The organism is Mesorhizobium delmotii, assembly GCF_900149755.1.
Taxonomy (GTDB): Bacteria; Pseudomonadota; Alphaproteobacteria; order Rhizobiales; family Rhizobiaceae; genus Mesorhizobium; species Mesorhizobium delmotii.
Genome location: NZ_FUIG01000026.1, coordinates 118,671 through 173,527, shown reverse-complemented (window position 1 = coordinate 173,527; position 54,857 = coordinate 118,671). Strand labels below are relative to the sequence as shown.

The 54,857-nt window shown below is 63.4% G+C and carries 55 protein-coding genes, 1 tRNA gene and 1 pseudogene (2 of these 57 cut by a window edge); 27 read left to right on the top strand and 30 right to left on the bottom strand.

The window, feature by feature from the left end; genetic code table 11:
* The 4 genes from BQ8482_RS17490 to BQ8482_RS17475 form a co-directional block, all read right to left on the bottom strand.
* A protein-coding gene (locus tag BQ8482_RS17490; protein WP_123148774.1) for a GNAT family N-acetyltransferase crosses the window boundary here: on the bottom strand, positions 1-12 show its 5' end (the start). The gene continues 558 nt to the left of window position 1, outside the view; only the first 12 of its 570 coding nucleotides appear in the window; it begins with the start codon at positions 10-12; its stop codon lies beyond the left edge, outside the window.
* 209 nt (positions 13-221) lie between these two features.
* Positions 222-1,001, bottom strand: coding sequence for a Bax inhibitor-1/YccA family protein (locus tag BQ8482_RS17485; protein ID WP_095495795.1), 780 nt, complete (start codon positions 999-1,001; stop codon positions 222-224).
* A gap of 241 nt (positions 1,002-1,242) precedes the next feature.
* A complete protein-coding gene (locus BQ8482_RS17480; protein ID WP_123148773.1) occupies positions 1,243-3,741 on the bottom strand; it encodes an ABC transporter permease in 2,499 nt (832 codons plus the stop codon).
* A 224-nt stretch (positions 3,742-3,965) separates the two neighbouring features.
* Positions 3,966-4,661: an ABC transporter ATP-binding protein gene (locus BQ8482_RS17475; protein ID WP_123148772.1), complete on the bottom strand. Its 696-nt coding sequence runs from the start codon at positions 4,659-4,661 to the stop codon at positions 3,966-3,968.
* A gap of 77 nt (positions 4,662-4,738) precedes the next feature.
* Here BQ8482_RS17475 and BQ8482_RS17470 point away from each other — a divergent pair, with 77 nt between their 5' ends.
* Together BQ8482_RS17470 and thpR are read left to right on the top strand one after the other, a co-directional pair.
* Positions 4,739-5,380, top strand: coding sequence for an arylesterase (locus BQ8482_RS17470; RefSeq protein WP_123148771.1), 642 nt, complete (start codon positions 4,739-4,741; stop codon positions 5,378-5,380).
* Positions 5,381-5,517: 137 nt separating this feature from the next.
* The gene (gene thpR, locus BQ8482_RS17465) at positions 5,518-6,114 is read left to right on the top strand and encodes an RNA 2',3'-cyclic phosphodiesterase (protein ID WP_123148770.1); all 597 of its coding nucleotides are present in this window, start codon (positions 5,518-5,520) and stop codon (positions 6,112-6,114) included.
* Here thpR and BQ8482_RS17460 read toward each other — a convergent pair.
* Entirely contained in the window at positions 6,018-6,536 is a 519-nt protein-coding gene (locus BQ8482_RS17460) for a low molecular weight protein-tyrosine-phosphatase (protein ID WP_123148769.1), read from the bottom strand. The genes thpR and BQ8482_RS17460 overlap by 97 nt on opposite strands.
* A 52-nt stretch (positions 6,537-6,588) precedes the next feature.
* Between BQ8482_RS17460 and BQ8482_RS17455 the strand changes: the two genes are divergently transcribed.
* The 5 genes from BQ8482_RS17455 to BQ8482_RS17435 all read left to right on the top strand — a co-directional run bounded on the left by BQ8482_RS17455 (position 6,589) and on the right by BQ8482_RS17435 (position 10,060).
* Positions 6,589-6,885 carry a 4a-hydroxytetrahydrobiopterin dehydratase gene (locus tag BQ8482_RS17455; protein WP_123148768.1) on the top strand — a complete coding sequence of 99 codons (297 nt, stop codon included), beginning with the start codon at positions 6,589-6,591 and terminating at the stop codon, positions 6,883-6,885.
* A 156-nt stretch (positions 6,886-7,041) separates the two neighbouring features.
* On the top strand, positions 7,042-7,404 hold the full coding sequence (locus BQ8482_RS17450; protein ID WP_123148767.1) for a YkvA family protein: 363 nt from the start codon (positions 7,042-7,044) through the stop codon (positions 7,402-7,404).
* Positions 7,405-7,639: 235 nt separating this feature from the next.
* Positions 7,640-8,143 (top strand): invasion associated locus B family protein, encoded by a 504-nt coding sequence (locus BQ8482_RS17445; protein WP_023803328.1) that lies wholly within the window; start codon positions 7,640-7,642, stop codon positions 8,141-8,143.
* A gap of 199 nt (positions 8,144-8,342) precedes the next feature.
* Positions 8,343-9,578, top strand: a complete 1,236-nt coding sequence (gene rlmN / locus BQ8482_RS17440; RefSeq protein WP_123148766.1) for a dual-specificity RNA methyltransferase RlmN — start codon at positions 8,343-8,345, stop codon at positions 9,576-9,578.
* A complete protein-coding gene (locus BQ8482_RS17435) occupies positions 9,575-10,060 on the top strand; it encodes a hypothetical protein (protein WP_123148765.1) in 486 nt (161 codons plus the stop codon). Before rlmN ends, BQ8482_RS17435 begins: the two co-directional genes overlap by 4 nt.
* On the opposite strand, the gene BQ8482_RS17430 is transcribed toward BQ8482_RS17435, so the two are convergent.
* Positions 10,032-10,673 carry a LysE family translocator gene (locus tag BQ8482_RS17430; RefSeq protein WP_123148764.1) on the bottom strand — a complete coding sequence of 214 codons (642 nt, stop codon included), beginning with the start codon at positions 10,671-10,673 and terminating at the stop codon, positions 10,032-10,034. The two genes, BQ8482_RS17435 and BQ8482_RS17430, sit on opposite strands and share 29 nt — an antisense overlap.
* A gap of 281 nt (positions 10,674-10,954) precedes the next feature.
* On the opposite strand from BQ8482_RS17430, the gene BQ8482_RS17425 reads away from it, so the two are divergent.
* From BQ8482_RS17425 to leuB, 4 genes are all read left to right on the top strand, one after another.
* Positions 10,955-12,178: an argininosuccinate synthase gene (locus tag BQ8482_RS17425; protein WP_123148938.1), complete on the top strand. Its 1,224-nt coding sequence runs from the start codon at positions 10,955-10,957 to the stop codon at positions 12,176-12,178.
* 152 nt (positions 12,179-12,330) lie between these two features.
* Entirely contained in the window at positions 12,331-12,639 is a 309-nt protein-coding gene (locus tag BQ8482_RS17420) for a hypothetical protein (RefSeq protein WP_123148763.1), read from the top strand.
* 149 nt (positions 12,640-12,788) lie between these two features.
* Complete coding sequence (locus tag BQ8482_RS17415) at positions 12,789-13,172, top strand: RidA family protein (RefSeq protein WP_123148762.1); 384 nt, start codon at positions 12,789-12,791, stop codon at positions 13,170-13,172.
* A 247-nt stretch (positions 13,173-13,419) separates the two neighbouring features.
* The gene (gene leuB, locus BQ8482_RS17410) at positions 13,420-14,523 is read left to right on the top strand and encodes a 3-isopropylmalate dehydrogenase (protein ID WP_123148761.1); all 1,104 of its coding nucleotides are present in this window, start codon (positions 13,420-13,422) and stop codon (positions 14,521-14,523) included.
* Between the two features lie 60 nt (positions 14,524-14,583).
* Here the strand turns inward: leuB and BQ8482_RS17405 are convergent, their stop codons facing one another.
* Both BQ8482_RS17405 and BQ8482_RS17400 read right to left on the bottom strand, forming a co-directional pair.
* Entirely contained in the window at positions 14,584-15,273 is a 690-nt protein-coding gene (locus BQ8482_RS17405; RefSeq protein ID WP_123148760.1) for a DUF805 domain-containing protein, read from the bottom strand.
* A gap of 107 nt (positions 15,274-15,380) precedes the next feature.
* Positions 15,381-17,222 (bottom strand): DEAD/DEAH box helicase, encoded by a 1,842-nt coding sequence (locus tag BQ8482_RS17400; RefSeq protein WP_123148937.1) that lies wholly within the window; start codon positions 17,220-17,222, stop codon positions 15,381-15,383.
* 435 nt (positions 17,223-17,657) lie between these two features.
* Between BQ8482_RS17400 and BQ8482_RS17395 the strand changes: the two genes are divergently transcribed.
* Positions 17,658-18,692: an aspartate-semialdehyde dehydrogenase gene (locus BQ8482_RS17395; RefSeq protein WP_123148759.1), complete on the top strand. Its 1,035-nt coding sequence runs from the start codon at positions 17,658-17,660 to the stop codon at positions 18,690-18,692.
* Between the two features lie 186 nt (positions 18,693-18,878).
* Here the strand turns inward: BQ8482_RS17395 and BQ8482_RS17390 are convergent, their stop codons facing one another.
* Positions 18,879-19,286: an ACT domain-containing protein gene (locus BQ8482_RS17390; RefSeq protein WP_123148758.1), complete on the bottom strand. Its 408-nt coding sequence runs from the start codon at positions 19,284-19,286 to the stop codon at positions 18,879-18,881.
* 156 nt (positions 19,287-19,442) lie between these two features.
* Between BQ8482_RS17390 and BQ8482_RS17385 the strand changes: the two genes are divergently transcribed.
* The 4 genes and pseudogenes from BQ8482_RS17385 (at position 19,443) to BQ8482_RS17370 (ending at position 21,868) form a co-directional block, all read left to right on the top strand.
* Positions 19,443-20,348, top strand: a complete 906-nt coding sequence (locus BQ8482_RS17385) for a bestrophin family protein (RefSeq protein WP_123148757.1) — start codon at positions 19,443-19,445, stop codon at positions 20,346-20,348.
* A 124-nt stretch (positions 20,349-20,472) separates the two neighbouring features.
* Complete coding sequence (locus tag BQ8482_RS17380; protein WP_123148756.1) at positions 20,473-20,883, top strand: DoxX family protein; 411 nt, start codon at positions 20,473-20,475, stop codon at positions 20,881-20,883.
* A gap of 17 nt (positions 20,884-20,900) precedes the next feature.
* Positions 20,901-21,450, top strand: a pseudogene (locus tag BQ8482_RS17375) (SRPBCC family protein).
* Positions 21,451-21,604: 154 nt separating this feature from the next.
* Entirely contained in the window at positions 21,605-21,868 is a 264-nt protein-coding gene (locus BQ8482_RS17370; protein WP_123148936.1) for a glycine zipper domain-containing protein, read from the top strand.
* 84 nt (positions 21,869-21,952) lie between these two features.
* Here the strand turns inward: BQ8482_RS17370 and rpsP are convergent, their stop codons facing one another.
* The 7 genes from rpsP to BQ8482_RS17335 form a co-directional block, all read right to left on the bottom strand.
* On the bottom strand, positions 21,953-22,354 hold the full coding sequence (gene rpsP, locus BQ8482_RS17365; protein ID WP_123148755.1) for a 30S ribosomal protein S16: 402 nt from the start codon (positions 22,352-22,354) through the stop codon (positions 21,953-21,955).
* A 110-nt stretch (positions 22,355-22,464) separates the two neighbouring features.
* Positions 22,465-22,791, bottom strand: coding sequence for a chorismate mutase (locus BQ8482_RS17360; RefSeq protein ID WP_095495656.1), 327 nt, complete (start codon positions 22,789-22,791; stop codon positions 22,465-22,467).
* A gap of 7 nt (positions 22,792-22,798) precedes the next feature.
* Complete coding sequence (ffh, locus tag BQ8482_RS17355) at positions 22,799-24,436, bottom strand: signal recognition particle protein (RefSeq protein ID WP_123148754.1); 1,638 nt, start codon at positions 24,434-24,436, stop codon at positions 22,799-22,801.
* Between the two features lie 340 nt (positions 24,437-24,776).
* Positions 24,777-25,742 carry a CPBP family intramembrane glutamic endopeptidase gene (locus tag BQ8482_RS17350; RefSeq protein WP_123148753.1) on the bottom strand — a complete coding sequence of 322 codons (966 nt, stop codon included), beginning with the start codon at positions 25,740-25,742 and terminating at the stop codon, positions 24,777-24,779.
* A gap of 203 nt (positions 25,743-25,945) precedes the next feature.
* Complete coding sequence (locus tag BQ8482_RS17345) at positions 25,946-26,545, bottom strand: DUF1236 domain-containing protein (protein WP_123148752.1); 600 nt, start codon at positions 26,543-26,545, stop codon at positions 25,946-25,948.
* 63 nt (positions 26,546-26,608) lie between these two features.
* A complete protein-coding gene (locus BQ8482_RS17340) occupies positions 26,609-27,703 on the bottom strand; it encodes a zinc-binding metallopeptidase family protein (RefSeq protein WP_123148751.1) in 1,095 nt (364 codons plus the stop codon).
* Positions 27,704-27,802: 99 nt separating this feature from the next.
* The gene (locus tag BQ8482_RS17335; RefSeq protein ID WP_123148750.1) at positions 27,803-29,050 is read right to left on the bottom strand and encodes a flavin monoamine oxidase family protein; all 1,248 of its coding nucleotides are present in this window, start codon (positions 29,048-29,050) and stop codon (positions 27,803-27,805) included.
* A gap of 266 nt (positions 29,051-29,316) precedes the next feature.
* Between BQ8482_RS17335 and BQ8482_RS17330 the strand changes: the two genes are divergently transcribed.
* Complete coding sequence (locus tag BQ8482_RS17330; protein WP_123148749.1) at positions 29,317-30,111, top strand: lytic murein transglycosylase; 795 nt, start codon at positions 29,317-29,319, stop codon at positions 30,109-30,111.
* Positions 30,112-30,333: 222 nt separating this feature from the next.
* Here BQ8482_RS17330 and BQ8482_RS17325 read toward each other — a convergent pair whose 3' ends face one another.
* Positions 30,334-31,263, bottom strand: coding sequence for a hypothetical protein (locus BQ8482_RS17325; protein ID WP_123148748.1), 930 nt, complete (start codon positions 31,261-31,263; stop codon positions 30,334-30,336).
* 61 nt (positions 31,264-31,324) lie between these two features.
* The gene (leuD, locus tag BQ8482_RS17320; protein WP_123148747.1) at positions 31,325-31,930 is read right to left on the bottom strand and encodes a 3-isopropylmalate dehydratase small subunit; all 606 of its coding nucleotides are present in this window, start codon (positions 31,928-31,930) and stop codon (positions 31,325-31,327) included.
* Positions 31,931-32,083: 153 nt separating this feature from the next.
* Between leuD and BQ8482_RS17315 the strand changes: the two genes are divergently transcribed.
* Positions 32,084-32,509: a GNAT family N-acetyltransferase gene (locus tag BQ8482_RS17315; RefSeq protein ID WP_123148935.1), complete on the top strand. Its 426-nt coding sequence runs from the start codon at positions 32,084-32,086 to the stop codon at positions 32,507-32,509.
* A gap of 227 nt (positions 32,510-32,736) precedes the next feature.
* On the opposite strand, the gene BQ8482_RS17310 is transcribed toward BQ8482_RS17315, so the two are convergent.
* From BQ8482_RS17310 to BQ8482_RS17295, 4 genes are all read right to left on the bottom strand, one after another.
* Positions 32,737-33,903 (bottom strand): NAD(P)/FAD-dependent oxidoreductase, encoded by a 1,167-nt coding sequence (locus BQ8482_RS17310; protein WP_123148934.1) that lies wholly within the window; start codon positions 33,901-33,903, stop codon positions 32,737-32,739.
* A 62-nt stretch (positions 33,904-33,965) separates the two neighbouring features.
* Positions 33,966-35,462: an ATP-binding protein gene (locus tag BQ8482_RS17305; protein ID WP_165848613.1), complete on the bottom strand. Its 1,497-nt coding sequence runs from the start codon at positions 35,460-35,462 to the stop codon at positions 33,966-33,968.
* A gap of 59 nt (positions 35,463-35,521) precedes the next feature.
* A complete protein-coding gene (locus tag BQ8482_RS17300) occupies positions 35,522-36,217 on the bottom strand; it encodes a response regulator transcription factor (protein WP_123148933.1) in 696 nt (231 codons plus the stop codon).
* Between the two features lie 3 nt (positions 36,218-36,220).
* On the bottom strand, positions 36,221-37,750 hold the full coding sequence (locus BQ8482_RS17295; RefSeq protein ID WP_123148746.1) for a DUF4153 domain-containing protein: 1,530 nt from the start codon (positions 37,748-37,750) through the stop codon (positions 36,221-36,223).
* 292 nt (positions 37,751-38,042) lie between these two features.
* Here BQ8482_RS17295 and BQ8482_RS17290 point away from each other — a divergent pair, with 292 nt between their 5' ends.
* A complete protein-coding gene (locus BQ8482_RS17290; RefSeq protein ID WP_123148745.1) occupies positions 38,043-38,921 on the top strand; it encodes an HpcH/HpaI aldolase/citrate lyase family protein in 879 nt (292 codons plus the stop codon).
* Between the two features lie 26 nt (positions 38,922-38,947).
* On the top strand, positions 38,948-39,154 hold the full coding sequence (locus tag BQ8482_RS17285) for a DUF1737 domain-containing protein (RefSeq protein WP_095495667.1): 207 nt from the start codon (positions 38,948-38,950) through the stop codon (positions 39,152-39,154).
* 190 nt (positions 39,155-39,344) lie between these two features.
* On the opposite strand, the gene BQ8482_RS17280 is transcribed toward BQ8482_RS17285, so the two are convergent.
* Entirely contained in the window at positions 39,345-39,767 is a 423-nt protein-coding gene (locus tag BQ8482_RS17280) for a metallopeptidase family protein (RefSeq protein ID WP_095495668.1), read from the bottom strand.
* A 174-nt stretch (positions 39,768-39,941) separates the two neighbouring features.
* Here BQ8482_RS17280 and BQ8482_RS39330 point away from each other — a divergent pair, with 174 nt between their 5' ends.
* From BQ8482_RS39330 to BQ8482_RS17260, 4 genes are all read left to right on the top strand, one after another.
* Positions 39,942-41,003, top strand: a complete 1,062-nt coding sequence (locus BQ8482_RS39330; protein WP_123148744.1) for an ImuA family protein — start codon at positions 39,942-39,944, stop codon at positions 41,001-41,003.
* The gene (locus tag BQ8482_RS17270; RefSeq protein WP_123148743.1) at positions 40,945-42,426 is read left to right on the top strand and encodes a DUF6504 family protein; all 1,482 of its coding nucleotides are present in this window, start codon (positions 40,945-40,947) and stop codon (positions 42,424-42,426) included. Before BQ8482_RS39330 ends, BQ8482_RS17270 begins: the two co-directional genes overlap by 59 nt.
* On the top strand, positions 42,423-45,785 hold the full coding sequence (locus BQ8482_RS17265) for an error-prone DNA polymerase (protein WP_123148742.1): 3,363 nt from the start codon (positions 42,423-42,425) through the stop codon (positions 45,783-45,785). Before BQ8482_RS17270 ends, BQ8482_RS17265 begins: the two co-directional genes overlap by 4 nt.
* A 256-nt stretch (positions 45,786-46,041) precedes the next feature.
* Entirely contained in the window at positions 46,042-46,512 is a 471-nt protein-coding gene (locus BQ8482_RS17260) for a cupin domain-containing protein (RefSeq protein WP_123148741.1), read from the top strand.
* Positions 46,513-46,630: 118 nt separating this feature from the next.
* On the opposite strand, the gene BQ8482_RS17255 is transcribed toward BQ8482_RS17260, so the two are convergent.
* From BQ8482_RS17255 to BQ8482_RS17240, 4 genes are all read right to left on the bottom strand, one after another.
* Complete coding sequence (locus tag BQ8482_RS17255; RefSeq protein WP_123148740.1) at positions 46,631-46,870, bottom strand: Trm112 family protein; 240 nt, start codon at positions 46,868-46,870, stop codon at positions 46,631-46,633.
* A 197-nt stretch (positions 46,871-47,067) separates the two neighbouring features.
* Complete coding sequence (locus BQ8482_RS17250) at positions 47,068-47,739, bottom strand: LON peptidase substrate-binding domain-containing protein (RefSeq protein WP_123148739.1); 672 nt, start codon at positions 47,737-47,739, stop codon at positions 47,068-47,070.
* Positions 47,740-47,893: 154 nt separating this feature from the next.
* Positions 47,894-48,880: a thioredoxin gene (gene trxA, locus BQ8482_RS17245; protein ID WP_123148931.1), complete on the bottom strand. Its 987-nt coding sequence runs from the start codon at positions 48,878-48,880 to the stop codon at positions 47,894-47,896.
* A 93-nt stretch (positions 48,881-48,973) separates the two neighbouring features.
* Positions 48,974-49,471 (bottom strand): prolyl-tRNA synthetase associated domain-containing protein, encoded by a 498-nt coding sequence (locus BQ8482_RS17240; RefSeq protein ID WP_095495674.1) that lies wholly within the window; start codon positions 49,469-49,471, stop codon positions 48,974-48,976.
* 230 nt (positions 49,472-49,701) lie between these two features.
* Here BQ8482_RS17240 and BQ8482_RS17235 point away from each other — a divergent pair.
* Positions 49,702-49,776: transfer RNA gene (locus tag BQ8482_RS17235), tRNA-Gly, on the top strand.
* A gap of 1,002 nt (positions 49,777-50,778) precedes the next feature.
* Here the strand turns inward: BQ8482_RS17235 and BQ8482_RS17230 are convergent.
* From BQ8482_RS17230 to BQ8482_RS17220, 3 genes are all read right to left on the bottom strand, one after another.
* Positions 50,779-51,288, bottom strand: a complete 510-nt coding sequence (locus BQ8482_RS17230) for an FkbM family methyltransferase (RefSeq protein ID WP_165848603.1) — start codon at positions 51,286-51,288, stop codon at positions 50,779-50,781.
* Positions 51,285-51,629: a class I SAM-dependent methyltransferase gene (locus BQ8482_RS17225; protein WP_123148737.1), complete on the bottom strand. Its 345-nt coding sequence runs from the start codon at positions 51,627-51,629 to the stop codon at positions 51,285-51,287. The genes BQ8482_RS17230 and BQ8482_RS17225 overlap by 4 nt, the downstream gene beginning before the upstream one ends.
* A 110-nt stretch (positions 51,630-51,739) precedes the next feature.
* On the bottom strand, positions 51,740-52,609 hold the full coding sequence (locus BQ8482_RS17220) for a helix-turn-helix domain-containing protein (RefSeq protein WP_123148736.1): 870 nt from the start codon (positions 52,607-52,609) through the stop codon (positions 51,740-51,742).
* A gap of 106 nt (positions 52,610-52,715) precedes the next feature.
* On the opposite strand from BQ8482_RS17220, the gene BQ8482_RS17215 reads away from it, so the two are divergent.
* Both BQ8482_RS17215 and BQ8482_RS17210 read left to right on the top strand, forming a co-directional pair.
* Positions 52,716-53,987, top strand: coding sequence for an extracellular solute-binding protein (locus BQ8482_RS17215; RefSeq protein ID WP_123148735.1), 1,272 nt, complete (start codon positions 52,716-52,718; stop codon positions 53,985-53,987).
* A gap of 232 nt (positions 53,988-54,219) precedes the next feature.
* Positions 54,220-54,857, top strand: the 5' portion of a protein-coding gene (locus BQ8482_RS17210) for a carbohydrate ABC transporter permease (RefSeq protein ID WP_077380981.1). It continues 223 nt past the right edge of the window; the window shows 638 of its 861 coding nt (coding positions 1-638); its start codon is at positions 54,220-54,222; its stop codon lies beyond the right edge, outside the window.

Genomic DNA, 54,857 nt, shown 5'->3' with positions numbered 1-54,857 from the left:
GATGCTGCTCATAATTTATGCACGTCAATCATCTGCCGGCCATTTCATCAAAGACCGGGGCAGAAGAAAAAGGCGGCCGTTGGGCCGCCCTTTCCAAACTCACTGGTCCAGGGACTTGCCTTAAACCATGATCCCGAAAAGTGGGAACCGGTTTTCGGAAAAGATCATGGTCAAACAAAAAGATAGAGCTCCATCCCGACTTTATCGGGATGGACCCGGCTCTATCGGCGGTCGCCCATGAACTGCAGCAGGAACATGAACAGGTTGATGAAGTCGAGATAGAGCCTCAGAGCGCCCATGATCGCCTTGCGGCCGGCGACATCAGTCTCGTCGCCCTCGAAATACATCTCCTTGATGTTCTGCGTGTCATAGGCGGTGAGACCCGCGAAGATCAGCACGCCGATCGCCGAAACGGCGAAGGAAAGCGCCGACGACTGCAGGAAGATGTTGATCACCATCGCGATGATCAGACCAACCAGGCCCATGACCAGGAACGAACCGAACGCGGAAAGGTCGCGCTTGGTCGTGTAGCCGTAGAGCGACAGTCCGCCAAAGGCGGCGGCGGTGGCGAAGAAGGTCTGCGAGATACTGGCGGTGGTGTAGACCAGGAAGATCGACGACAGAGACAGGCCGACGAGGCCGGCATAGACCCAGAACGTCGTCTGCGCGGCCGAAACGCTCATCGACTGGACACGGAACGACAGGAACATCACCGCTGCCAGCGGGGCAAAGATCACCAGCCATTTCAGCGGCGAACCAAAGATCGCGTAGCCGAAGGAGGTCAGCATGTCGCCATTCGGCAGCGTGGCGACCGCCGAAGCCGGATCGGTGGTGGTGGCTAGCATGATCGTTCCGACCGCGGCGAGGCCGGTGATGAGGAGGCCAAGCCCCATCAGATTGTAGACCTTGATCATATAGGCGCGCAGGCCCTGGTCGATAGCAGCATCGACGCCGGCGCCGGGCACGGCACGCGTCTGATAATTGCGAACGGGTTCAGCCATGGAAATCCTCATATTGCTTCTGCCCCGTCCGGTGTCCGGCCCATTTGGACCGCGGCGCCGCTGGCGGGGCTCCAGCATGCCTGCGGCGAAATATGATGGTTATTGGCGCCAAGAACAAGACCGTAACCGGGCGTAATGCTTCGTGAAGACACGAAAATCCGAATTTATCGGCCTTCCGAAGCCCAACATTAACAAGATTTAACCGAATCCTGGTCGCGTTGAGCCTGCAGATGCCTGCAGATCAGAGATTGCGCAGCACCGGCGCCGCCTTGTGGCCCAGCACCCGCCAGGTGCCGGCGAGGCCAATGCCGACCGTGACCACCAGCGCAAAGATGATGGTTGCCACCGCCACATCGGGCATGAAATGCGACGGCAGCGTCATGACGCGCGCGACAACGAACCACGCCGCAATCCCGCCTGCCGCCAGCGCGAAGATCGCGGTGGCGAGGCCGATCAGCATGTATTCCAGCGAAAAGGCCGCGATCAGCGTCTTCCTGGTAGCGCCCAGCGTCTTCAGCACCACTGCATCGTGGATGCGGGCCCGGTTGCCGGCGGCCAGCGCGCCGGCCAGCACCAGCACCGAGGCGATCAGCGCCACGCCGGCCGCGGCCCTGATCGCAGTGCCGAGTTGCGCCACCAGCCGGTTGACGATGTCGAGCGCGTCCTTGACCCTGACTGTCGTCACCGCCGGAAAGGCACGGGTGACGGCGTTGAGAAGGCGGGCATCGTCGGCCGGCGACGCGCCCTTGTCGGTCAGCGTCGCCAGCCAGCTATGCGGCGCGCCGGCAAACGTGCTGGGCGAGAACACCATGACGAAATTGATGCCCATCGTCTCCCATTCGACCTGGCGGAAATTGGCGATCTTCGCCGTCACGTTGCGGCCAAGCACGTTGACGGTGATGGTGTCGCCGAGCTTCAGCCCGATCTCTGCGCCTTCCTCGGCCGAAAACGACACCAGCGGCTCGCCGGCATAGTTGTCCGGCCACCAGGAGCCTTCGGTCAGCGTCGCATTCGCGGGAATACTGGCCTCGTAGGTCAGCCCGCGATCGCCGCGCAGCACCCAGGCCCCTTCCGGCGCAACCCTAGCCTTTTCGACGTCGACGCCGTTCAGCGCCATCACCCGGCCGCGCAGCATCGGCACCTTGACCAGCGTGCCCTTCGGCGCTTGCCTGCCGACCAGCGCAGAGAACGCGTCGACGTCGCTGCTCTGGATGTCGACGAAGAAGAAGTTCGGCGCCCGTTCCGGCAGGCTGCCGGAAATCTGCCGCCTGAGATTGCCGTCGATCAGCGCCAGCGTCACCAGAAGCGTCAATCCCAGCCCCAGCGACAGCACCACCGACGGCGTCAAGGCACCTGGCCGATGGATGTTGCCGATGGCGAGCCTGAGCACCGTCGAGCCAACGCGCGGGCTCTTTTTAGCGGCCCACTGCACCAGCGCGCCGACGATGCGTAGCACCAGGAAAGCAAAAATGGTGGCGCCGACGAAGATCGAGGCGATATAGCGGTCGCCGGAAAACAGAATGGCCAGCGCCGCCAGGAGCAGCGCGATGCCGAGCGCCGCCGCCGTGTAGAGCGGGCGCGGAAAACCGCGGCCCTCAAAACCCATCTCGCGAAACAGCGCCGTCGCCGGCACGTCGCGCGCACGGCCGAGCGGCAGCAAGGCGAAAGCCAGCGTCACCAGCAGCCCGAACAGCGCCGCCATGCCGAGTGCGCCGGGATAGAACCCACCTTCCGCCGGCACCGGAATGACCGACTGGAGTACCGCGCTCGCCGCAAACGGCATCAGCGCGCCAAGCACAAGGCCGACCGTGATGCCGAGCCCGGCGATCATCAGGATCTGCACCAGATAGACGGTAAAGACGAAACCGCCCGAAGCCCCTAGGCTCTTGAAGGTGGCGATGACGCCGCGCTTGCCGTCGAGATAGGCGCGCACCGCATTGGCGACGCCGACGCCGCCGACCACCAGCGCCGTCAGCCCGACCAGCGTCAGGAACTGCGAAAACCGTTCGATGTTGGAGGACAACGCGGGTGCTGCGTTGCTGCGCGTGCGGATCGACCAGCCGGACTCGGGAAAATCCTCCGCCGCCTGATCCTGAATGGCTTTTATGCCCGCCTCGCCGGTGCCGCCGGGCAGGCGGACCTTGTAGGCGTTCTCGACCAGGCTGCCGGGCTGGATCAAACCGGAAGCGGCAAGCCCGTCCGTCGAGATCATCAGCCGCGGCGCAAAGCCGAAGCCGTCGGACACCGCGTCCGGTTCGTTGACGAGCCTGGCGCGCAGTTCGAAGGTGGCGCTGCCCAGCTTCAGCCGGTCGCCGACCCCAAGGTTCAGCCGCTCGAACAAAAGGTCGGGTGCTGCTGCGCCGAAAACACCGGATTTTTCGCCGAACAATTCCTGCTTCGACAGCGCCGGCTCGGTCTCCAGCGCGCCATAGAGCGGATAGGCTCCATCGACCGCCTTGGCCTCGACCAGCGCCTGATCGGAACCGTCCTCGAGCCGAGCCATCGAACGCATGTTGGCGCTGTGCGAGACCGTGCCCAGCCCGTCAAGAAAGACGTGCTCGGCTTGCGTCGCGGCGCGCTGATTGAGCTGGAAACGAAGATCGCCGCCGAGCAGCGACTGGCCCTCGTTGGCGACACCGGCGGTAATCGCCCGGGCCACCGAATTGACGCCGCCGATCGCCGCGACGCCGAGCGCGATGCAGGCAAGGAAGATCAGGAAGCCGGACAGCCCACCGCGCATCTCGCGCAGCGAAAAGCGGAAGGCGAGTGAAAAGGTGCGCGCCCAAGTGGCCGCTTCATCCGGCCGCGGAGCCTGTCCTCGGGCTTGCCGAAGGCAAGACCCGTGGGCGTCCACCTTCTCCCCGAGCGGAGAAGAGGTCGCCAACGCCGGCGCCAGCCTCTTCTCCCCGGCGGGGAGAAGGTGGCCCGAAGGGCCGGATGAGGGGATCTTGTCAGCCATTTGCGCTACGCCGTCACTTTAAGCAATGGCGCGCCCTCGATCCGGCCCGACCGCATCGATACCTGCCGGGAGCAGCGTGCGGCAAGCGCCGGATCGTGGGTGACCAGCACCAGCGTCATGCCGCGCTCGGCAGCCTTGGCGAACAGAAGATCGGCGACCTGCCGTCCCGTGGTCTGGTCGAGATTGCCGGTCGGCTCGTCGGCGATCAGGATGCGCGGCGAAGGCGCCAGCGCCCGGGCGATCGCCACACGCTGCTGTTCGCCGCCGGACAATTCGCCGGGATAGTGGGTGATGCGGTCACTCAAGCCCACCGCCTCCAGCTCCCGCGCCGCCACCCCGAACGGATCGGCATGGCCGGCAAGTTCCAGCGGCACTGCGACATTTTCGAGCGCCGTCATATTGGGGATGAGGTGGAAGGACTGGAAGACGATGCCAATGTTTCGCCCTCGAAACGATGCGATCTGGTCTTCGCTCCTGCCGTTCAGCAATTCTCCGGCAATTCGTATCGTACCCGAATCGACCCTTTCCAACCCGGCCAAAACCATCAGCAGCGTCGACTTTCCCGAGCCCGACGGCCCGACGATGCCGGTCGCCTCGCCATCGGCCACATCGAGGCTGACGCCTTTCAGCACTTGGACGGAAGACGCGCCTTCGCCGAGCGTCAGCGATACATTTTTCAGCGCGATGACGGTTTCTGTCAAAATAAAATCGTCCTATATGGGAAAGGGGTGGCCAGAATCCGCTGGTATAATGTTCTCGGTCATATGGGGCCTGCCGCATGGCTTTCAAACACACTCTTGCCGCAGCCTTGATCGTTTTCCTCGGATTTTGCGGCGCCATTTCGTCGGCGCGCGCCGAGCCCTTCAAGATCGTCGGCTTCGGCGACAGCCTGATGGCGGGCTTTGGCCTCGGACCGGACGAAGGCTTCACCCAAAAACTTGAGGCAGCACTTCGCGCCAAGGGCCACGATGTGACGGTCGCCAATGCCGGCGTCTCCGGCGACACGTCGAGTGGCGGCCTGTCGCGGCTCGACTGGTCGGTGCCGGACGGCACGCAGCTTGTCATCCTCGAGCTCGGCGCCAACGACATGCTGCGCGGCGTTTCTCCCGCCATCACCCAAAAGAATCTCGACGCCATGCTGGCGAAGCTGAAGCAGCGCAAGATCGCCGTGCTGCTGGCCGGCATGCGCGCCGCACCCAATCTCGGCGCCGACTACCAGAACAGCTTTGACGCGATCTTTCCGAAACTGGCGGAAAAATACGGCGTCCCGCTCTATCCGTTCTTTCTCGACGGCGTGGCCGGCGAGCCGGCTTTGCAACTCGACGGTCTGCACCCGAATGCGCAAGGCGTCGACCTTATGGTCGAGCGCATTTTGCCGGATGTCGAAAAGGTCATTGCCATGGTTCAGGACAACTCTTGAAGGACTGGATGAGGCTACGCGTTCCGCCGGGACGATTTGAATTTTAGGCAGGGCTGCGACCAATAAACCGCTTGCCCCGTTCGATTATCAATGATTCGCTAGCGACAAGAGTTCGATTCGAGGACAGGAGGCTTCCCATGCCACGTCTTTTCACCGCCCTCGAAATTCCGCGTGACGCCGCCCTTTCGCTGTCCCTGCTCCGGGGCGGCCTGCCCGGGGCTCGCTGGATCGACGTCGAGAACTACCATTTGACGCTGCGCTTCATCGGCGATGTCGAGGGCCATGTCGCCGACGAGATCGCCAACGCGCTCGACCGTGTCCACCGCCCGTCCTTCCCGCTGACGCTGTCCGGCGTCGGCGCCTTTGGCCAGAAGAAACCGCATGCGGTGTGGGCCGGCGTTTCCGCCTCGCCCGATCTTTCGGCACTGCAAGGCGAGATCGAGCGCATCTGCCAGCGCCTCGGCATCCCCGCCGATCCGCGCAAGTTCATGCCGCATGTGACCTTGGCAAGGCTGCGCAATTCGAGCCCGCTTGACGTCGCCCAGTACCTTTCGGCACGCGGTAATTTTTCGACGCTGCCCTTCCGTGTCGGTCGCTTCGTCCTGATGTCGTCGCGCGATTCGGTCGGCGGCGGACCCTACGTCGTCGAGGAGGCCTGGCCGCTGTCGGGCGCCGACAGCCGCGCCTCGAGCCGCGTCGCCAGCGCCTCCGACGCCTCGCGGATCATGCGGTAGACCAAGGCAAACGCATCCGGCCCCTCGTGATAAGGGTCCGGCACGTCGCTCGCCCTTCCCTCCGCGAACTCCAGGAACAGATGGACACGGTCGCGCATGGCGGCAGGCACCAGCGCTTTCAGATCCCGGAGATTCGATCGGTCCATGGCGAGAATGAGGTCGAAACGCGAAAAATCGTCTTGCGTCAGCTTGCGCGCCCGCTGTCTGGAAATATCAATGCCGTGCCGCTCTGCGATCGACATCGAGCGCGGGTCGGGCGCTGAACCGGCTTCCCAGTCGCTGGTTCCGGCCGAATCAAGCAGGATATCCCGATCGAGACCGCGCTCCGCCAGGACGACGCGCAACACGCCCTCCGCCAACGGTGAGCGGCAGATATTGCCGAGACAGACGAAAAGAATGGATTTTATCGGCTTTGCGCTCATCGATCCGGCACTATGCTGAAGACTGCGAATCCAGATAGCACGGGAAACGATTATGACGAGAGAGAAACTGAGCAAGGAGGCGGTCGCCGAGGCGCTGGCCGGGCTCGACGGCTGGTCGCTGGCCAGGGACGGCGGCTCGATCGCTCGCACCTTCACCTTCAGGAGTTTTTCCGAAGCCTTCGCCTTCATGACCCGTGTCGCCCTGGCGGCGGAGAAGATGGACCATCACCCCGACTGGTCGAATGTCTACAAGACCGTGAACGTGACGCTGAACACCCATGATGCCGGCGGCCTGACGGCGCTCGATTTCGAACTGGCCAAGACGATGGACCGCTATTTCGGCGGTTGAACTCGCTGGTTCCCGACGTTCGCTGCCGGTCCTTTCCAAGCTGTCAGAATCGCTGCGTCGAGACAGCGGCATCTTGTAGTGGGGCACTGCTTTCACCACATTTTCCGCTGGCAGGCGCGCGTGGAACGACATGCGTAGCCCCGTTAGGAGAGACTGATGGCGCAAAAATCAGGTTTTGATTTCTTCGGCTTTAGCGGCAAGCCGGGCGAGGAGAGCGAAGTGCGCGAGAAATTCTGGCGCACTGCCAAGAGGGCTGCCCGGCAGATCCCGTTCATGGAAGAGCTGGTCGCCGCCTACTACTGCGCCATGGACAAGAACACGCCACTGCGCGCCAAGGGCATCCTGGTGGCGGCGCTCGGCTATTTCGTGCTGCCGACGGACGTCATCCCCGACTTCGTCTTCGGACTGGGCTTTACCGACGACATCGCGGTGCTGACCGCCGCGATCACCACCGTCAAAGCCCACATCACATCAGCGCATCGGCTCGCCGCCAAGCAGGCGATTGCCGACAACAGCTGAGCCGACGACAAGGCAGAAAAGTCAAACTCTTGCCGCTTTCGTGGCCTCCAAGTCGCGAAAGGGACGTTGCAACTGCCGCTTTTCGAGCGACGGGCGCAAGGATGGCGGCGGTTTCCTGGGGTGGATCTCCTTTTCCCAAGGGAAATTCACCGTTTGGTAACCCAGATTAAATCAAAATGAAGCGACGGGCAGGACGCTGAGCCGGCCTGCCTCCGCACCATATATGGGAAAAGCGATGCGCGGATTGATTGCTACAATTTCGAGCCTGGCACTGGTGGCCATGACAGCGCCGGCTCTGGCGCAGTCGGCGACCAAGATCGGCCAGCACAATGCCTGGGGCACCTACAGCTACCAGGCGTCGGGCGGCAAGGTTTGCTATGTGTTGACCGTGCCGACCGACAAGCAGCCGCCGACGCTTGACCATGGCGACATGTTCTTCTTCGTCAGCCAGCGGCCGGGACAGCAGGTCTCCTACGAGCCGCAATTCATCGCCGGCTACAATTTCCAGGAAAACTCCAAGGCCACCGTCACCATCGACGGCAAGAGCTTTTCGATGTTCACCCGCGGCAAGTCGGCCTGGGTCGAGAACGCCGCCGAGGAGCCGGTGCTGATCGCCGCGATGAAAACCGGCAGCGACATGAAGGTGCAGGCGAAGTCCGGCCGCGGCAACACCACCACCTATGTCTTTTCACTGAAAGGCATTTCGGCGGCGCTGTCGTCCATCGCCAAGTGCAAATAGCCATAGGCGAAGCGGAGTTTGAGTAAGGGCGGGGCCGCAAGCCCGGCTTTTTGCTTTTTAAAACGCCGCCGGCCGGCACATTGCGGCGAGCCTTGCACCGCCGCCACCCATGACTCCGCCGTCAACCTGTGCTATGCGCCGCGCTTCATTTCCAGCACGATGCTGTAATCGGCCGCAAATCGCTTATATTGGCGCAACAATGACCCTTTCATTCGACCTCACCGCCGAAGGCGCCCGTGACGCGTTGCGCGCCCGCGCCACGCCGGCCGAAAAACCGTCGCTGATCGGCCTGACCCGGGCCGAGCTTGGCGCTGCCCTGGTTGCATCAGGCATCGTGCCGGAGCGCCAGGCCAAGATGCGCGCCCAGCAGCTCTGGCACTGGATGTATGTGCGCGGCGTCTCCGACTTTGCCGGCATGTTCAACATCTCCAAGGATTTGCGCGCCGAGCTCGACAAGCATTTCACCGTCGCCAGACCCGAGATCGTCGAGGAGCAGATTTCCTCCGACGGCACGCGCAAATGGCTGTTTCGTTTTCCGCCGCGCGGCGCCGGCCGGCCGGTCGAGATCGAGACCGTCTACATTCCCGAAGAAGGCCGCGGCACGCTCTGCATCTCGTCGCAGGTCGGCTGCACGCTTACCTGCTCCTTCTGCCACACCGGCACGCAGAAGCTGGTGCGCAACCTGACATCAGAGGAAATCCTCGCCCAGCTTTTGACCGCCCGCGACCGGCTCGGCGATTTCCCCGACCGCGACACGCCCGATGGCGCCATCGTGCCGGCCGAGGGCCGGAAAGTGTCCAACGTCGTCATGATGGGCATGGGCGAGCCGCTCTACAACTTCGAGGCGGTGAAGAAGGCGCTGCTGATCGCGTCCGACGGCGACGGGCTTTCCCTGTCGAAAAGACGCATCACGCTGTCGACCTCCGGCGTCGTGCCGGAGATCTTCCGCACCGGCGAGGAGATCGGCGTCATGCTGGCGATCTCGCTGCACGCCACCAATGACGATTTGCGCGACCTTTTGGTGCCGATCAACAAAAAATATCCGTTGAAAGAGCTGATCGCCGCCTGCCGCGCCTATCCCGGCCTGTCGAATGCCCGGCGCATCACCTTCGAATATGTGATGCTGAAGGACGTCAACGATTCGATCGAGGACGCCAAAGGGCTTATCAAGCTGCTCAAGGGCATTCCGGCCAAGATCAATCTGATCCCGTTCAACCCGTGGCCGGGCACCAACTACCAGTGCTCTGACTGGGAGACGATCGAGAAATTCGCCGACTACATCAACAATGCCGGCTATGCCTCGCCGATCCGCACGCCGCGCGGCCGCGATATCCTCGCCGCCTGCGGCCAGCTCAAGTCGGAGTCCGAGCGCATGCGCAAGGTCGACCGGCTGGCGCTGGAAGCGATGATGATCGCGGGGCACGGCGAGGCGTGACCCGTCTCGTTGCCTATCTCGTCCGCTTCGCCGTCATCCTGATCGGCTATGTCGTCGCCGCGCTGGCCGCCAGCGCCTTCCTCAATATCATGTTTCTGGCGTCGCTGGGCTATACGCCGGAGCACGCGCACCCCACGGCGACGGCTTCGCTGTATTTTTCTGTCCCCTTCGTTGCACTGTTCGTCGCCTATTTCGCCTTCATGCCGGCAGCCATCGCCATTCTCGTCTCGGAAATCCTCGGACGGCGCGACTGGCTGTTCTATGCGCTGGCGGGCGCGGTGGTCGCGGCGGTCTTCCTCGGCTTCGCCTACCAGACCGCCGATGCCAATTTCGAGATCACCGATCCGCGCGTCGTCGCTGCCGTGATCGGCTGCGGCATGGTCGGCGGCATTTTCTACTGGCTGAGCGCCGGGCGCTCGGCCGGAAGCTGGCGTCAAGCCGGAAGGTCCGCGCCTACTTCGCCTGGGCGGTCAGGATCTTAAGCGCGAAGGCCGAAAACACCCCGGCGAACAGATAATCGACGACGCGCGTCACCCGCGGGCTGGTCTTCATCGCCGCGGAGAATTTTTCTGCTGCAAAGACCATTGGCGCTGTTACCGGGATCGACAAAACGACGAACATCGCGCCGAGGAAGAACAGCTTTCCAGGCGCGTTCGGATCATGCGCCGAGACGAATTGCGGCAGGAAGGTCATGAAGAACAGGATGATCTTCGGGTTGAGCAGATTGACACCGAGCCCTGCCGCCCAAGCGCGGAACAGCGAAATCTCCGGCCCGCTCTTCTTCTCGGGTGAAAAGGCCGACCCCTTGGTGATCGCCTGCCAGGCCAGGAAAACGAGATAGCCGGCGCCGAAGATCTTCAGGGCCAGGAAGGACATCGGCGAGGCGACGATCAGCGCCGAGATGCCGACCACGACCAGCGTGGTGTGGATCAGTGTGCCGCACAGCGCGCCCGCCATCGAGGCAAAGCCGGTGGCGCGGCCATGGCTCAATGTGCGCGAGACGAACAGCGTCATGTCAGGCCCAGGCGTGATCGCCAGGATCACGGTGGCGATGGCGAACTGGATCAGCGTGGCGGTATCGGGAATGAAGGTCATCGGCAGGGCCCTGGATAAACAGGTGGAGCCTATAGCGCAGGCGCCAAGCAGGCGCCAGCTTCTCGCTAGCAAAGCGTCTGATCCAGCCGGGTCGAAAGTTCGATGTCGGCGCCGTTGGTAGTTGGCGAAGGCCGCAGCGACATCCGATCTCCCCGCTTGCGCGGAGATCGGCAGCTTCACCGACGGCCTGAACACCGTTCGTCTCTTGCGCAGCCCGGAAAGCCCGTGATACCTCGCCCGGCGAGAACCCTTGTCGCGGAACCGCCAATATGTCCCCCAGCCTGTCAAAAGCAAAAGCCGTCAAGAAGGTCGTGCTCGCCTATTCCGGCGGCCTCGACACTTCCATCATCCTGAAATGGCTGCAGACCGAGCTTGGCGCCGAAGTCGTCACCTTCACCGCCGATCTCGGCCAGGGCGGTGAGTTGGAGCCGGCGCGGCGCAAGGCCGAGATGATGGGCATCAAGGACATCCGCATCATGGATGTGCGCGAGGAATTCGTTTCCGACTTCGTCTTCCCGATGTTCCGTGCCAATGCCGTCTATGAAGGCACCTATTTGCTCGGCACCTCGATCGCGAGGCCACTGATCTCCAAGCACCTGGTCGAGATCGCAAAAGAAACCGGCGCCGATGCCATTGCCCATGGCGCCACCGGCAAGGGCAACGACCAGGTCCGCTTCGAGCTCTCGGCCTATGCGCTCAACCCCGACATCAAGGTCATCGCGCCATGGCGCGACTGGTCGTTCAAGTCGCGCACCGACCTGATCAACTTCGCCGAGCAGCACCAGATCCCGGTGCCGAAGGACAAGAGGGGCGACGCGCCGTTTTCGGTCGACGCCAACCTGCTGCATTCGTCTTCCGAGGGCAAAGTGCTGGAAGACCCGTGGAGCGAGCCGCCGGAATTCGTCCATCAGCGCACCATCTCGCCGATGGACGCGCCGGACACGGTCACCGAGATCGAAATCGAATTCCTGAAGGGCGATCCGATCGCGCTCGACGGCAAGAAGTTGTCACCGGCGACGATGCTGGCCGCGCTCAACGATCTCGGCCGCGACAACGGCATCGGCCGGCTCGACCTTGTCGAGAACCGTTTCGTCGGCATGAAATCGCGCGGCGTCTACGAGACCCCCGGCGGCACCATCCTGATATCAGCCCACCGGGCGATCGAATCGATCACGCTGGACCGTGGCGCCGCCCACCTCAAGGACGAGTTCATGCCGCGCTACGCCGAGCTGATCTACAACGGCTTCTGGTTCGCGCCGGAGCGCCTGATGCTGCAGGCGATGATCGACAAGAGCCAGGAAGATGTCGAAGGCACGGTGCGGCTAAAACTCTACAAGGGCAACGTCATCGTCACCGGCCGCAAGTCGAAGAAGACGCTCTATTCCGACGCGCTGGTCACCTTCGAGGACGACCGTGGCGCCTACGACCAGAAGGACGCCGAAGGCTTCATCCGCCTCAACGCGCTGAGGCTGCGGACGCTGGCGGCGCGCAGTCGAAAGAGCTAACTAGAATAGGACATGTAGAACCCGGTGAAAGCCGGGGTTCTTTATTTGTATCCCCTAATATACCGACATCAAAAGACTAAACCAGACGCTTTCTCGCTTGACCTCTCGGCGATCTTGTCCAACTGCTTTCGCAATGGGCAGGGGAATTTGCTATGAGATTGAGGTTTTTGAGTTTGCCGGCGATGGTCGGCGCTCTGGCAGGTTGCCAGACTGGACAGGACACCGCGAAGAAGAATCCCGAGGCGGGGTACAACCGCTGCATCGCCGCTGTCGCTGTATGGAGCATTACGCTCAAACATGAGACCTCCGCCTTCATGGGTGTGTCCCAGGAACGCATGCCAAGCCTCTTCTGTCAGCGCCTGCGCGATGCGGTGCTCAGTGGCCGAATTTCCGCGTCCGACATCAACAGCCTCCAGCTCAACCAACCGACCGAGATTTGGAAGGTCATTAAGGGTAAGTGACGGGTCAGGCGCTGGCTACGCGCATTGCGCTCGATGTCTCTACCGTCGTTTCACATCAAAGGTTTTCTGCACCGTCGATCCGCCCTGTCTGGCCTATGGCGGGAAGGCACTTCTTCGCTCAACATTGCCTAAGGACAATGCGAGGAACCATGCGAAAACTGATCTCCACCGGCTCGCCGTTCGAGAAGGCCGCCGGTTATTCGCGCGCCGTGGTACAGGGCGACTGGTGTTTCGTTTCCGGAACGACCGGCTACGACTATGCGACCATGTCGATGCCGGAGACGGTCGAGGCGCAGACGCGCAATTGCCTGGCGACGATCGCCAAGGCGTTGCAGGATGGCGGCTTCGAGATGGCCGATGTGGTGCGGGCGCATTACTACATCACCGACGCGGCTTTCGTGGACACGGTCTTTCCGATCCTCGGCGAGGCCTTTGGCGACATCAGGCCGGCGGCGACGATGATCGTCTGCCAGCTCAACAAACCGGAAATGAAGATCGAGATCGAAGTGACGGCGCTCAGGCGCACGGCCTGAGCGCGGCGGCGGTGCAGAAGCTTGCACGACGTCGGCGGGGCAGAAGGTAGCGCGAAGCATCGCAAAGATGCTCTGAACCAAACGCTTGCGCATAGCCCGCTTGGCGTTTAGCAAGGCCGCAGCTCACGACAGCGCCGCGCGTCCTTTTGGACGCGCAAAGGACGCCGTCGAATTATAGTTCTGCGCATGATCCTTTCCGAAATCGATGCCGATTTCGCGGTCATGCGCCACAGTTAGGACGGTTCCGATGGCTTCGAAAAATCTTCTCCTGCTCGCCGGCGACGGCATCGGCCCCGAGGCGATGGCCGAGGTGAAGAAGCTGATCGCCGCCATGAACGACAAGCTCGGCAGTGATTTCGTCACCGATGAGGGGCTGGTCGGCGGCTGCGCTTATGACGCGCATGGCGCGGCGATTTCCGATGCCGATATGGCCAAGGCGATGGCTGCCAACGCGGTGCTGTTCGGCGCCGTCGGCGGGCCGAAATGGGATGCGGTGCCGTATGAGGTGCGCCCGGAAGCCGGACTGCTGCGGCTGCGCAAGGACATGGAGCTGTTCGCCAATCTCAGGCCCGCCATTTGCTATCCGGCGCTGGCGGCGTCGTCCTCGCTCAAGCAGGAGGTGGTCGAAGGGCTCGACATTCTGATCGTGCGCGAACTCACCGGCGGCGTCTATTTCGGCGAGCCCAAGCAGATCATCGATCTCGGCAATGGCCAAAAACGCGGCATCGACACGCAGGTCTACGACACGTTCGAGATCGAGCGCATTTCGGGCGTCGCCTTCGAGCTGGCGCGGACACGCCGCAACCACGTCACCTCGATGGAAAAGCGCAATGTGATGAAATCAGGCGTGCTGTGGAACGAGGTCGTCACCCAGACGCACAAGGCACGCTATGCCGACGTCAAGCTCGACCACATGCTGGCCGACGCCGGCGGCATGCAGCTGGTGCGCTGGCCGAAACAATTCGACGTCATCGTCACCGACAATCTGTTCGGCGACATGCTGTCCGACATCGCCGCCATGCTGACCGGCTCGATTGGCATGCTGCCGTCGGCGTCGCTCGGCGCGCCGGATGCCAAGACGAAAAAGCGCAAGGCGCTCTATGAGCCGGTGCATGGCTCGGCGCCCGACATATCAGGCAAGGGCATCGCCAACCCGATCGCCATGATCGCCTCCTTCGCCATGTGCATGCGCTATTCCTTCGGCATGGTCACCGAGGCCGACCGCCTGGAAAGCGCCATCGCCGCCGTGCTCGACCAGGGCTTGCGCACAAGGGATATTCTTTCCGAGGGCATGACCGAGGTCGGCACCACTCAGATGGGCGACGCGATCATTGCCAAGTTCCTGGGCTGAGCCCTGTGGCGGTCGAAGTCCGCCCGCCTTCCAGCCCCTCAAAATCACTGTGTCGAGCAGCTAGGCCCTGACGCCCGCCGGCACTGGACCCCACTGGTTTTCACGGGCCTGCGTTGGGATCAGCGCGAAGACCAGGATGATCAGCCAGCCGATGGTTGGGATGAGCACCGCCAGAAAAAGCCAGCCGGTCAGGCCGATGTCGTGCAAGCGACGCACGTTCAGTCCGATCCATGGCGGGATCATCGCCAGCACAAACGTGCCGCAAAGACCGACCGTCACTGCCGGCAATTCGTCAATATTGCCCATGGCGTCGTCGATGAAGAGGCCAATGCCGACGACCACAATCAGCGCGATCGTCCAGAACAGGCAAAAGCCCCAATATTCCTTGCGGCGGGCACGACCGGCGAAGTTGAAGTAATTTTCAGTCAGGCCCCGCCAGAAATAATCCCACAATCCGGTAGCCGCGGCGGGACGACTTTCAGCGGACCGGCCGAAATGTTGCGGCGCCCCGGGCGCATTGCCGGTTTGAGTCGGGGCGGCGGTTGCGGCAGGCGGACTGGCAGCCTGGGCACGGATCGAAAAAACGTCGCGTGCCCGTCCGCCGGCCGGCTGGAACTCAATAACCGTGCCCCTGGCCATCGACGCCTCTCGGCGCAGATCCTCGCGCGCGAACGTGTAACGGTTGCCGTCGGCTCCGGTGATGAAACCGAAGCCCTGATCCTCGTCATAGTGAAGCACTTCGCCGCGCATGTCCTGCCCACCCCTCTCGCGCCGCGCCCAGACTGTTCAAAGTTCCGGCAGATCGCAAGGGGTGCGGGCGAAACGCAGCGCGTTGGCTACGAGCAGGCCACCCCGCTTCAAGCCGGCCGCTTCTTCGATTTCTTGTTCTTGGCGGGTCCGGCCTTGTCGAATTTCGGTTTGCCCGCCTTCCCGGCCCAGGGCTTTGCCTCGAACGCGGCAGGGCGCTGATCGGCTGACGCTGCGCGCTTCTCGAATTTGGGCGCGTTCTGGTCGAATGTCCGCTTGCCACGGTGCGGCTTCTTGTCCGGGCGTGGTTCCTGATAGCCGGCCCGCGACAGGTCGGGCGTGCCGTCCAGCCGCTTCACCGCGATGTTGTTCTGCAGCTTGCGGTCGGGGCCGATCGCCTGGAGAAACCGGTCGGCCCAATCCGCCGCGATCTGCACGAAGGTTTCCTCCGGCTGCATCTTGATGGCGCCGATCTCGCGCTTGGAGATGCCGCCGGTCCGGCACAGCATCGGGATCAGCCAGCGCGGCTCGGCATTCTGCCGGCGCCCCACCGACAGCGAGAACCAGACGCTGTCGCCGAAATCGTCGCGCCGGCTGGGTGCCTCGTCCCTGCGCGCAAACTTGTCACCTGACGGCGTGAACGGTGCGACGTCAAGGAGATCCTCGGGCGCCGAGCGGCTGGAGCGGCACATCCGCACAAAGGCCGCCGCCACCAGTTCGGCGCCACGTTGGTCGAGAAGCGTGCTGACGAAGCCGCGCTCATCGTCCGTCACAGGCTCGCCGAAGACCGGGTCGGCGAGGATGCGCTCGTCGTCGCGGCGCAGGACGTCGTCGGCCGAGGGCGGGCTTGCCCATGTCGCCGCAAGGCCGGCGCTTTGCAGCAGCCGTTCGGTGCGCCTGCGGGCATTGTTGGGCACGATCAGCGCGCTGACGCCTTTGCGTCCCGCCCGTCCCGTCCGCCCGCTTCGGTGCAGAAGTGTCTCCGGATTGGTCGGCAGGTCGGCGTGGATCACCAGTTCAAGATTGGGCAGGTCGATGCCGCGCGCCGCCACGTCGGTGGCGATGCAGACTTTTGCGCGGCCGTCGCGCATCGCCTGCAGCGCGTGGCTGCGCTCGTTCTGGCTCAGCTCGCCCGAAAGCGCGACGACGGAAAAGTTGCGGTTGTTGAAGCGCGCGGTCAGGTGATTGACGGCAGCGCGGGTGTTGCAGAACACCAGTGCGTTCTTCGCCTCGTAGTAGCGCAGCACGTTGATGATGGCGTTCTCCCGGTCGGCTTGGGCCACGCTCAGCGCCCGGTATTCGATGTCGAGGTGCTGCTTTTCCTCGCCGGAGGCCGAGATGCGTACCGCATCGCGCTGGTAGCCCTTGGCCAGCGTGGCGATGGAGCGCGGTACGGTGGCCGAAAACATCAGCGTGCGACGCTCGGCAGGGGCAGCGTCGAGGATGAATTCCAGATCCTCGCGAAAGCCGAGATCGAGCATCTCGTCGGCTTCGTCGAGCACGACTGCCTTCAGTTCAGACATGTCGAGCGAGTTGCGGGTGATGTGGTCGCGCAGCCGGCCAGGTGTGCCGACGACGATGTGGGCGCCGCGTTCCAGCGTGCGTCGCTCGGTGCGCATGTCCATGCCGCCGACGCAGGACGCTATCGCTGCGCCGGTCAGTTCATAGAGCCATTCGAGCTCGCGCGTTACCTGCAAAGCGAGCTCGCGCGTCGGCGCGACGGCCAGCGCCAGCGGTGCGGCGGCGTGGGAAAAGCGCTCGGCGCCATCGAGAAGGGTCGGCGCCAGGGCCAGCCCGAAGGCGACGGTCTTGCCGGAGCCGGTCTGCGCCGAAACCAGCGCATCGGCCTGCCCGAGCTCGAGAACCGCCTTCTGCACCGGTGTCAGCTCGACATAACCGCGTTTTTCCAGCGCCTTTGCCAGCGCAGGGACAAGTGCTTCGAAATTGGACATATGCTTCTTTCGGAATTCGGATTCTTTTATGCCCGGCAATGGGTCATCCGTCGGCGAGCGCCAGGAGCGCCACAAGCCAAACGATCCAATCGTTCGTACTTCGCGCCGCCGCCATTGTACAGGGCAAGCCGCCTCGCCGCATCGCGATTGACTCTTTACGCAAACCGCGTAAAAGCCGGCACCGAACGGGATAGTTTCGATGCGCGGCCTTTTGATGGCGCTTCTTGCATTCGACTTTCCCGGCCGCAATGCGAACCATTGGGCCGGGCGTGTCGGCGCGTCTCCTCGTTCCAGCAAAACTACGGCTAAAACGACCACTAAAACGGTCTGATTCCCTTGGCCCAACCACCCTCTCCCGGGTCCGGCCCGGGGGTTGAAACCCGCATCGGCCGGCGGGTTTTCTCCAAAACCGAGCGGAGAGGACAGGAGATTTCGATGAGTTTCAAGGTTGCAATCGTCGGCGCCACGGGCAATGTGGGCCGGGAAATGCTCAACATACTGGAAGAGCGCGGCTTTCCGGTGAGCGAGGTGGTGGCGCTGGCCTCGCGGCGCAGCCAGGGCACGGAAGTGTCGTTCGGCGACCGCACGCTGAAGGTCAAGGCGCTCGACCAATATGATTTTTCCGACACCGACATCTGCATCATGTCGGCCGGCGGCAACGTCTCTAAGGAATGGTCGCCGAAGATCGGCAAGCAGGGCTGCGTCGTCATCGATAACTCGTCGGCCTTCCGCTACGACCAGGACGTGCCGCTGATCGTGCCGGAGGTGAATCCGGACGCGATTTCGCTGTTCACGCGCAAGAACATCATCGCCAACCCGAACTGCTCGACGGCGCAGCTGGTCGTGGCACTGAAGCCGTTGCACGACTTCGCCACCATCAAGCGCGTCGTCGTCGCCACCTACCAGTCGGTCTCCGGCGCCGGCAAGGAAGGCATGGACGAGTTGTTCACGCAGACGCGCGCCGTGTTCGTCGCAGACCAGGTCGACGTCAAGAAGTTCACCAAGCGCATCGCCTTCAACGTCATCCCGCATATCGACGTCTTCCTCGACGACGGCTTCACCAAGGAAGAGTGGAAGATGGTCGCCGAGACCAAGAAGATGCTCGACCCCAAGATCAAGCTGACGGCGACCTGCGTGCGCGTGCCGGTGTTCATCGGCCATTCGGAAGCGGTCAACATCGAGTTCGAAAAGCCGATCACCGCCGAGGAAGCACGTGAGATCCTGCGCGAAGCGCCGGGCTGCCAGGTTCTCGACAAGCGCGAGGACGGCGGCTACATCACGCCGCTGGACTCGGCCGGCGAGGACGCCACCTTCATCTCGCGCATCCGCGAGGATTCGACCATCGACAACGGCCTGTCGATGTGGATCGTCTCCGACAATCTGCGCAAGGGCGCCGCACTCAACGCCGTGCAGATCGCGGAGCTGCTGATCGAGCGCGGGCTGATCCAGCCGAAGAAAAAGGCGGCATAGTTTTCGCTCACGGGCCGTATCGCCGCTGCCGCGGCGGGCCCTCCGCGGGGGCGCCGGACAACCGGCGGCCCGCGGTCGCGGGCTCGGCCTTCGGCCGGTTAGCCCCTTCTCCCCGTTTTACGGGGAGAAGGTCCCGGCAGGGGGATGAGGGGCAGCGCCCACATTTCCAGACACAAGGCGCCCGCCTCACCCACGATTCTCTTCCGCCAGCTTCGTCAGTATCGCCATCGCCTCCTCCGCCCGGTCGGCCGGGACGAACAGATGGTCGTGGTAGAAAGCCGAAACCGGATTGACGCCCATGCCGGCGGCGGCAAGACGCGTGGTGATGGCGGCGAGAAAGCCTACCGCCTCCAGCGACGAATGGATGTTCAGCGTCACCATGCGGCAGCGAAACACGATCTCCAGGCCAGCGGCCTTGGCTTTCTCCTCTAGCGCGATCAGCGTCGTGCCCTCGCGCTCGCGAAACAGCATCACTGGCTCAAAGGCGTCTGGTACGGGCGCATCGGGCGGCAATGTGGCGAAGACGTGGATGCCGGGACGCAATTCCGGCGTCATCGTTGCCAGCAGTTTCTTCAGATCGGTCTCGCCGGCCATCGATTGCTCCCGAATGTCTTGCGGATTTTCGATAACGTGCTCGGGCCCAGGCCGGCAAGACGACATCGCCATGTCGCTGGCGGCTGGGCTTATGCGTGTATTGCGTCAAACAATGGAACCGATCAGGATCATTGCCGGTCCGTGAAAGGGGTTTCGATGATCGTTCGCCCGCGCCCGGGATTCTTGCATCTGTTCTTCATCATGCGCGGCTCGGTGGTGCCGCGCATCCTGCCGCAGATCTTCGGCTTCGGCGTCTATGGCGCGCTGGTGGTGCTGGCGGTCAGAGCGCTGAAGCTCGACCTCGGCAATGCCGGCCCCGCGCCGTTCGCCTTGCTCGGTGTGGCGCTGTCGATCTATCTCGGTTTCCGCAACAATGCCGCCTATGACCGCTGGTGGGAAGCGCGCAAGCTGTGGGGTCAGCTTGTCTTCGACATTCGCAATCTGGCGCGCGCCAGCACCGGGCTGATCGAAAACCGGGCGGAACTGCGCGGCCTGCTGATGGAGGCGATGGCCTTCTGCCACTTCCTGCGCGGCCTGCTTCGGCGGGTGGACGCAACGTCGGACGCACGCGCGTTCATCGGCGACGAAGCCGAAAGTGCCGCCAAGGCGGCCAACGCGCCCGACGCCATGGTGCGGCGGATGGGCGAGCGAGCCGCCGCACTATACAGGGCCGGGGCGATCGACGTCATGGGCTACCGCATCCTCGACGAGCGCCTGGCTGAAATCGCCGCAGCGCAGGCCGGCTGCGAGCGCATTATGGGAACACCGCTTCCGTTTGCCTACACGCTGCTCCTGCAGCGCACCGCCTATATCTTCTGCCTGCTGCTGCCGTTTGGGCTCGCCTCGACTGCCGGGTGGGCGACGCCGCTGTTCACGGCGCTGATCGCCTACACCTTCTTCGGCCTCGACGCGCTTTCGGAGGAACTCGAGGACCCGTTCGGCACCGAGGCCAACGATCTCGCCCTCGACGGCCTGTGCCGCGTCTGTGAAATCTCGGTGTTCGAGGCGCTCGGCGAGGCGCCGCCAAAAATGATCCCCGCCGAAAAATACTATTTTTCCTAGGGTTTGTTCCCACGCGTATGGCAGCGCCGTGTGCTCAAAAGATCGTAGGCGTGTCGGATCGCCGCCTCACGCCGCGTCCTTGGTTCGACCCTCGCCAAGAGGGCTCGAAACAACCGGAGGACCAATGACCATGTCTCAAACAGCATCCGTCACGCCGGGCGCGCTGTGGACCGGCCGAGGGCTCAGCGCCCTCATCGTGCTGTTCATGATCTTCGACGGCGTCATCAAGCTGCCGCCGCTCGATGTCGTCACCCAGACCATGGTGCAGCTCGGCTGGCCAGCCGATCCCAATGTCTCGCGCATGCTCGGCATCATCGGACTGGTCTCGACCGCGCTCTATGCGGTGCCACGCACCTCGGTGCTTGGCGCCATCCTGCTCACCGCCTACCTCGGTGGCGCCATCGCGACGCATATACGTATCGGCAGCCCGCTGTTTTCGCACACACTGTTCGGCGTCTATCTCGGCTTCATCTTGTGGGGTGGCCTTTTCCTGCGCAACCCCAGGATGCGATCGCTGATCCAGTTCAACCGATAGGCACGAAGGAGAAGAAGATGCTCACCGCTATTGTCATTCTACTTGTCCTGATCGCCGCCTTGCTCATCTATGCCGCAACAAAGCCGGACAATTTCACCGTCAGCCGCTCCGCCAGCATCAAGGCGCCGCCCGAAACGATCTTTCCGCTGATCGACGATTTCAGGCGCTGGACGGTATGGTCGCCCTACAAAAAGCTCGACCCGGACATGAAGCGCACGCTCTCCGGCGCCGAAAGCGGCAAGGGCGCCACCTATGCCTGGGAAGGCAACAGCAAGGCCGGCATCGGCCGGATGGAAATCACCAATTCGATGCCGTCTTCCCTGGTGGCGAAAGCTCGATTTCGAAAAGCCATTCAAGGCCAACAACACCGTCGACTTCACGCTGAAGCCGACCGGCAACGAAACCGCCGTCACCTGGGCGATGCACGGGCGCTACCCCTTCATCGCCAGGCTGATCGGCGTCTTCATCAACATGGACAAGATGGTCGGCAAGGATTTCGAAACCGGCCTCGCCAATCTCAAGCGGGCCACCGAACAGCAAGGTGCCCTGCAAGCCGAAAACGGCTGAAAGCGGTCCTGCTACCCCAGCGCATGTGCCTGAAAACACAGCGTCTTTGCGCGCCCAGATGGACGCGCAAGGCTTAAGGGCGGATCAAATCACGTTCTCGTGCGTTATCGCTGCACGGCGGGTGGAGGCGTTTTCCCGTTTGGGAGGAGCGATGATGAAGAAAACGATAGTTCTGGCGGTGCTGGCGATGGCGCTTGGTGCCTGCTCGCAAACGGAGAAGGGCGCGGCTGTAGGCGGCTTGGGCGGTGCCGCCGTGGGCGCCGCCGTGGCAAATGATCCGGTGGAAGGCGCGGTCGTTGGTGGTGCTGTCGGCGCCGTCGCCGGTGCGCTGATCGGCCGGGCCAACGAACCGGACCGCTGCCGCTACCGGGATCGCTATGGCCGCGTATACATCGCCCGTTGCCCGCAGGGCTATTGAACAGGCGCGGCCTCCCTCACGGGCATGCCCTGAAAAGACAACGGCGGGCAATGGCCCGCCGTCTTCATGACCGATAAAGGTCGACTATTCGGCGGTCGCGGCTTCCGCCTCGGCCGGCGCGGCGGCCGCGGCGGCAACAGCGGCGGCTGCATCGTCCTGCGCCTTCTTCAGAAGTGCGGCGCGTTCCTGCGCCTTCTTGCCGGGCTCGGCCTTCTTCGGGTTGGAGCGGGTCTCACGCTTGGCGATGCCGGCTTCATCGAGGAAGCGCAGCACGCGGTCGGTCGGCTGGGCGCCGTGCGAAAGCCAATGCTTGACGCGGTCGGCGTCGACCTTGACCCGCTCGCCGTCCTTGGGCAGCAGTGGGTTCCACGAGCCGAGCGACTCGATGAAACGGCCGTCGCGCGGCGAACGGGCGTCGGCGACGACGACGTGGTAATAGGGACGCTTCTTCGAGCCCGCACGGGACAGTCGGATTTTCAGTGGCATTTTCTTTCTCCTAAAATTCTGATTTTCGTTGATCGGGGTTATGACTGTTGTCTTTATGCATGTCGTTGTCCCAAAACCGCTGCGCACTTTTGCGCGACATGCACTGGTCCTCAGCCGGTTTTCGTTACGCCGTTGGATGCGGCGATATGCTCGTGATGCCGGATCACTTCACGGACGACGAAGTTCAGGAATTTCTCCGCGAAATCCGGGTCGAGATGGGCGTCCTTCGCCAGTTGGCGAAGGCGGGCGATCTGCTGCTGCTCGCGTGCCGGATCGGCCGGTGGCAGGCCATGCGACGCCTTCAGTTCGCCGACCGCCTTGGTGCAGCGGAAACGCTCGGCCAGCATGTGGATGAGCGCTGCGTCGATGTTGTCGATCGAGGCGCGGTAGTCGACCAGCGCCGCACGTGCGTCGGCCATGTCCTTTTCTTCGTTCATCGCGCCCTCATTTCTTCTTGCCGGGGCCGTTCTTGCCAAGCATTGGCAGACCGCCGCCAGATCCCGGCAAACCAGGAAGCTTCATGCCGCCGGGCAGCCCAGGCAGGCCGCCACCCCCGGGAAGACTACCGGGCAGGCCCTTCATGCCGCCGAGACCGGCTGCCTGCGCCTGCTTCTGCAAGGCTTCGAGCTGCTTGGGGTCCATCTTGGACAGGTCCGGCATGCCGCCGCCCATCATGCCGCCCGGGCCACCCATGCCTCCCATACCGCCTGGCATCATGCCGCCGAGGCCCATCTTCTGGGCCAGGCCGCCCATCATGCCGCGCATCAGGCCACCGCCTTTGCCCTTGCCGCCCATCGCCTTCATCATGTCGGCCATGCCGCGATGCATCTTCAGGAGCTTGTTGATCTCGGCCGCATCGGTGCCGGAGCCGGCGGCGATGCGCTTCTTGCGCGAGTGCTTCAGAATATCGGGGTTGGCGCGCTCGGCCTTGGTCATCGACGAGATGATGGCGAGCTGGCGGCCGAACATCTTGTCGTCGAGACCGGCGGCAGCCATCTGGTCCTTCATCTTGCCCATGCCCGGCATCATGCCCATGATGCCGCCCATGCCGCCCATCTTCGACATCTGCTGAAGCTGGCCGGCAAGGTCGTTCATGTCGAACTTGCCCGACTGCATCTTCTTGGCCATCGCCGCCGCCTGCTCGGCGTCGATGTTTTCGGCAGCCTTTTCGACCAGGCTGATGATGTCGCCCATGCCGAGGATGCGGTCGGCGATGCGCTTGGGATGGAATTCCTCCAGCCCGTCCATTTTCTCGCCGGTGCCGATCAGCTTGATCGGCTTGCCGGTGACGGCGCGCATGGAAAGTGCTGCACCACCACGGCCGTCGCCGTCCATGCGGGTCAGCACCAGGCCGGTGATGCCGACGCGCTCATCGAAGCTTTTCGCCAGATTGACGGCGTCCTGGCCGGTCAGCGAATCGGCGACCAAAAGGATTTCGTGCGGCGACGACACCTTCTTGATGTCGGCCATCTCGACCATCAGCGGCTCGTCGATATGGGTGCGGCCGGCGGTGTCGAGGATGACGACGTCATGGCCGCCGAGCTTTGCCGCCTGCACGGCGCGGCGGGCAATGTCGACCGGCGTCTGGCCCTCGACGATCGGCAGCGTGGCGACCTTGACCTGCTCGCCGAGCTGACGGAGCTGCTCCTGCGCGGCGGGACGCCGCGTGTCGAGCGAGGCCATCAGGACCTTCTTGTTCTGACGCTCGGTGAGGCGCTTGGCGATCTTGGCCGATGTCGTCGTCTTGCCGGAGCCCTGCAGGCCGACCATCATGATGACGACCGGAGCCGGCGCATTGAGGTCGATGGCGACGCCCTCGGCGCCCAGCATCTCGACTAGCTCGTCATGGACGATCTTGACGACCATCTGGCCGGGCTTGATCGACTTCAGCACGGCGGCGCCGACGGCTTTGTCGCGCACCTTGTCGGTGAAGGAACGCACCACTTCCAGCGCCACGTCGGCCTCGAGCAGCGCACGGCGCACCTCGCGCAGCGCCGCCGCGACATCGGCCTCGGACAGGGCACCGCGGCCGGTAAGGCCGTTCAGGATGGAGCCAAGGCGCTCCTGAAGGGATTCAAACATCTGTCTTCCTTCAATCTCGGTTCGGGTTCGATCCGAGAGGTAATGCGTTCGCGCCCAGTATCCAACTCAAAGCCAGCCCAAACAAAGCCAGCCCGGGCAAAAGCCCAAAGCCAAAAAGCACCCGGGGGCGCACAGCGCTGCCGGATGTTGGCCTCCAGGATCGATTTACAGCACGTCACCTCAAAGAGGCTTCGGCGTCCCGGTCGGCTTGCTCGGAGGGATACTCGTCGCGGAATTCGCAGCGTGTAGACAGGAAATCGGCCGCGGAGTCAAGGTGCGGGGCCGAATACGCTGAACCGGGCCGGTTCGGTTTATGGCAGCACCACCAGCGTGATGCGCATCAGCTTGGGCCGCCGGGGTGCGAAATATCCGGCCCGACCTTCAGCGGCGAGCGCGGATGCAGCAGCAGCAGAACAGTCAACAGGGTGCAGACGATGCCGATCGCCGCGATGAGGACGGCATCAAGCGTCGTCCAGCCGGGGCCTTCGAGCGGCTTGGCGTTGAACAGGGCGAAGGAATTGTAGCTCTGCTGGTGCGAAATCAGCAGGAAGCCGGTCAGATTGTTGCCGAGATGGGCGCCGAAGGCCGCGCCGAGGTTGCCCGTGGCATAGACCACAAGCGTCAGGAGCAGCGCAAAAGCAGCGATCGAGGCGAGCACGCAGGCGTTGATGGCGGCCGTCGAGCTTGGGCTCCAATGCATCGAAGTGAACAGAAGCGCTGGCAGCAATGCCCAGATGAAGGGGTTTTGAAACCGGTTGGCCAGGCCCCTGAGAAGATAGCCGCGAAACAGCAACTCTTCGGACGAGGTCTGCAGCAGGGCCAGCGCAGCGATCGGGATCAGGAACAGCAGCCAGGACGACAGGCCGATCGCACCGCGCGCTATGTCGGGCTGCAAGAGATAGAGCAGGATTTCGGAGAGCAGCGATGTGATCAGCACCGCGGCCAATCCCCTAAGAAATCCCGAGCGCGAAACGCGGTGGCTGGTGCCGATCAGCGCCATCAGCGGTTCGCGATGGACCCAGCGCATGGCAGCCCACAGGCCGAGCCAGATTCCGGCGAACGAGGCGAGCGCGGCGAGGATCCCGGCGGGCGAGGCCATGAAATTCTGCACCGCCCCTCCTTCCATCGGGGTGCCAGACGATGCCTGCCAGATAACAAAAAGATAGGCGCCGCCGAACAGCACGGCGATGGTTGTCGCGACCCAGAACAGGACGACGATCGCCGTTCCGAGCAGGAGCCGCGGCAGGTTCGTCTTGGCGTTGGGAGAGCGCCGATAATGCTCGAAGGCGGCAGGGTCTGATATCACGCGGGTTCCTTGCCTGATGCATCGGGTCGCATGATCTAGAGCATCGGACCCAAAAGTGGAACCGGTTTTGGGAAAATCCGATGCTCGAACAAAAGGCTGGAGCGGCGGGCACGCCGCTCCAGCACGAAGCTCAGGTTAACGATATCGGACAGAGGCGGCCGCCGCTGGCTCTTGCCGGGCGGCCGCCTGATTGCTTGCTGATGTCAGCGCTCGACGTACATGATGCGTCGGGTGCCGGGATCGACCAGTGCCGGCTGACCGTTCACATAGACATAGCGGTAGTCATAGTCCGGAATCTCGCGCAACTCGACGGTATCCGGCAAGGTCGCGCCGGTAACCACCTCGCCCTCGAGATAGACCGGGTCGACCCGGTTGGTCTCGATGTAGGTGCGGATTTCGGCCGGCGGCCGTCTGATCGGCTCGATCGGCTCGCCAGCGACGATCGCTCCGGTATAGGTGTCGGGATCGTCGACGTCGGCGGGCGCTTCGACGATGGTAATGTCTGCGTCCGCCGGGCGCCGGGTCAGGACGACCTCGTTGCCGCCGAAATCGGCCGTCACATAGTCGGAATAGATCCAGCCCTGGCCATTGGCCTCGGCTATGGTGCACCATTTGCTGTTTTGGATGCAGCCATCAAGCGTTGCCGACTGGCCGGCGGCGAGCACGCCGATGACCGGGTATTGCGGGCCTGGGCCGGCGCGAATGTTGAGATCGGCGACAGCCGAGACGGCGGTATCGGCCAAGGCTGTGCCCGACATGGCGACAAGCGCTCCGGCGACAGCAGGAAACAGTATGCGCTTCATGGTTTCGCTCCGTGTTGATGGTCCCTCGCGAACGAAAACGAAACAAGGCCTCATGCGTTCCGGCTAAAACGCCTCGGCCGGCTCACGTTTTGTTCCGGTTTCTTTCACTACACCAGTCAGGAGTTCATGGACGAAGGCCAGCTTCTGTGCCGTCAGCTCCGAGATGACGAAGGGATAGAGGTCCGGCAGGCCCATGCAGCGGTTGATCGAGTTCGACGCTTCCGACAGCACCAGCCAGCGGGCCAGGATCTTTTCGAACGGTTCGGGAACGGCGGCAGGTTCCGACGGCGCCGGTTGCAGCTCGCCGCCGGTGTCGTCCCGCGACAGGTCATTGGCCTCCACGGTTTCCAGCCGGCCGAGCGGGAAATTCAGCGCATGCACCATCTCCAGCGTATCGGTGATGTGCAGATGGTGTGCCCATGTCTCGGCCCAGTCCTCCCAGGGATGGGACGTGGCATAGGCGGAAATGTGGTCCTGCTGCCAATCGGGCGGCGCGCCATTGGCATGGTAGGCCTTCAGCGCCTGCTCATAATCGGTGCGCTCGTCGCCGAACAATGCACGGAAGGCGGCAAGCCGTTGCGGGTCGTCGCGGATCAGGCGGTCCCAGAAATAGTGGCCGAGCTCGTGGCGGAAATGGCCGAGCAAAGTGCGGTAGTTCTCGCCCATCTCGACGCGCCGTCTTTCGCGCTCGGCCGAGTCCGCCTCGGCGACATTGAGTGTGATCAGGCCGTTGTCATGGCCGGTCAGGATACGCTCGCCACCCGGACCGCCGATCGGATCGGCGAGGAAGTCGAAGGCGAGGCCGGCCTCGTCGCCGGCGTTCTGCTTGGGTGCGACCGGCAGTCCGGCGGCGAGCAGCGAATAGATTGCCCGCTTCTTTGCCGCTTCGACGCGGATCCAGCGACGGCGGTTGCCCTCGACCGAAAGGTCCGGGATCAACTGGTTCAGCACGCAGGCGCGGCAGAAGGCATGGTCAGGTTCAGCCATCCAGTTGCAGGCGCACTCGTCGGCATTGGTGCATTGGAAAACGCCGCCGGCGTCGGACAACACGAAGCGCGCATGCCCGGGATCGTAGAGCACGGAGCTGGCGCAGTTCAGGCACTGGGCGTTCTCGAAATAGAGGCGGTAGCCGCAATGCGGGCAATCGAAGAGCTTCATACCAATCTCAAATCACCAGGTCTCAAATCATCAGCCCGGATATAGTGCGGAGCGGCATATCGCCCAAACGCCTGTCGGCGGCCGGCGTTCCTGCCGTTGCTATTTTGCCGCAAGCTGGGCGGCGACCGTTCTCGCCACCGCCTCGCCCGATAGCCTGGCGCCGCCGCAGGTCTGGATCAGCGGACCGGCCAGATGCTCGCCGGCGAAGAAGATTTTTTCCGCCACCGGCTGCATCAGCGTGGCGCGCGCCTGCGAACGACCAGGTCGGGTCGCCGCATAGGCGCCGCGCACGAACCGCTCGCCGCCCCAATTGGTCATCATGGCGCGCCCGACATGTTTTCGCACGTCGCCGCCGAAGATGGCGCACAGCCGGTCGACGACGAAGTCGACGCCTGCCGCCTCGCCCGCCGCCGACATCTCCCAGGCGAAATCGCCGCCGACGAAGCCGACCATCAGATCGAGGTCGAAGGGAAAGCAAAGGAAGTAGATGTCGTGCCTGGCCAGCCGCTCGATCAGCAGGTCGTCGAAGGGCGCCAGCCCGAGCCTTGTGCCTGTGATTTCAACCGGCAGCTTGCTCAGCATGCCCATCGGCAGGTCGAAGAAGGCAGCGAAATGCGTGTCGGGCAGCGCCGGCGCGAATTCGATCTCCTCGAAGGCGAGCACCGCCGGCGAGGCGGTGACGATGGCCGCCTTGGCGCGGATGGTGCCGCGATCGGTGACGCAGGCGACGCCAGGCACGTCCCAGAGGATTTTCCGCACCGGCGTCGACAGCTCGACCGGCACGTCGGCGCCGAAACGGGCGACCAGCGCGCCGAACCCCTCCTTGGTGAAGTAGTTCGGATCGAGATCGGCGGCGGCCTGAAAGTCGCGGATCGATATCTCGTCCTCGTCGGCGCCAAAGTCCATCGGCCCGGCAAAGGTGGCGGCGGCGCGCGGCGCATGGCCCCTGGCGAGCAGGGCCGAAAGACGGTCGTCGTCACCAGGCTTGACCTCATGTGCCGCCAGCAACTCGAACAGCCTAGTATCAGCCGCTTTCATCGCGGCCTCTTCGTCCTCGCTCGCCTTTCGGTTGCGATAATAGAGATGATCGACATTCATGTCGTGATGATGAAGCGTCCAGCGGGCGGCTTGCGCCTCGGGAAAGTAGGGATTGCGATCGGCCGCGTGCAGCCAGGCGCAGCCAATGTCGAAAGGGGTGCCGAAATGCTGATCGCTGGTCCAGGCGCGGCCGCCGATACGGTTCATCGCTTCGACCAGCTTGAAGGAAAGGCCAGCTGCACGCAGGGTCTTGGCAGCGGAAAGTCCCGCCGAGCCGGCGCCGATGACCACGACGTCAACGTCTTCCATGAATATTCTAGCCCCCCGCCACAATAATTACTTGATCGTAAGCAAGTTGTCCGGCATTCGCCAGCCCTGCGGCGGCGATGCGTAAACGAGTTCTTAGCGCATCGGCTCGAAAATCGGTTCCGATTTTCGGAAAGCACGATGCGCAGATTGTAAAGTGTTGGAACGTACTGCGTCCAAGTGGGCGCACGTCGCTCCATCAGTGACAACCGGGCGTTTCGCTGGCAAATTCGTATTTGGGACAAGATCCAGGCAACCAGGAGAGAAACATGGCATTTTTTGCCAAGGGAAAGATTTTCGCGGCGGCAGCATTGATGATGCTTGCGGCGGCAACAGCGGCACAGGCCGCCCAGTGCGGCAATACTGGCGCGGGCTTCGAAGCGTGGAAGGCTGAGTTCGCCTCGGAGGCTAGTGCCAACGGTGTAGGCTCGAAGGGTCTGGCCGCTCTGGCTAACGCGACCTACGCAAAAAGGACGATCGCCGCCGACCGCGCTATCCACAAGGCTTTCAGCGGCTCGGTGGAAGCTTTCATGAAGCGCCGTGGCGCGTCCACCATCATTTCCAAGGGCCGTTCGCTGAAGAGGTCGAACGCGGCGCTGTTCGACAAGATCGAGGGAACCTACGGCGTGTCGCCGGGTGTGTTGCTCGCCATCTGGGGCATGGAGACCGGCTTCGGTTCCTCCATGGGCAACCAGAATACCGTCTCTGCCATTTTAACGCTTGCCTATGATTGCCGCCGCCCGGAGTTCTTTTATCCGCATGCCATTGCAGCCCTGAAGCTGGTTGATCGCGGAGCGTTGAGCGCGTCGTCGGTCGGTGCCGCGCATGGCGAGATTGGCCACACGCAGTTCCTGCCCGGAAATGTTTTGAAGTATGGAGTCGGCAACAAAAATCTGCGCGACAAGAGCACTGCGTTGGCTTCCACCGCCAACTTCCTCAAGGGTCATGGTTGGCGGGCCGGCGGGAGCGCGCAGGCGAATATGGGCGCAATTGCTGGCTGGAATTCCGCGAGCGTCTATCAACAGGCCATCGCCCGCATGGCCACGGCGATCGATGGCGACTGATGGAAATCTCTATTCGACGGAAAACCCGGCCATGCGCCGGGCCTTTTTGTTGATGCTCTAATGCATGTCGCCCAAAAGTGCGCAGCGGTTTTGGGATAGCGACATGCATAAAAACAAGAACTTAAAGCGCGTCGCGTGAATCCTTTCAGACGCAACGCGCTTTAGGGTTACGACTGCCGCCGCTCGGCCCCGCCTCGGGAACGAAGGCGCGAAGCAGAGAAGCTAATTCGGCGAGCCGAGCGCCTTGTCCATCGCTTCCCTGACCTCGGCAGGCCACGTGTTCACAGCTGGCCACGCGTCCGGCTCGGGCTTGTCGCCCCGGCGGGCGAAATAGAGCTTGTGGTTGGCCGGGTCGACCGCCATGAAGCCGTCATTGCCACCGCAATTGTGCGGCACGCAGCCGCTGGCATAGAAGGCGCCCGAGGCGGTTTTCTCGGTGCCGCCGCCGACCAGCAGGCTGGTCGCCATCTCGGGCATCTCCTTGCCGAGCAGCGTCTCGGCCAGCCTGTAGACGGCCTCGTTGTGGAAAGCGGCGACGATGTTGTCGTATTTCGACGGATCGACGTCTTTCCAGTCAGTGCCGGGCTCCGGCATATAGGTGAGATTGCCGGAAGTCGTCAGCCCGTCCGTCGGCGACCATTGCAGCGCCGGCTTGGAAACGCCCGGCAGCAGATAGGGCACGAAATAGATGGCGCTGTCGGAGATCGCAGCCGGCGGTGCGCCGCATTCATCCTGCTCGACCGTGATGCTCTGGATGGTGCCGCCTTCTGGCTTCCACACGATCACCGTGGCCGGGCCGCACTGGTTGCCGCCATCGCCGACATCGACCAGCGCGACGTTGACCCCGCCGACCTTGACGATCCTGTCGAAGGACACCTCGTAATTGCTGGCCAGCTGCTTGCCGTCATAGGCCAGCACCTTCTCGCCATACTCTTCCTGCTGGGTGATGGTCAGCTGCCCACTCTCGAACGGGACCGGTGCTTGGCTGTCATCGTCGGCTAGGGCCGCATTGCTCGACGCGCCCAGGTCGGCGGCCCGGCCGGACGCATCGTCAGCCGGCACGAGCACCGTGTCGGTCTGTGCATGCGCGCCAGCCACCGGCATCAGAATCCACGCCAGCGCGCAGGCGCCGGCAAGAAGCGAACGTGTCATGACTGTCCCTCCGTTCAGCCGCCACGAACTCGGCCTGTCGCGGCCGGGGTCATCGTACCGCTTAGGCCCAGGGACGCTCAGCGGCGTTCTTCTTCTCGAACGAGGCGATAGCGTCGGCCTTCTCCATGGTCAGGCCGATATCGTCGAGCCCGTTGAGCAGGCAGTGCCTCTTGAAGTCGTCGAGGTCGAACTTGACCACCCCGCCGTCGGGGCCGCGGATTTCCTTGGCTTCGAGGTCGACCGACACCGTTGCGTTGGAGCCGCGCGAAGCGTCGTCCATCAGCTTCTCCAGATCCTCGGGGCTGACGGTGATCGGCAGGATGCCGTTCTTGAAGCAGTTGTTGTAGAAAATGTCGGCGAACGAGGTCGAGATGACACAGCGGATGCCGAAATCGAGCAGCGCCCACGGCGCGTGCTCCCGGCTCGATCCGCAGCCGAAATTGTCGCCGGCGACCAGAATCTGCGCCTTGCGATAGGCCGGCTTGTTGAGCACGAAGTCGGGGTTTTCCGAGCCGTCGTCCTTGTAGCGCATTTCGGCGAACAGTCCGCTGCCGAGCCCGGTGCGCTTGATCGTCTTGAGATAATCCTTGGGGATGATCATGTCGGTATCGACATTGACGATCGGCATCGGCGCGGCAACGCCGGTGAGCTTGGTGAATTTTTCCATGGTCTTTGCCCGTCTTCTTTTCGCTGCGGGGATGTGTTGGCGCCCGGTTTACACAAAGCTGCGGGCAAATAAAAGGCGGCTGTTTTCGGCTGGCCCTGGTCCTGGAGCACAGACCGCTTCAAAGTTGCCGCCCTATGGTGCACCTTGGCCGGCATGACAACACGTCCCGAAGTCCTCTACGCCAGCGAACCGGCCCTCGACGCAGCCGAGTTCCGCCGCGTGCTGGTGGAATCCGGCCTCGGCGTCACTCGGCCCATCGATGACGACGTCCGTCTGAAGGCGATGCTTGCCAATGCAGATCTGGTGTTGACGGCGCGCCTCGATGCGCCTGGCAAGCCGCTGATTGGCCTCGCCCGAGGCATCACCGACTTCTCGTGGGTATGCTATATTTCCGAGCTCGCCGTTTGCAAATCGGCGCAGGGGCTCGGCGTCGGCAAGGGCCTGCTCGATGAAGCGCGGCGGCAGCTCGGGCCGTCCGTCGCCATCTCACTGATTTCCGTGCCCGACGCCGTCGGCTTCTACGAACGGATCGGCATGGCGCCCATGGCCGACGCGTTCTGGTTCGGCCGCGAGCGCTGACGGCTCGCCTGTCGCGATCCTTCGCGCCCCCCTCTGTCCTGCCGGACATCTCCCCCACACGGGGGGAGATTAGCAGTTTCAGCGCCCGCTCGCCCTGCGACGAAGGAGGTTGGCGAAAGCGGTGGTGACAGCCAATCTCCCCACTCGTGGGGAGATGTCCGGCAGGACAGAAGCGGGGCGCTGTCCCTCCAGCATCAAAAATCGCGGAGCGATCGCCGCCTTTCCCTTCAAATCACATTCAACTCCCGAAACGCCCGCCCCTCGGCGACACGGCTGTACCCAAACGCCGAGCAGTCCACCGTGCGGTAGCCGCCATGTACGATCAGCTCGGCCAAAGCCTTGCCGACCGCCGGCGCCTGCTGCAGGCCGTGGCCGGAAAAACCGTTGGCGAAGAGGAAATTCCTGACCTGCGGATGCGGGCCGACCACCGCGTTCTGGTCGAGCGTGTTGTAGTCATAATGGCCGACCCAGGCGCGCGTCGGCTTGATTGCCTCGAAGGCGGGAATGCGGGTGGCCAGCACCGGCCAGATTACCTCTTCGAACAGCGGCCAGTCGGGCTCGAAATCGCTGGGATCGGCAGGGCCGTCGCCCTCTTCCGGCTCGCCGCCGCCGGTGATGTAGACCGAGCCTTCCGGCCTGACATAGATACCTGAGGGATCGACCAGCAGCGGCATGTCATCATATTTCTCGCGCGCCTCGAAGATGAAGACGTTGCGCTTGCGCGGCTCCACCGGCAGCGCCAGTCCGGCCATTGCGGAAACCTTGCCGGCATTTGGCCCGGCGGCGTTGGCGACGATGCCGGCGTCGAGCCGCTCGCCGTTGTCGAGGTTTACCCCGGTGACGCGGTCGCCCTGCCGTTCGATACCGGTCACATCAGCGGTGATGAAATCGATGTTTTTGTCCCGCAGGGCCTTGCGGAACAGCATCAGCATGGCATGCGCGTCGAACCAGCCCTCGCCCGTGCGGCCGTAGGCGCCGGCGGTGATGCCCTCCGTCGACAGCCACGGAAACCGGCGGACGAGCGCCTCCGCATCCTCAAGCACGATGTCGGCGCCCTCGGCCAACTGCGTCTCGTGGTTGGCCTTGAGTATCGGCAACCCGTTCTCGCCGGCAAGGATGAGATAGCCGCCTTCGCGAAAGCCGATATCGGCGTCGGCCCCGAATTCTTCCGTCAGTCGCCGGAACAGTTTCAACGTGAACTGTGACAGGCGGATGTTTTCGGGAATCGAAAACTGCTGGCGGATCGAAGCGCAGGACAGCGTCGTTGCCGCATGGGCGAATTGCGGGTCGCGCTCGACCAGCGCGATCGAGCCCGAAAAGCCTTCCTCGCGCAGATAATAGGCGATCGAGGAGCCGACGATGGCTCCACCGATGATGACGACGTCGTAGCGCACTTTTTCGATTCTCCAGTTCCAGAGCATGATGCCGAAAGCCGGTTTTCGGATCAGGCTCCAATTCACACAGCCGGCAGGATGATCTCGAAGCGCGTGCCGCGCTCGGAGTCAACCAGCCGGATCGTGCCATCATGCGCTTTCAGGAGGGCCAGCACGATGCCGAGGCCCATGCCGGTGCCGCCTGAATCGCGGCGCGTGGTGAAGAACGGCTCGAAGATCCGCCCCCGGTTACTGGGCGAAATGCCGGCGCCGTCGTCGCTCACCAGGATCGTCGCCTTGCCGTCCGCGCTCGCCGCCGTGATCGAAACGAGCGTCGCGCCATGGCGGGCCGAATTGTCGATGAGATTGGCGAGCACGATGGCTGCATTCTCGGCCGAGATGCGCAGACCGATATCGCCGCCCGCCTCGACGCGCACCGCCAGCCTGTCCTCGGCCGGCAGCAGTGCCAGCGCAGCACCGAGCGATGTGCTTTCGCCGCTGGGCGCAAGATTTTCAGCGCGCGCCAGGTCGAGCAGACGGCGTACCAGCAGATTAAGCCGCCCCGCGTCGGTGACGATGTTGTTGGAAAACCGCCGCCGCTCGGCCTCGTCCATTGCGCTACCCGAATCGCGCAGCAATTCGGCCGCACCCTGGATCGCCGTCAGCGGCGATTTGAGCTCGTGCGAGACATGGGTGGCGAAGGTCTGGATGCTGTCCGACCGCGCATGCAGCTTTTCGGCCATGTCGAGGAAGGCGTCGGAAAGCGCTGCCATCTCGCGCGTGCCGTGATGATCGAGCGGCCTGATGGCTTCGCGGTCGCCAGCAGCGATGCGCTTTGTCCGTTCCATCAGCGCGTAGATCGGCCGGCTGACAGTGCGCAGGAAGATCAGGCCGATGAGCAGCGTACCGCCGAGGACGGCGATCGCCGCCAGCACCACCTTGCCGCGCTCGCCATAGAGATGCTTGACGATGTTGTTCGGTGTTCGCGACAGATAGACCACGCCGGCGACCTTGCCGTCAACCGCGACCGGCATGGCGACGAAGACGCGGACTCTCGTGCCGCGGCTGACCGAATAGAGCGATGGTGACGGCTGGTTCGGAACCCTCTGCCGGAGCGCGCTGGCATAGCGGCCGGCAAGTGCTGCGCGAACCTCGCCGACGGCGCCGAGCGACAGGCCGACCTCTTCGCGTCCGGCGATGACGACGCCTTTTGGGTCGAGCAGCCGGAAGCCGGCAAGCGTGGTTTTCTGCGTCTCGGCAAGAATGCCCGACAGGCGAGCGCCGAGCGCCGTGAAGGCGGGATCGACGGTGGCGGCCGTCGCCGCAGGCCGTGTCGCCAGAACCCTGTCGGAGGCGAGATCGAGGCTTGGCTCGATCGGCCGGTAGGGAGAGTCCGGATTGTCTCTGTCGGCAGGCACGGCCGCGCCGAGCCTCTCGGCCGGGATGCCCGCGGCGCGGACGTCTTGCGCATAGATGGAGGCGAGGACGGCGCCCTGCGCGATCAGCTCGGCCTCGGTCTGGCGGATCAGCTGGTTCTCGTAGAGCCGGAAGAAGAACAGGCCGACCAGCGGCAGCGCCATCACCATGATCAAGATGGTAACAACGACCGTGGCGAGGCGCGGCCGCCATTTCTGCGCCGTCACGCGCCGCACCTGCCCAGCCGGAAGCCGACGCCATGCACGGTCTCGATCGCATCCGTGCAGCCGGCCGCCGCCAGCTTGGCGCGGATGTTGCGGATATGGCTGTCGACGGTGCGGTCGGCGACATGGATGTTAGCGGCATAAGCATTGGCCATCACCATGTCGCGGTCAAGCACATGCGCCGGGCGTGCCAGAAACCCTTTCAGGATGGCGAATTCGATCGAGGTCAGCACCAGCGGCCTGCCGTCGAAGCTGGCGGCGTGGCTGGCCGGCAGCAAAGCCAGTCTGCCGTGCGAGAATTGCCTGTCGTCGGCCTGTTCGGCCTTTGTCGGGCGAGCGCGCCGCAAGATGACATTGACGCGGGCGACCAGTTCGCGCGGGCTGAAAGGCTTGGTGACATAGTCGTCGCCACCCATTTCGAGCCCGAGGATGCGGTCGATTTCTTCATCACGCGCGGACAGGAACAGCACCGGCACATCGGATGTGTGCCGCAGCCGCCGGCAGACCTCCAGGCCGTCCATCTCCGGCATGCCGATGTCGAGCACGACAAGATCGGGCGCGCGGCGTTCGATCGCCTGCAATGCGCCAGCGCCGTCGGCTACGGCAACCGTTTTCATGCCGGCCTTTTCGAGCGCGAAGCAGATGATTTCGCGGATGTGCGGATCGTCGTCGGCGACTAGGATGTTATGCGGCATCAATCAGCGACCCGGCGCGTGAGATTCGTATCCGTCAGGAACCACGAGCGACCCTCTCCTGTCGAGGTAGCGCAGAAGCCGCCAGTCGCGAAAGCTCCACGCGCGCCAGTTTCTTTGCTCGGCGCGGTAGTGGGCTTCGGTCACAGCGTCGGCTGGGTCTCGGAGATCGGTGAGGAATGTCTTCTTTTGTTGGTCGAAGAAGCGGTCGAGGGCGGGCAGCGCGTCGGGGCCGAGCGAGCGGGCATAACGTATATCGAGGCGGGTGCCGGGACCTCTCATCTCGTACGAACGGTCGACATTGTAGTTGGCGATCAGTGCGGCAAAGTTGATGAACGAGCAGGCATAAAGAGTCGCCGATAGCGTCAGAAGATTGGCGGAAAGCAGCCATTCATTGGATTTTCCGAGCGCGATGCGGGCGATGATCAGGGCGAGGCCCGCCGCCACCAGCCCCATCCAGACAAAGGCGGCGACGCGCCAGTAGGTCAGCGCATAGATGCCGATATAGAGTTCGAGCCGCAGGATCGACGAGACGACCAGAACGATGTTCTGCGCCACCCAGACATAGACCAGCCGGCGGATGAACGGATCGCCGGAGGTCGCACTGCCCGGCCGCAACGCCGCCAGGACGAAACCGGCGGCCAGCAGCGCCGTGACGATCAAGGGATAGGCGCCGCGATGCGCGTAGGCGGCATAGGTCAGCCCGTCGGGAAGGGCGATGCCGCCCCACAGATAAGTGGCGTCGAGCACGGTCTGCACCGCGAACAGGATGTTGAAGACGACCAGCGCGCGAAGAATGGCGGCCTTGCCGAAGATGATGTCCTCGACCGCAGCGGTGGCTCTTGTCGTCGTCACGCCGAGGGGGATAGGCAACGCGAGATGTGCAATGCGGCGCAAAAAGCGCGGCAGCCGCGGGCGCAGAAAGACCCAGACGCCGGCAAGCGCGAACAGCCAGAAGGCCAGCCGCGGCAGCTCGATGAAGTCGAGCAGTGCGAGGAGATCGATCAGCGACAACCAGTATTCGATGACCGGATTGGCGGCGCCGAACAGCGCGAGAAACACTGCGCCCAGGGTCAGCGGCATGATCCAGACGGCGATCGCCGCCAGGCGGATGCGCCGCCGACCGAACCGCCGTGCCGCCTTGCGCCAGCAGAAGAAATCGTGGACGAACCGGAAGGGTGCTGCGAGCAGGAAGAGCGCGACCTGGCCGGCAATGCGGGCAGCGCCGCGCCACAGCCGCCCGACCAGCGAAAGCGCAAAGACGGCCATCGCCACCAGCCCGATCGCGACCGACAGCGCACTGACATTTTCGATAAGCGGCAGCAGCCCGACAAGCAAGGCAACGGACCACAGGCCGCGGGCGCTGAGCGCCGACGGCTGGATGGCCGCTGCTGCGGCGGCAAGCGTGATGCCGAACAGGAAAAACGTGATGCCGACGGGCTGCCCATAGAAGAAGAAATCCGCCAGCGCGGCAAGCAGGACGGCAACGCCGAATCGCGCGCAATAGCTCGGCGCGGCCGTAAGCAACGATGTCATGATCGGATTTTCTCAGCGGCTTTGATCCGGCCGGGGGGCGGAGATTTGCGGATGAAGGGGAAGAGGGTCGCCGAACCGTTCGGCCGCGGTGGATCGACCAGCCACCAACCGTCATTGCGGAGGCGGTACGGCAGGGACCAACGGGGCTTTTCTCGCTCTTGCATACCGCCTGTATCGCCGGCCGAAATGAGGGCAGCGAGGCGCGTCGGAGGAGATTTTCCGCAATCCCGTGCAGTTTTCGTGCAGGCCAAGACCGCTTGCCTCGACCGGCCGCAGGCGGCATAGATCTGAGATGACTGAAACCTACCGCCCGCGGCGCTCGGTGCTTTACGTCCCGGCCTCGAACGACAAGGCGCTGGCCAAGATCTCGTCGCTGGCCTGCGATGCCGTCATCATCGATCTCGAAGATGCCGTCGCCCCGGCCGACAAGGTCTCCGCGCGGGAAAAACTGGCCGGCATCTTCGCAAATCGCCCCGGCCGGCGCTGCGAGATGGTCGTGCGCATCAACCCGCTCTCCAGCGAATGGGGGCCCAAGGACTTGCTGGCGGCGGCACTCTGCGAGCCCGACGCCATCCTGCTGCCCAAGGTCGACACACCGCGCGACGTTCTGGAAGCCGGCGACGTCCTCGACGACAATTTCGGACCCGACGAGGTGAAACTATGGGCGATGATCGAAACGCCCAAGGCTCTGCTCAACATCGGACCGATCGCCGAGCTTGGCCGCGATCCGGACTCGCGGCTGGTTTGTTTCGTTGCCGGAACGAACGATCTGGTCAAGGAGACCGGCACTCTCGCCACGCCCGACCGGCGCTACCTCACACCGTGGCTGATGCAGATGGTGCTCGCCGCGCGCGCCGGCGGCCTCGACCTGCTCGATGGTGTCTTCAATGATTTTCGTGATCTGGACGCTTTTGCGCGCGAATGCGGGGAAGCGGCCGCCATGGGGTTCGACGGCAAGTCGCTGATCCACCCGGCTCAAATCGATGCCGCGAACCGGGCCTTCGCGCCATCTGCCGAAGCGGTGGCCGAGGCACGCTCGGTGAAAGATGCCTTCGCGCTTGCCGAAAATGCCGGCAAGGGTGTCATTGCGCTGAATGGAAAAATGGTCGAACGGCTGCATCTGGCGCAGGCCGAAAAACTGCTGGCGAAGGCGGCCGCCATCGGGGCATGATTGGCAACTCACGACAGGAATGAAAAATGAAACTCTACCGCTTTCTGTCCGGTCCGGACGATTCCAGCTTCTGCCACAAGGTGACGGCAGCGCTGAACAAGGGCTGGCACCTGTTCGGCTCGCCGACCTATTCCTACGACATGGAGGCCAAGGCCATGCGCTGCGGCCAGGCCGTGGTAAAGGATATCGAGGGTCAGGAATACGGGCCCAACACCAAGCTCAGCGACTGGTAGATTTTGCAAAGCTCCGACGCAGGGTGTGTTGAGATTCAGGTCAGGCCGCGCCGGAGTCGAAGACGGGCGCGAAGCGACCAGACTGGGTGGTTTCCCGAGAACCGGAGCGGAGCGTACTTTGGGTACGTGAGCACCGGAAGCGCAGGGAACTGCCGTTCGCAGGCCGGCATCACCTGAATATCAACACAGCCTACTCCGCCGCCTCTTCGATCCGCTCCATATCATCGTCCGACAGGCCGAAATGGTGGCCGATCTCGTGGATCAGCACATGGGTGACGATGTCGCCCAGCGTCTCTTCGTTCTCGGCCCAGTAGTCGAGGATGGCGCGGCGGTAGAGCGTGACGCGGTTCGGCCCCTCGCCGGTCTGCGGATTCCAGCGCTCGGCAATGCCGCGCCCCTCGAACAGGCCGAGCAGGTCGAAAGGCGTTTCCAGCGACAGATCGTCCATGATCTCGTCGGTCGGAAATTCGGCGATCTGGATGACGATCTCGCCGGTCAGCTTGCGAAACTCCTCCGGCAGATGGGCGTAAGCCTCCAGCGCCAGGAACTCCATTTCCTCCATCGACGGCGAAAGCTGGTCGTGCCAGGTGCGGGTCTTGTAGATGCGGGCCATGCTTTGTCCTTCTGATCCCGGCATATAGGCTTTCGAGCCGGGCTCGGCAAATGGGCGGGTTGCCGCCTACGCGAGGACAGGAATAAATTCCCCATGACTCCGCTTGACTCTTCGGTCGCCCTCTGGAATCCTAGAGAACATAACAGGAACAATTGTGAGTGGAAGCTGACCGTCATGGCGACAAGCGCCGTGGCGCGGGAGACTGTTTTTGCCCTGCGCCGCCAGATCGCGAAGATCGAGGGAACGCTGCCCGAGCGCCTGGAGGCGCCGGCCGGCGCAGCCCCCGTTGATGCGCCCCGGAATCCAACAGCTGATGTCACGCCCCAGAATCCAACAGCGGACATCCCGCCTCAGGATCTAACAATCGTCCGCCGCGGCCTCGCCGTGGCGCCGCCCGATGCGTTTCTGCGCACCGGCGCCGAAGGTCTCGATACTGCGCTCAGCGGCGGCCTGCCGAAGGCGGCGCTGAGCGAGATCCATGGCGCCGCGACCCGCGATGCCGGGGCCGTCGCCGGCTTCGCCCTGTCGCTCGTCAGCCTGATCCTCAAACAGGGGCCGCGACTGCCGGTCCTGTGGATCGGCACCGCGGAAATCTTCCGGGAGGCCGGCTTTCCCTATGCCAGGGGGCTTCACGCCCTTTTCGGCATCGAGCCGGAGCAATTGCTGTTTTCCGAGGCGCCAAGGCTCCTCGATGCGCTGTGGACCGCCGAGGAGGCCGCCCGGATGACGGCACTCGCCGCCGTCATCCTCGAAATCCGCGGCAGTCCGCAGCGGCTGGACCTCACCGCGACGCGGCGGCTGCACGCCCGGGCACAGAATGCCGGCCGGCCGGTGTTCCTGCTGCGCCAGGCCGGCGAATCCGAGCCGACGGCGGCACCCGTCCGCCTCGTCCTGTCGGCGGCGCCGTCGGCACCCCGCGAGACGATCGCCGGGCCGCTCGCCGGCTCGATCGGCCGCCCCGCCTTCACCGTCAGCATCGGCAAGAGCCGCACGGCCTTGCCAGGACAATTCACACTGGAGTGGAACCCCGATGAACGCAGTTTCGAGGAAAGAAGGACCGGGGAAGAACGGGCAGCGAATCCTGTCCCTGTGGTTTCCGCATCTCGCCGCGGAAAGGATCCTGCGGCAGCGTCTGGGGCGGTCCTGGCGTTCCCGGCCGTCGGATCACCTGCCCCTGGTGATCAGCCATCGCCAGGGGAACGCGCAGCGCATCGCCGCCCTCGACGAGCGGGCTGAGGCGCTTCACCTGAAGCGCGGCATGGGCATAGCCGACGCGCGCGCCATGCATCCCTCGGTCGACGTGGTGGAAGCCGATCCCGAGGCCGACCGCCGCCTGCTCGAAAGCCTTGCCGACTGGTGCGACCGCTACACCCCGCTGGTGGCGCTCGACGCAGCCGATGGCCTGTTCCTCGACGTCACCGGCTGTACCCATCTTTTCGGCGGCGAACGGTCGATGCTGGACGACATCCTGTCGCGCTTTTTCCATCAGGGTTTCGATGTCCGCGCCGGCCTTGCCGCCACACCTGGTGCAGCCTGGGCGGCGGCGCGGTTTGCCAGTGATCGCATTGTCCCCGGTGGCGAAGAGGAAGCGCTCCTCGCACCCTTGCCGCTGGCGGCGCTGCGCATCGAGCCTGATATCCGCGCCAGCCTGGAAAGCGTCGGCCTGCGCACGGCGGGCGCCGTCATGGCAGCACCGCGCGCGCCGCTCGCCCGCCGCTTCGGTGTCTCGCTGCTTTTGCGCCTCGACCAGGCGCTCGGCCGCCTCGACGAGGCGGTGTCGCCGCGCCTGCCGGTGGCGCCGCTTTCGGTCGAACGCCATCTCGCAGAACCCATCATGCTGACCGACGAAATAGAGCGGCTGGTGAAAATGCTGGCGACGACATTGAAGGCGGACCTCGAGCGCCGCGGCGAGGGCGCAAGAAGGCTGGCGCTGCTGCTCTTCCGCGTCGACGGCGCCGTCAGCCGCATCGCCGTCGGCACCTCGCGGCCGTTGCGCGAGCCGTTGCTGATCCAGAAATTGTTTCACGAAAGGCTTGCCGCGCTCGAACAGGACATCGATGCCGGCTATGGCTTCGATCTCGTGCGCCTCTCGGTCCTGTCGGCTGCGGCCTTCGACATGCAGCAGGCGGATCTCGCCGGCGAAACGCGCGACGACGGCGCCGACATCGCCCTTTTCGCCGACCGCATCCGCGCCCGGCTCGGCGACAGCGCGGTTTTGAAACCGGTCGCCGTCGAGAGTCATCTGCCGGAGCGCGCCGTCGCCATGCTTCCCTATGCGGAGGCGCCGCAAAGGGTCTCTCCGCCGAAGAAGCCGGGCAAGATACAAGACACTTCCTCCAAGCCTGTCTTTCGGCCGGAACGGCCGATCCGGCTGTTCCGTTCGCCCGAACCGATCGAGGTGCCGGCCACCGAAATGCCTGAGGGACCGCCGATGAATTTCCGTTGGCGGCGGGCTCTCTACCGGGTCGCGCGCGCCGAAGGGCCCGAACGCATCGCCCCGGAATGGTGGCGGGAGGCGGCGGGGCAGGAGGACGCGCCGACCCGGGATTATTTCCGCATCGAGGATAGCGACGGCCGCCGTTACTGGCTCTACCGCCAGGGTCTCTACGGCGCCTCGCACGCTGCGCCGCGCTGGTTCATGCATGGGGTCTTCGCATGAACGCGCTGACGGCCGTTCCCTATGCCGAATTCGGCATCCAGTCGAATTTCTCGTTCCTGCGCGGCGCCTCGAAACCGGAGGAGCTGGTGGTCGCGGCAAAGTTCCTGGGCTTTTCGTCGATCGGGCTTGCCGACCGCAATACGGTGGCGGGCGTCGTGCGCGCCTGGCAGCAGGCCAAGGTGGAAGGTCTTTCCTATCATCCTGGCTGCCGCCTGGTTTTTTGCGACGGCACGCCCGACGTTCTCGCCTATCCGCAGGACCGCAAAGGCTGGGGCCATCTGTGCCGCATGCTGACGCAAGCCAATATGCGCGACGAAAGCGAAAAGGGCGCACCGCTTCTCTATCGCGACGACCTTTTCGAATGGGGCGATCTCATGTCGCTGGCAGTCCTGCCGGATCTGTCGGCGGGCGCCAATGATGACCTCACTTTGCTTAGCCGGCTTAAAGATCGCTTCGGCAAGGCTTTGCGGCTTGCCGTTTCGCCGGATTATCACGGCAACGACCGCTTCCGTATCGAGCAGGCAGCTGCCATGGCTGAGGTATCAGGCATTCCGCTGATGGCGACCAACGACGTTCTTTACCATACGTCCGAACGGCGCCGGTTGCAGGACGTGCTGACGGCGATCCGCCTCAACGTACCTGTTTCCGAAGCGGGGCTGGAACTGGCGGCCAATGCCGAGCGCCATTTGAAGCCGCCAATGGAGATGGCGCGGCTTTTCCGCAGGCATCCGCAGGCACTGGCGGAAACGCTGCGCTTTGCCGGCGAATTGAGCTTCTCGCTCGGTGACCTCCAATACAATTATCCCGACGAACCGACGGAATCCGGCCTCGGGCCACAGGCCGAACTGGAACGGCTGGCTCGAGAGGGAGCCGCGATACGGTATCCCTCAGGCGTTCCCGCCGATGTGACGAAGCGCATCCGGGAAGAGCTCGCTTTGATCGAGCGCCTGAATTACGCGCGCTATTTCCTGACTGTCTACGACATCGTCAAATTCGCCCGCAGCCAGGGCATACTCTGCCAGGGACGCGGCTCCGCAGCCAACTCGGTGGTCTGCTATTGCATCGGCATCACCGAAGTGGGCCCCGAGCGGATCGACTCGCTTTTCGAGCGCTTCATTTCCGAGGAAAGAAACGAGCCACCAGATATCGATGTCGATTTCGAACATGAAAAGCGCGAAGAGGTCATCCAGTATATCTATTCCAAATACAGCGCCAAGCGCACCGCGCTTGCCGCGGCCGTCGTTAGCTACCGGGGCCGGTCGGCGATGCGCGAAGTGGCCAAGGCGATGGGCCTGTCGGACGACGTCAGGAGCGCGCTGTCCAGCTCGATCTGGGGCTGGTCGACCTCGGAGCTCGGCGAAAAGGAGACCAGGGCCGGCGGCCTCGATCAAACCGATCCGTCGACAAGGCAGGTGATCGAATGCGCCAACGAGATCATGGGCTTTCCCCGTCATCTGTCCCAGCATGTCGGCGGCTTCGTCATCACCAGGGACCGGCTCGACGAGATCGTGCCCATCATCAAGACGGCGATGGACGAACGCAAGATGGTCGAGTGGGACAAGGACGATCTCGACGCGGTGAAAATCCTCAAGGTCGACGTGCTGGCGCTCGGCATGCTGACCTGCCTTCAGCGTGCCTTCACCCTGCTTCAGGATCATTATCCGGAGGCACGGGATGACTATGGCCAGCCCTATGTGCTGGCCACCCTCCCTGCCGAGGACAAACATGTCTATGACATGATCTGCCGCGCCGACACGATCGGCGTCTTCCAGATCGAATCCCGCGCCCAGATGTCGATGCTGCCGCGCCTCAGGCCACGTACCTTTTATGACCTCGTCATCGAGGTGGCGATCGTGCGGCCGGGCCCGATCCAGGGCGACATGGTCCACCCCTATCTGCGCCGCCGGCAGGGCAAGGAAAAGCCCGAATATCCCAAGCCGGAGCTGGAAGAGATACTCGGCAGGACGCTGGGCGTGCCGCTGTTCCAGGAACAGGCGATGAAGATCGCCATCGTCGCCGGCGGCTTCAGGCCGGGCGAGGCCGATGAACTGCGCCGCGCCATGGCCACTTTCAAGCGCACCGGCACGATCGGCAATTATCGCAAGCGGATGGTCGACGGCATGGTTTTGCGGGGTTACGAAAAGGACTTCGCCGAGCGCTGCTTCAAGCAGATCGAGGGGTTCGGCGAATACGGCTTTCCCGAAAGCCATGCCGCCTCCTTCGCCCTGCTGGTCTATGCCTCCTGCTGGTTCAAGACCTTCTATCCAGACGTGTTCTGCGCCGCGATCCTGAATTCCCAGCCGATGGGATTCTATCAGCCGGCTCAGCTTGTCCGCGACGCGCGCGACCACGGCGTCGAAATCCGCGAGGTCGACGTTAATTTTTCCGGTTGGGACTGCGCATTGGAGGAAGCGCCTTTCGACCCGGCCCGCGTCCTCGACCGCCATGCCCAGATGCGCGGTGTCATCCGGACCAATCATGCTGTCCGGCTGGGCTTTCGTCAGGTCAAGGGCCTGTCGAAGGAGCGCATGGAGGTGTTTGTCGCCAGACGCGGCGACGGTTATGAATCCGTTCGCGATGTCTGGCTGCGCTCGGGCCTCTACGTCGATGAGATCGAGAAGCTGGCACAAGCCGACGCTTTCCGTTCGCTCGGCCTCGACCGCCGCGACGCACTGTGGGCGGTCCGCGCGCTCGACGGCAGGAGTGCCGCCGAGACCTTGCCGCTGTTCGACCAGCCGGGGATCCGTTTGCGCGATCTCGAGCCCGAGACCAGGCTGCCGACTATGCCGCTCGGCGAGCATGTCATCCACGACTACCGTTCGCTCGGCCTGTCGCTGAAGGCGCATCCGTTGGCCTTTCTGCGCCAGCGGCTGGACCGTTCCGGCGTCACGCCCAATGCGCGCCTCGGCCAGGTTCGGGACGGCAAGCGCGTTTCGGTCGCCGGCCTTGTTTTGGTGCGGCAGCGACCGGGTAACGCCAAAGCGATTTTCCTGACGCTGGAAGACGAGCAGGCGGTCGCCAACGTCATTTTCTGGGAAAGAACCTTTAACCGCTACCGGCCCATTGTCATGGGCGCGCGGCTGGTCCGTGTCACCGGCAAACTGCAGTCGGAATCGGACGTCATCCATATCGTTGCCGAGAAGGTCGAGGATCTGACGCCCTGGCTGGCGACGCTCCTGGAGGAGGCTGGTGCCCCTGATCCCGCAAATGCGCCCTCGGCCAGCGGCCGCGCCGAAGATAGCCATGACGGGATCCACCCCATTCCGGGTGGCGCGCAGGACCGGTCTGTCCTGCGGGATCTCGCGGCGCTATCGGGAAAGGCGGAACAGGTCATGCCCAAGGGTCGCAATTTTCAATAGAGCATGATCCGAAAGCTGGGGCACCGGTTTTGGGAGAATCCGATGCTCAAACAAGAAGATGGAGCGGCGGTCCGATTCGACTTGAGGGTCCGCCGCTCCAGGGTCGAAACCCAATCACTCTGAATGACCAAGTTCGACCCAAGGCGGAGGTAGAGGAGCGCTTGCTTAGACATGGTCGCGGACTTATTCTGGACGGTTTGCGGGCCTGCCCCAGCGCGCAACGGGGTGGAAGGCCCGGCGACACAGGGAGGTTATCATGAAAATCGCATCGATATTTGCAATCGGCTTGATCGGATTCTGCGGAATCGCTTCCTTTGCCTCGGCAGAGGATGCGCACACAATGGTCGCTCCCAATGATATTAAGTGGGGCCCGGCCCCCAAAGTGCTTCCTGCCGGAGCAGAAGCGGCGGTCTTGTTCGGCGATCCCACCAAGGAAGGTTTGTTTGCCCTTCGGCTCAAAGTGCCGTCTGGGTACGCGATCGCACCGCACACGCATCCTGCGGATGAGGTGGTCACAGTCATATCAGGGACTACTAATCTTGGAATGGGCAAAACCGCCGATCGGAGCGCCGCCAAGGCACTGCCTGCGGGCAGTTTCTTCGCACTGCCGCCCAGCACGGCACATTTCGTTTACTTCGATGAGGAGACTGTCGTCCAAATCACCACCAATGGCCCGTGGGGTCTCAAGTATGTCAATCCGGCGGACGATCCTCAAAAAACACAATAGCCAGCCGCGGGCTTGAAGGCCAACTGCCGCCGCCGCCGCCAAGCGCGGCGGCGGCGCCGGTGCCTCACACAACTGTCATCATTGACGATGGCAAAGATCCGCCGCGGGGGCCCGCCATTCAGGACGGTCCACCCAGCCGCGGCGGTGGCAATCCGTCCTCGAAGGGGAGCGAGCGCGCCTCCGAAGGCAGCATGATCGGGATGCCGTCACGCACCGGATAAGCGAGCCGTGCGACCCTCGAGATGAGTTCGCCGCGCTCCGGATCCCAGGTAAGCGGGCCCTTGGTAAGCGGGCAGGCCAGCAATTCCAGCAGTTTGGGGTCGACATTGACCTTCTTTCCGTCACGCCCATCCACCATTCGGTCTGTCCTTCTTTGGGCAATCACTTCAGCTTTCGCGTTCGCGGTTTCGCCAATCACCAGCGTTGCAGGACGGGTGCCGAGCCCGCCACCAGCCCCTTCTCCCCGTCACTATACGGGGAGAAGGTCCCGGCAGGGGGATGAGGGGCGGCGCCGACTTCCGCAATTGGGCTAATCCCTGCGTCCTTCTACCTTGCCTATTGCAGACTCGACCCGAAATCCTCGTTTTCGCGTGCCAGTGCCATTTCTGTGATGGCGATCAGCGTTTCGGCGCGTGTCTTCAAATCCGCCGCTTCGAGCAGCGCCTGTTTCTCGGCCGGCCCGTAGGGAGCCATCATCGACAGCGCATTGACCAGCATGGCATTTTCGGCGCGGCTGACGCTTTCCCAGTCGGCTTCAAGATCGTTGGCCTGCAAATAGGCGCGAAACGCCTTGAGCAGCGCCGGCCGGTCGATTCCGGCCTCTGCCTGATCTTCGTCGAGATCGGTGAGAAAGGGCGCAAACCGGCACTGGCGGAAGGGCGTCTTGACCGCGAGTTCCTGCACGATGCGGAACCGGCACACACCTTGCAGCGTAATCAGGTAACGGCCGTCGCCGCTCTCGGAAAGCGCGATAATGCGTCCGGCGCAGCCGACATTGCAAAGCTCCGGCTCGCCGTCGGCACGCTGCGCGCCGTCGAGGCTGGGCTGTATGACGCCGATCAGCCGCGATCCGGCGATCGCCTCATCGACCATCTCCAGATAACGCGGCTCAAAAATGTTGAGCGGCATGCGGCCACCCGGCAGCAGCAATGCGCCTTCAAGCGGGAAGATCGGCACCGTCGACGGCAAATCGGTATCGAGCCGGTAATGCGCGTTTCCCGCCTGCACTTCGAACCTCCGCTCGCTTCCTCAAGAAGCGCATCAAATCCCGATCCTCCCCGATCGGCACAAGCGAGAGAACCGACGGCCTGATCTCTCGCCCTAATCTGGCGCAGCCGCCGCCGACCGCAAGGCCATCAGGCAAAAACAGCTTGATGCGCGCTCACGAAAACAGCAGCGACGACAATTTGCGCCGCGCCGCCAGCGTTGCTTCGTCGGTCATGCCCCATGCCTCGAAGAACTGCAGCAATTGCGTCTTGGCGCCGTCGTCGTTCCACGAGCGATCGGCCTTGACGATCGCCAGCAAATTGTCGGCCGCGGCCATGCGCTCGCCGTTGGCGTTCTGGATCATGGCAAGATCGAACCGTGCCTGGTGGTCCCCGGGGTTCTCAGCCAGGCGCCGCTCGAGCTCGGCCGGATTGCCAAGTGCTTGTGCCTGCGCGGCAAGCGCCATCTTGGCACGCAGCGCGGCAAGCGGCGGCGCATCCTTTTTTGCTTCCGGCGCCCGCGCCAGCACGGCTTCGGCGCCCTCGGCATCGCCGGCCTCGAACAGCAGATCGCCCAGCCCGGCAATCGCCTCGATCGTCTCCGGCGCCTGTTCCAGGATCGCGTCGTAGATATCCGCCGCGGTCTGCACATCGCCGGCGGCGCGCGCCTCCGCGGCCGCGGCTAGCGCCTCGGCCACCTGCGGCGCACCATTATTCTTGCCGCCGACCTTCTGGATGAACGCGGCGATCTGGCTCTCGGGAATGGCGCCCATGAAGCCGTCGACCGGCTGGCCGTCCCTGAAGGCGATGACTGCCGGTATCGACTGGATGCCGAGCTGTCCGGCGATCGAAGGATGGTCGTCGATGTTCATCTTGACCAGCTTGACCTTGCCGCCGGCGGCCGTGACCGCCTTTTCCAGCAGCGGCGTCAGTTGCTTGCAGGGTCCGCACCATGGCGCCCAGAAATCGACCAGCACCGGCTGACGGCGCGATTCCTGGATGACGTCGGCGGCAAATGTGGCGGTCGTCGTATCCTTGATGACGTCGACGGCGACAGGCGGCTCGCCAAGCGCGACTTTCGCGGGGGTGGCGTCAGTGCCGCCATACTGCACCGACGTGGCATACTGCCCGCCACTGCTGCCAAATGGATTATTATCGCTCATCTCGTCATCCTTTCGGTCGCACCGCCGGCCACCGGCCCGGCACAACGTCCTTATCCCCACTCGGAAGTCGGTTTATCGTCATCCATGTGGCGATCATGCCGTCACTTTCAAGATAACAGCATCATGCCCGGTTGCCTCGACGAATTTGACGAGGTCGGCGGCGGCGATCGACGTCGTTGCCTCATTGGTCAGCGGATGGGCATTGATGACCGCATGGCCCATCAACTCCTGGTCGAGAACGACCTTGACCCGCAACTCCGTATCGTTGATCAAGCCGAACACCGTGACCGCGCCCGGAACGACGCCGAGAAGCTCCATCAGCATCTCCGGCTTGCCGAAGGACACGCGCCCGGCGGCGCCGATGACATTGTGGATCTGCTTGAGATCGACCACCGCCTCCTCGCCGACGCTGACCAGGAAGAAATTGTCTTTCTTGTCCTTGAGGAAAAGATTCTTGGTGTGCCCGCCGGCAATTTCTCCACGCAGCGCCTGCGAATCGGCGACCGTGAACAGCGGCGGATGACGCAAGGTCGAGACCTCGATCCCGAGATCGGCGAGAAAGGCGAAAAGCTCGGCTTCGGTTTTCGGCATGTTGTTTCTTGTGGGACTTCTTGTTGTCGCGGTTTGGATCATGCCGTTTACGGCCAATGACGCGGCCGAGACAAGACCGTTGCGCAGCAAGGCTGCCGATTGCGTTCCTATCCGCGCTAGGGAAGGCTCGTTTACGTCGCCGGTGCGGCCAAAAAACCTGCGATTTCCCTGTTGCAATCGCCGCGCCCTTCAGCCATATAGGCGCGGCTTGCGGCCCAAAAGCCGCGCGAGCGGGTGTAGCTCAGGGGTAGAGCACAACCTTGCCAAGGTTGGGGTCGAGCGTTCGAATCGCTTCACCCGCTCCAATTTCCCAAGGGGAATCAAGCATCGAAAAGCCGCGGTTCGCCGCGGCTTTTTCGCTTTTGGGCTTGCACGGCATCACTCAGCAGACGGAGCGAGCTTGTGGCTTGCCGGCTGCCTGCAGGCGCTTTGTTCGCCGCTCGGAAAACCCCCAATAGAGTTAGGACCTTTGCCTTTCAATTTCGGACCAAGGTCCCTTGCGGACAGGTGTATTTAAACCAAACTGGCTAAGCAGTGGACCATCATATTAGAGAGTCCTCATAGTCATAACCCGGAATCATCCTGGCGGGAGGGCGGCTCGAAGGAGGAATTATGAAAACTCGAACCAGTCTGTTCGCAACGGTCGCCGCTCTCGCCCTTGTCGCGTCTCCAGTCCTCGCCGGACCCGGCGGCAATGGCGGCGGGAAGGGTAACGGCGCAAGCAACGGCAACGGCGGAAACTCGGCCGCGGCCGGATCGCAGGGACACGGAGCCGCAACGTCTGCGGCGGCCAGGGATAAGTCCACTCGGGGAATTGCTCATGCAATGGCTGTCGTTTCGACGACGCCAGCCTCGCCGCAGGCCACCCTGTCCTTGCAGGTAGCCTTGGACAAGTTCCTGGCAAGAACGGCCGCGGATGACCCGGTAGAGTCTTCCGACGACACCTCCGGCGAAATTCCTGACGCTGCCGAATAGAATTGCAAATCATGCGCTGCGCGGCGGCGCACCGCATTATCGAGATTCTTGCCAGGCTGGCGGGCTCCTTCATCTGTTCGGCCGATGCCCCGGATCAAGGAAAAGCCGACATTTGAGCCAGGTCCTAAGGGATCTGAGCCAGATCCTAAGGGATCCCTGGACGGTCCTGCCCCTACAGACTGATCCAGAGAGCGCCACCGGCTTCGGCCGGTGGTGCGTTTTTCGCGCGGACGCTCAACTGGCCCGTGGCCGTTTTGGGGTTCGGAGGGCGGCTTCGCGAGGCGGGCGGGCTCGGCGAGGATATGCTGACTTCCGGCGCACTGCGCCTGTCTCTACCGTCCTCCAAGGCGACGCACTGGAAGGACCGGCGGCGTTAGCGGGGAACTGCGAACATGTCGAAATTTCATCTTCCTGCCGAGGTCGTTTTCGCTGAGCTTCGGACCGAACAGCGTTGTCGGCCCAGCCAGGTGGACGTCGTAGCCCTTGTCGGCAAAGAACCGGTGCATCCGCAGCCGCTCGTCCGCCGAAAGATTGTGATTGACCTCGGACTTGATGTAGGGCCGGCATTCGTCGATCAGCGCGCCGATCGAGGTCAAAACCGACAGGTCGTGCGACTCCACGTCGGTCTTGATGTAGCGCAGGCGCTTGATGCGCTGGCCAAGCCGGGCACGGATCAACGGTTCGATCCGCCGCCCCTCGACCGGGATACTGAAAGCGCTGCCGTGCTTCCACCGCGACACCCCGGTGTGGTTGCCGCCGTTCTCGAACTCCGGGTTGCCGTAGTCGAAGACGAACGACCCATCTTCCGGCGTTGCCGCGTAGGGAATCGGAAAAATGTTCAATCGGGAAGGATTGAGCGCGGCATTGGCGCCGAGGATCGTGAGGTATAAGGGTTCGGCTCGAAAGCGAGGACCAGGCCCTGCGGTCCGCAGGCGAGCGCTATCGGTACCGTGCTGTCGCCGACCTGGGCGCCAACATCGATCGCCACGTCGCCATCGCTCAGGAACGTCCGGAGATCATCGACCTCGCCCTGGGCGAGATCGAGATCTGCCCCGCGCGGGTTCTTCCATCGAGCGAATTCAATCTTCCCGTCTTTCGGGAGATCGATGATCTGTATCGAGTGGCCGTAAACGCGTGTTCTTGGCTTCAATCCAAGCAGGTAAAAAAATTCTTTGAGCCTCATCCGCTGCTGATAGCTCAACCCGTGACGGCATTTCAACCGGCGCAGGGCGTTGTAGCGCCGGCATCGACCGGCGTGGCTCTATTTGACTTGGACTATCTGATTCACTGGGACTATCTGGCGCCTGCACCTCTGCGAAAATCCGAAGGCGACATGCCGGCCAGTTTGCGGAACGACTTGTTGAAGGCGCTGAGCGAGCCGAAGCCGGAGTCCATGGCGACGCGCAGCACGTTGGCGTCCTGGTGCATCAGCAGCGCCTGCGCGTAGCTGAGCCGCAACAGGTTGACATATTCGTTGAGTGTCATGCCGGTCGATTTCTTAAAAATGCTCATGGCGTATTTGGGATGAATGTCGGCCGCCGCCGCGATGTCCACGCAGTCGATGTCGTAGAGGAAATTCTCCGCGATGAAGTCGCACATGCGCCCGACATTGCGCAGGGATTGCTGATCGAAGGGGCTGCCTGCTTCCTGCTCGATCGGAGTTTCGGGTACCAGCCGGTAAGGTTCGAAGCGCACCCGCTCCAGCCGCAGAAGCAGTTCGTTGACGGCGTGCTCGGCTTTGCCCGGATCGCCTGACCGGACGTAGCGGTTCCAGCGCTCGAAATTGTCGCTGTCGGACCGGTCGGTGGCATTGGTCACCAATGTCGCGCCCGTCATCAGCCGGTTGCGGACGTCCGCGGGCAGGTGCAGCCGGAAGAAGTGCACCAGCGGCAGATGCGCGCCGGCATAGACGGCGTCGTCCGACGCATCGTCCATCTGGTGCGGCAGGCCGCCCCAGAACAGGCACATGTCGCCGGCCGAAAGCGAGATCTCGTGCTCATCCATGCGGTAGTGCACGGCGCCGCGGACGATGAAATTCACCTCGACCTGGGCATGCCAATGCGGCTTCAGCATCACCAGAGGCTGGGTGTGAAACATCTGCAGCAGCAGCGGCAGACCCTCCACGCTGCTGGCGCCAGGCTGGTAAAACGGCCTTTCCGGCATCTTACTTTCCGCCAATTTTTTATTCCTTTTGTCGCGGACAAGCCTTCCCCAGTGCCTAGTCTAGGCATGCTCGCGATGAGAGAGCAAATGAAATGGGAGGATTTCAATGCGCACCATACTGACCTGCGCCGCGCTCGCGCTTGCCCTGGGCTCTGCCCCGGCCTTTGCGCAATCCGGCGAAATCACGATCTGGAGCTGGAACGTCGCCGCTTCGTCGCTGAAGGCCACCATAGAAGGTTTCAACAAGCAATTCCCCGACATCAAGGTCACGGTCCAGGATCTCGGCAACAACCCGACCTACGACAAGTCGATCGCCGGCTGCGCCGCCGGCGGCGAGGGGCTGCCGGACATCGTGACGATCGAGAACGGCGAGGCCGAGAACTACTGGAGCCAGTTCCCGGACTGCTTCGTCGACCTTCACACGCTCGGCTATACAGCCGAAGACCAGGCAAAATTCCCCGACTTCAAGCGCACCGAGCTCGAAGTGGAAGATAAGGCCTATGCGATGCCGTGGGATTCAGGCCCGGTGGCGATGTTCTACCGCCGCGACTTCTACGAGAAGGCCGGCGTCGATCCAACCTCGATCAAGACCTGGGACGATTTCATTGCTGCCGGCAAGAAGATCCAGGAGGCCAATCCTGGTGTGAAGATGACCAATGCCGATTTCAACGGCGACTCCGAATTCTTCCGGATGATCGCCAACGAGCAGGGCTGCGCCTATTTCGCCGCCGACGGGCAGTCGATCACCGTCAATCAGCCGGCCTGTGTGGCGTCGATGACCAAGATCAAGGAGATGAATGATGCCGGCATCATCACCTCGGCCGACTGGAGCACCAAGATCACCAACAACACCGCCGGCACTGTAGCCACCCAGATGTATGGCGGCTGGTACGAGGGCACCATACGCACCGAGTCGCCCGACGGCAGCGGCAAATGGGGCGTCTACCTGATGCCGAGCCTCACTGCCGACGGCCCGCGCGCCGCCAATCTCGGCGGCTCCTCGCTCGCCATCACCTCGGTGTCCAACAACAAGGAAGCCGCCTACGCCTACCTGAAATACTCGCTCGCGACCAACGAGGGCCAGATAGCGATGCTGAAGGGCTTCGGCCTCGTGCCGTCGCTGATCTCGGCGCTCGATGACCCCTATGTCTCCGAAGGCCAGCCCTATTGGGGCGGCCAGGCGGTGTGGAAGGATATTCTCGGCACCTTGCCCAAAGTCGTGCCGAGCCGCGGCACGCCGTTCCAGAGCGACGCGGAAATCATCGTCCGCGCGGTGCAGACCACATATCTGGGCGGCGGCTATCCCGATGCCAAGGCGGCGCTCGACGATGCCGCAAGCCAGATCGCCTCGGCGACCGGTCTGCCGGTCGAAGAGTGAGCTGAACGCGGCTCCCCCTTGTCCCCTTGTGGGAGAAGGTGTCGCCGAAGGCGACGGATGAGGGGTGTTCCAGCTTGGCGCCAGCGCCGAGTTTCTTCCAGCACCCCTCAACCATCTTGGCGCTGCGCGCCAAATCCACCTTCTCCCACAAGGGGAGAAGGTAAGACAGCGGCGGCGCCGACTTCGACAGCAGGCCGGCAAACCTAGAAACGAGAGGCAAAGGAGGGCAATGATGCGCTATCAGAACGCCACGGCGTATCGCTTCCTCGCGCCCTACCTGCTGATCTTCTCGATCTTCTGGCTGTGGCCGATCATCAGCTCCTTCCTGATCTCCTTCCAGGCGACGCGCACCGTGCCGTGGCGGTTCGCGCCGACCTTCAACTGGGGCCGGCTGATCGGCGATCCGGCCTTCTTCAACGCGTTGAAGAACACTTTGCTTATCCTCGTCATCCAGGTGCCGGTGATGATCACCTTGGCGATCGTGATGGCCGTGCTACTCAATTCGCCGCTGCTGAAAGCCCGTGGCCTGTTCCGCTTCGCCTTCTTCGCTCCTGTCGTGGTCGGCGAAGTCGCCTATTCGGCGGTGTTCCGGCTGATGTTCAACCTCGATTACGGCATCATCAACAAGCTGCTGAACAGCGTCGGCCTGCCGCGTATCGACTGGTTTTCCAACGTCACCCCGGCGATGGCGGTCATCATGATCGCGGTGACCTGGCGCTGGGCCGGCTACAACGCCATCATCCTGCTCGCCGGCCTGCAATCCATCCCCCAGGATGTCTACGAGGCGGCGACGCTGGACCGCGTCAGCAAGCTCAAGCAGTTCTTCTACATCACGCTGCCGCTGCTCAAGCCGATCATCGTGTTCTGCGC

Bases quoted from the DNA above. Each gene is read 5' to 3' on its own strand.
- BQ8482_RS17485 (WP_095495795.1), bottom strand. From the start codon at position 1,001: ATGGCTGAACCCGTTCGCAATTATCAGACGCGTGCCGTGCCCGGCGCC.
- BQ8482_RS17480 (WP_123148773.1), bottom strand. From the start codon at position 3,741: ATGCGCGGTGGGCTGTCCGGCTTCCTGATCTTCCTTGCCTGCATCGCG.
- BQ8482_RS17470 (WP_123148771.1), top strand. From the start codon at position 4,739: ATGGCTTTCAAACACACTCTTGCCGCAGCCTTGATCGTTTTCCTCGGA.
- thpR (WP_123148770.1), top strand. From the start codon at position 5,518: ATGCCACGTCTTTTCACCGCCCTCGAAATTCCGCGTGACGCCGCCCTT.
- BQ8482_RS17460 (WP_123148769.1), bottom strand. From the start codon at position 6,536: ATGAGCGCAAAGCCGATAAAATCCATTCTTTTCGTCTGTCTCGGCAAT.
- BQ8482_RS17455 (WP_123148768.1), top strand. From the start codon at position 6,589: ATGACGAGAGAGAAACTGAGCAAGGAGGCGGTCGCCGAGGCGCTGGCC.
- BQ8482_RS17450 (WP_123148767.1), top strand. From the start codon at position 7,042: ATGGCGCAAAAATCAGGTTTTGATTTCTTCGGCTTTAGCGGCAAGCCG.
- BQ8482_RS17445 (WP_023803328.1), top strand. From the start codon at position 7,640: ATGCGCGGATTGATTGCTACAATTTCGAGCCTGGCACTGGTGGCCATG.
- rlmN (WP_123148766.1), top strand. From the start codon at position 8,343: ATGACCCTTTCATTCGACCTCACCGCCGAAGGCGCCCGTGACGCGTTG.
- BQ8482_RS17430 (WP_123148764.1), bottom strand. From the start codon at position 10,673: ATGACCTTCATTCCCGATACCGCCACGCTGATCCAGTTCGCCATCGCC.
- BQ8482_RS17420 (WP_123148763.1), top strand. From the start codon at position 12,331: ATGAGATTGAGGTTTTTGAGTTTGCCGGCGATGGTCGGCGCTCTGGCA.
- BQ8482_RS17415 (WP_123148762.1), top strand. From the start codon at position 12,789: ATGCGAAAACTGATCTCCACCGGCTCGCCGTTCGAGAAGGCCGCCGGT.
- leuB (WP_123148761.1), top strand. From the start codon at position 13,420: ATGGCTTCGAAAAATCTTCTCCTGCTCGCCGGCGACGGCATCGGCCCC.
- BQ8482_RS17405 (WP_123148760.1), bottom strand. From the start codon at position 15,273: ATGCGCGGCGAAGTGCTTCACTATGACGAGGATCAGGGCTTCGGTTTC.
- BQ8482_RS17400 (WP_123148937.1), bottom strand. From the start codon at position 17,222: ATGTCCAATTTCGAAGCACTTGTCCCTGCGCTGGCAAAGGCGCTGGAA.
- BQ8482_RS17395 (WP_123148759.1), top strand. From the start codon at position 17,658: ATGAGTTTCAAGGTTGCAATCGTCGGCGCCACGGGCAATGTGGGCCGG.
- BQ8482_RS17390 (WP_123148758.1), bottom strand. From the start codon at position 19,286: ATGGCCGGCGAGACCGATCTGAAGAAACTGCTGGCAACGATGACGCCG.
- BQ8482_RS17385 (WP_123148757.1), top strand. From the start codon at position 19,443: ATGATCGTTCGCCCGCGCCCGGGATTCTTGCATCTGTTCTTCATCATG.
- BQ8482_RS17380 (WP_123148756.1), top strand. From the start codon at position 20,473: ATGACCATGTCTCAAACAGCATCCGTCACGCCGGGCGCGCTGTGGACC.
- BQ8482_RS17370 (WP_123148936.1), top strand. From the start codon at position 21,605: ATGAAGAAAACGATAGTTCTGGCGGTGCTGGCGATGGCGCTTGGTGCC.
- rpsP (WP_123148755.1), bottom strand. From the start codon at position 22,354: ATGCCACTGAAAATCCGACTGTCCCGTGCGGGCTCGAAGAAGCGTCCC.
- BQ8482_RS17360 (WP_095495656.1), bottom strand. From the start codon at position 22,791: ATGAACGAAGAAAAGGACATGGCCGACGCACGTGCGGCGCTGGTCGAC.
- ffh (WP_123148754.1), bottom strand. From the start codon at position 24,436: ATGTTTGAATCCCTTCAGGAGCGCCTTGGCTCCATCCTGAACGGCCTT.
- BQ8482_RS17345 (WP_123148752.1), bottom strand. From the start codon at position 26,545: ATGAAGCGCATACTGTTTCCTGCTGTCGCCGGAGCGCTTGTCGCCATG.
- BQ8482_RS17340 (WP_123148751.1), bottom strand. From the start codon at position 27,703: ATGAAGCTCTTCGATTGCCCGCATTGCGGCTACCGCCTCTATTTCGAG.
- BQ8482_RS17335 (WP_123148750.1), bottom strand. From the start codon at position 29,050: ATGGAAGACGTTGACGTCGTGGTCATCGGCGCCGGCTCGGCGGGACTT.
- BQ8482_RS17330 (WP_123148749.1), top strand. From the start codon at position 29,317: ATGGCATTTTTTGCCAAGGGAAAGATTTTCGCGGCGGCAGCATTGATG.
- BQ8482_RS17325 (WP_123148748.1), bottom strand. From the start codon at position 31,263: ATGACACGTTCGCTTCTTGCCGGCGCCTGCGCGCTGGCGTGGATTCTG.
- leuD (WP_123148747.1), bottom strand. From the start codon at position 31,930: ATGGAAAAATTCACCAAGCTCACCGGCGTTGCCGCGCCGATGCCGATC.
- BQ8482_RS17315 (WP_123148935.1), top strand. From the start codon at position 32,084: ATGACAACACGTCCCGAAGTCCTCTACGCCAGCGAACCGGCCCTCGAC.
- BQ8482_RS17305 (WP_165848613.1), bottom strand. From the start codon at position 35,462: ATGGCGCTGCCGCTGGTCGGCCTGTTCTTCTTCCGGCTCTACGAGAAC.
- BQ8482_RS17300 (WP_123148933.1), bottom strand. From the start codon at position 36,217: ATGCCGCATAACATCCTAGTCGCCGACGACGATCCGCACATCCGCGAA.
- BQ8482_RS17295 (WP_123148746.1), bottom strand. From the start codon at position 37,750: ATGACATCGTTGCTTACGGCCGCGCCGAGCTATTGCGCGCGATTCGGC.
- BQ8482_RS17290 (WP_123148745.1), top strand. From the start codon at position 38,043: ATGACTGAAACCTACCGCCCGCGGCGCTCGGTGCTTTACGTCCCGGCC.
- BQ8482_RS17285 (WP_095495667.1), top strand. From the start codon at position 38,948: ATGAAACTCTACCGCTTTCTGTCCGGTCCGGACGATTCCAGCTTCTGC.
- BQ8482_RS17280 (WP_095495668.1), bottom strand. From the start codon at position 39,767: ATGGCCCGCATCTACAAGACCCGCACCTGGCACGACCAGCTTTCGCCG.
- BQ8482_RS39330 (WP_123148744.1), top strand. From the start codon at position 39,942: ATGGCGACAAGCGCCGTGGCGCGGGAGACTGTTTTTGCCCTGCGCCGC.
- BQ8482_RS17265 (WP_123148742.1), top strand. From the start codon at position 42,423: ATGAACGCGCTGACGGCCGTTCCCTATGCCGAATTCGGCATCCAGTCG.
- BQ8482_RS17260 (WP_123148741.1), top strand. From the start codon at position 46,042: ATGAAAATCGCATCGATATTTGCAATCGGCTTGATCGGATTCTGCGGA.
- BQ8482_RS17255 (WP_123148740.1), bottom strand. From the start codon at position 46,870: ATGGTGGATGGGCGTGACGGAAAGAAGGTCAATGTCGACCCCAAACTG.
- trxA (WP_123148931.1), bottom strand. From the start codon at position 48,880: ATGAGCGATAATAATCCATTTGGCAGCAGTGGCGGGCAGTATGCCACG.
- BQ8482_RS17240 (WP_095495674.1), bottom strand. From the start codon at position 49,471: ATGCCGAAAACCGAAGCCGAGCTTTTCGCCTTTCTCGCCGATCTCGGG.
- BQ8482_RS17225 (WP_123148737.1), bottom strand. From the start codon at position 51,629: ATGAGGCTCAAAGAATTTTTTTACCTGCTTGGATTGAAGCCAAGAACA.
- BQ8482_RS17220 (WP_123148736.1), bottom strand. From the start codon at position 52,609: ATGCCGGAAAGGCCGTTTTACCAGCCTGGCGCCAGCAGCGTGGAGGGT.
- BQ8482_RS17215 (WP_123148735.1), top strand. From the start codon at position 52,716: ATGCGCACCATACTGACCTGCGCCGCGCTCGCGCTTGCCCTGGGCTCT.